Annotated in this window: 47 protein-coding genes, 3 tRNA genes and 1 pseudogene (1 of these 51 running past the window's edge); 28 read left to right on the top strand and 23 right to left on the bottom strand. The window is 38.6% G+C overall.

All coding sequences use genetic code 11. The features are described from left to right. The first annotated feature begins 18 nt into the window (after positions 1 to 18). The 4 genes from ACQKN3_RS11805 to ACQKN3_RS11790 all read left to right on the top strand — a co-directional run bounded on the left by ACQKN3_RS11805 (position 19) and on the right by ACQKN3_RS11790 (position 2,077). A tRNA-Ile gene (locus tag ACQKN3_RS11805) sits at positions 19 to 95 on the top strand. An 11-nt stretch (positions 96 to 106) separates the two neighbouring features. Continuing rightward, positions 107 to 182 (top strand) — tRNA-Asn (locus ACQKN3_RS11800). A gap of 1 nt (position 183) precedes the next feature. Beyond that, positions 184 to 255 (top strand) — tRNA-Glu (locus tag ACQKN3_RS11795). Positions 256 to 508: 253 nt separating this feature from the next. Further along, complete coding sequence (locus tag ACQKN3_RS11790; RefSeq protein WP_427711551.1) at positions 509 to 2,077, top strand: S-layer homology domain-containing protein; 1,569 nt, start codon at positions 509 to 511, stop codon at positions 2,075 to 2,077. Between the two features lie 491 nt (positions 2,078 to 2,568). Here ACQKN3_RS11790 and ACQKN3_RS11785 read toward each other — a convergent pair whose 3' ends face one another. Continuing rightward, positions 2,569 to 3,870, bottom strand: coding sequence for a S8 family peptidase (locus ACQKN3_RS11785; protein WP_427711549.1), 1,302 nt, complete (start codon positions 3,868 to 3,870; stop codon positions 2,569 to 2,571). Positions 3,871 to 4,010: 140 nt separating this feature from the next. Here ACQKN3_RS11785 and ACQKN3_RS11780 point away from each other — a divergent pair, with 140 nt between their 5' ends. Then, positions 4,011 to 5,225 (top strand): helix-turn-helix domain-containing protein, encoded by a 1,215-nt coding sequence (locus ACQKN3_RS11780; RefSeq protein ID WP_008404706.1) that lies wholly within the window; start codon positions 4,011 to 4,013, stop codon positions 5,223 to 5,225. Positions 5,226 to 5,383: 158 nt separating this feature from the next. Here the strand turns inward: ACQKN3_RS11780 and ACQKN3_RS11775 are convergent, their stop codons facing one another. Next, positions 5,384 to 5,710 (bottom strand): DUF779 domain-containing protein, encoded by a 327-nt coding sequence (locus ACQKN3_RS11775; RefSeq protein WP_427711547.1) that lies wholly within the window; start codon positions 5,708 to 5,710, stop codon positions 5,384 to 5,386. Between the two features lie 71 nt (positions 5,711 to 5,781). After that, on the bottom strand, positions 5,782 to 7,302 hold the full coding sequence (gene exaC, locus ACQKN3_RS11770) for an acetaldehyde dehydrogenase ExaC (RefSeq protein WP_014824816.1): 1,521 nt from the start codon (positions 7,300 to 7,302) through the stop codon (positions 5,782 to 5,784). A 435-nt stretch (positions 7,303 to 7,737) separates the two neighbouring features. Between exaC and ACQKN3_RS11765 the strand changes: the two genes are divergently transcribed. Further along, the gene (locus tag ACQKN3_RS11765; protein WP_251689977.1) at positions 7,738 to 8,757 is read left to right on the top strand and encodes an AbrB family transcriptional regulator; all 1,020 of its coding nucleotides are present in this window, start codon (positions 7,738 to 7,740) and stop codon (positions 8,755 to 8,757) included. Between the two features lie 174 nt (positions 8,758 to 8,931). After that, positions 8,932 to 9,828 carry a heme o synthase gene (gene cyoE, locus ACQKN3_RS11760; RefSeq protein WP_251689976.1) on the top strand — a complete coding sequence of 299 codons (897 nt, stop codon included), beginning with the start codon at positions 8,932 to 8,934 and terminating at the stop codon, positions 9,826 to 9,828. A 580-nt stretch (positions 9,829 to 10,408) separates the two neighbouring features. Here cyoE and ACQKN3_RS11755 read toward each other — a convergent pair. Beyond that, positions 10,409 to 11,791, bottom strand: coding sequence for a dipeptidase (locus ACQKN3_RS11755; RefSeq protein WP_251689975.1), 1,383 nt, complete (start codon positions 11,789 to 11,791; stop codon positions 10,409 to 10,411). 62 nt (positions 11,792 to 11,853) lie between these two features. Beyond that, positions 11,854 to 12,255: a histidine kinase gene (locus ACQKN3_RS11750; RefSeq protein WP_251689974.1), complete on the bottom strand. Its 402-nt coding sequence runs from the start codon at positions 12,253 to 12,255 to the stop codon at positions 11,854 to 11,856. Positions 12,256 to 12,527: 272 nt separating this feature from the next. On the opposite strand from ACQKN3_RS11750, the gene ACQKN3_RS11745 reads away from it, so the two are divergent. From ACQKN3_RS11745 to ACQKN3_RS11735, 3 genes are all read left to right on the top strand, one after another. Next, positions 12,528 to 13,082 carry a glycerol-3-phosphate acyltransferase gene (locus tag ACQKN3_RS11745; RefSeq protein WP_427711543.1) on the top strand — a complete coding sequence of 185 codons (555 nt, stop codon included), beginning with the start codon at positions 12,528 to 12,530 and terminating at the stop codon, positions 13,080 to 13,082. Further along, positions 13,069 to 14,586, top strand: a complete 1,518-nt coding sequence (locus ACQKN3_RS11740; protein ID WP_427711541.1) for an aminotransferase class V-fold PLP-dependent enzyme — start codon at positions 13,069 to 13,071, stop codon at positions 14,584 to 14,586. Before ACQKN3_RS11745 ends, ACQKN3_RS11740 begins: the two co-directional genes overlap by 14 nt. A 411-nt stretch (positions 14,587 to 14,997) precedes the next feature. Beyond that, positions 14,998 to 15,543 (top strand): RNA polymerase sigma factor, encoded by a 546-nt coding sequence (locus ACQKN3_RS11735; RefSeq protein ID WP_251689971.1) that lies wholly within the window; start codon positions 14,998 to 15,000, stop codon positions 15,541 to 15,543. Between the two features lie 274 nt (positions 15,544 to 15,817). On the opposite strand, the gene ACQKN3_RS11730 is transcribed toward ACQKN3_RS11735, so the two are convergent. The 5 genes from ACQKN3_RS11730 to ACQKN3_RS11710 form a co-directional block, all read right to left on the bottom strand. Beyond that, positions 15,818 to 16,243 (bottom strand): MarR family winged helix-turn-helix transcriptional regulator, encoded by a 426-nt coding sequence (locus ACQKN3_RS11730; protein WP_251689969.1) that lies wholly within the window; start codon positions 16,241 to 16,243, stop codon positions 15,818 to 15,820. A 24-nt stretch (positions 16,244 to 16,267) separates the two neighbouring features. Beyond that, positions 16,268 to 16,669: a transcriptional regulator SpxA gene (spxA, locus tag ACQKN3_RS11725; RefSeq protein WP_008404676.1), complete on the bottom strand. Its 402-nt coding sequence runs from the start codon at positions 16,667 to 16,669 to the stop codon at positions 16,268 to 16,270. Positions 16,670 to 17,277: 608 nt separating this feature from the next. Beyond that, complete coding sequence (locus ACQKN3_RS11720; RefSeq protein WP_427711537.1) at positions 17,278 to 18,858, bottom strand: ABC-F family ATP-binding cassette domain-containing protein; 1,581 nt, start codon at positions 18,856 to 18,858, stop codon at positions 17,278 to 17,280. A gap of 254 nt (positions 18,859 to 19,112) precedes the next feature. After that, positions 19,113 to 19,298: an SE1832 family protein gene (locus ACQKN3_RS11715; RefSeq protein WP_251689967.1), complete on the bottom strand. Its 186-nt coding sequence runs from the start codon at positions 19,296 to 19,298 to the stop codon at positions 19,113 to 19,115. Between the two features lie 92 nt (positions 19,299 to 19,390). After that, a complete protein-coding gene (locus ACQKN3_RS11710; protein ID WP_427711535.1) occupies positions 19,391 to 20,425 on the bottom strand; it encodes a PseG/SpsG family protein in 1,035 nt (344 codons plus the stop codon). Positions 20,426 to 20,536: 111 nt separating this feature from the next. Here ACQKN3_RS11710 and ACQKN3_RS11705 point away from each other — a divergent pair, with 111 nt between their 5' ends. The 8 genes and pseudogenes from ACQKN3_RS11705 to ACQKN3_RS11670 all read left to right on the top strand — a co-directional run. Beyond that, positions 20,537 to 21,337 (top strand): NAD(P)H-binding protein, encoded by an 801-nt coding sequence (locus tag ACQKN3_RS11705; protein WP_427711533.1) that lies wholly within the window; start codon positions 20,537 to 20,539, stop codon positions 21,335 to 21,337. A 165-nt stretch (positions 21,338 to 21,502) separates the two neighbouring features. Then, a complete protein-coding gene (locus ACQKN3_RS11700) occupies positions 21,503 to 22,057 on the top strand; it encodes an NADPH-dependent FMN reductase (RefSeq protein WP_008404666.1) in 555 nt (184 codons plus the stop codon). A 280-nt stretch (positions 22,058 to 22,337) separates the two neighbouring features. After that, a complete protein-coding gene (locus ACQKN3_RS11695) occupies positions 22,338 to 24,530 on the top strand; it encodes a HelD family protein (RefSeq protein ID WP_427711531.1) in 2,193 nt (730 codons plus the stop codon). Between the two features lie 49 nt (positions 24,531 to 24,579). Further along, complete coding sequence (locus ACQKN3_RS11690) at positions 24,580 to 25,395, top strand: undecaprenyl-diphosphate phosphatase (RefSeq protein ID WP_251689963.1); 816 nt, start codon at positions 24,580 to 24,582, stop codon at positions 25,393 to 25,395. Positions 25,396 to 25,688: 293 nt separating this feature from the next. After that, on the top strand, positions 25,689 to 26,105 hold the full coding sequence (locus ACQKN3_RS11685; protein WP_427711529.1) for a MarR family winged helix-turn-helix transcriptional regulator: 417 nt from the start codon (positions 25,689 to 25,691) through the stop codon (positions 26,103 to 26,105). Next, positions 26,102 to 27,289 (top strand): MFS transporter, encoded by a 1,188-nt coding sequence (locus tag ACQKN3_RS11680; RefSeq protein ID WP_251689961.1) that lies wholly within the window; start codon positions 26,102 to 26,104, stop codon positions 27,287 to 27,289. Before ACQKN3_RS11685 ends, ACQKN3_RS11680 begins: the two co-directional genes overlap by 4 nt. Before the next feature lie 150 nt (positions 27,290 to 27,439). Then, positions 27,440 to 28,606, top strand: coding sequence for a PLP-dependent aminotransferase family protein (locus tag ACQKN3_RS11675; protein WP_427711527.1), 1,167 nt, complete (start codon positions 27,440 to 27,442; stop codon positions 28,604 to 28,606). Positions 28,607 to 28,721: 115 nt separating this feature from the next. Continuing rightward, positions 28,722 to 28,850 (top strand): annotated as a pseudogene (locus tag ACQKN3_RS11670) (LytTR family DNA-binding domain-containing protein); the annotation flags it as partial. Between the two features lie 431 nt (positions 28,851 to 29,281). On the opposite strand, the gene ACQKN3_RS11665 reads toward ACQKN3_RS11670, so the two are convergent. Beyond that, positions 29,282 to 29,482 (bottom strand): cold-shock protein, encoded by a 201-nt coding sequence (locus ACQKN3_RS11665; RefSeq protein ID WP_008404655.1) that lies wholly within the window; start codon positions 29,480 to 29,482, stop codon positions 29,282 to 29,284. Positions 29,483 to 29,981: 499 nt separating this feature from the next. On the opposite strand from ACQKN3_RS11665, the gene ACQKN3_RS11660 reads away from it, so the two are divergent. Together ACQKN3_RS11660 and ACQKN3_RS11655 are read left to right on the top strand one after the other, a co-directional pair. Further along, complete coding sequence (locus tag ACQKN3_RS11660) at positions 29,982 to 31,052, top strand: methyl-accepting chemotaxis protein (RefSeq protein ID WP_427711524.1); 1,071 nt, start codon at positions 29,982 to 29,984, stop codon at positions 31,050 to 31,052. Between the two features lie 88 nt (positions 31,053 to 31,140). Then, positions 31,141 to 33,330: a DNA topoisomerase III gene (locus tag ACQKN3_RS11655; RefSeq protein WP_427711522.1), complete on the top strand. Its 2,190-nt coding sequence runs from the start codon at positions 31,141 to 31,143 to the stop codon at positions 33,328 to 33,330. Between the two features lie 92 nt (positions 33,331 to 33,422). Here ACQKN3_RS11655 and ACQKN3_RS11650 read toward each other — a convergent pair whose 3' ends face one another. The 5 genes from ACQKN3_RS11650 to ACQKN3_RS11630 form a co-directional block, all read right to left on the bottom strand. After that, positions 33,423 to 34,007, bottom strand: coding sequence for an SET domain-containing protein (locus tag ACQKN3_RS11650; RefSeq protein WP_251689957.1), 585 nt, complete (start codon positions 34,005 to 34,007; stop codon positions 33,423 to 33,425). A 244-nt stretch (positions 34,008 to 34,251) separates the two neighbouring features. Then, a complete protein-coding gene (locus tag ACQKN3_RS11645) occupies positions 34,252 to 35,517 on the bottom strand; it encodes a saccharopine dehydrogenase NADP-binding domain-containing protein (RefSeq protein WP_427711520.1) in 1,266 nt (421 codons plus the stop codon). 144 nt (positions 35,518 to 35,661) lie between these two features. Continuing rightward, positions 35,662 to 36,852 (bottom strand): amidohydrolase, encoded by a 1,191-nt coding sequence (locus tag ACQKN3_RS11640; RefSeq protein WP_427711518.1) that lies wholly within the window; start codon positions 36,850 to 36,852, stop codon positions 35,662 to 35,664. Continuing rightward, positions 36,849 to 37,556, bottom strand: coding sequence for a small-conductance mechanosensitive channel (locus tag ACQKN3_RS11635; RefSeq protein WP_427711516.1), 708 nt, complete (start codon positions 37,554 to 37,556; stop codon positions 36,849 to 36,851). The genes ACQKN3_RS11640 and ACQKN3_RS11635 overlap by 4 nt, the downstream gene beginning before the upstream one ends. A 19-nt stretch (positions 37,557 to 37,575) precedes the next feature. Then, positions 37,576 to 38,286 (bottom strand): DUF5058 family protein, encoded by a 711-nt coding sequence (locus ACQKN3_RS11630; protein ID WP_014824803.1) that lies wholly within the window; start codon positions 38,284 to 38,286, stop codon positions 37,576 to 37,578. Between the two features lie 142 nt (positions 38,287 to 38,428). On the opposite strand from ACQKN3_RS11630, the gene ACQKN3_RS11625 reads away from it, so the two are divergent. Then, positions 38,429 to 40,246: a helix-turn-helix domain-containing protein gene (locus ACQKN3_RS11625; protein ID WP_427711513.1), complete on the top strand. Its 1,818-nt coding sequence runs from the start codon at positions 38,429 to 38,431 to the stop codon at positions 40,244 to 40,246. Positions 40,247 to 40,467: 221 nt separating this feature from the next. Beyond that, on the top strand, positions 40,468 to 41,898 hold the full coding sequence (locus ACQKN3_RS11620) for an alanine/glycine:cation symporter family protein (protein ID WP_427711511.1): 1,431 nt from the start codon (positions 40,468 to 40,470) through the stop codon (positions 41,896 to 41,898). Between the two features lie 107 nt (positions 41,899 to 42,005). On the opposite strand, the gene ACQKN3_RS11615 is transcribed toward ACQKN3_RS11620, so the two are convergent. Continuing rightward, a complete protein-coding gene (locus ACQKN3_RS11615; RefSeq protein WP_427711509.1) occupies positions 42,006 to 42,986 on the bottom strand; it encodes an SMP-30/gluconolactonase/LRE family protein in 981 nt (326 codons plus the stop codon). 314 nt (positions 42,987 to 43,300) lie between these two features. Here ACQKN3_RS11615 and ACQKN3_RS11610 point away from each other — a divergent pair, with 314 nt between their 5' ends. The 3 genes from ACQKN3_RS11610 to ACQKN3_RS11600 all read left to right on the top strand — a co-directional run bounded on the left by ACQKN3_RS11610 (position 43,301) and on the right by ACQKN3_RS11600 (position 46,225). Next, positions 43,301 to 44,149: an MBL fold metallo-hydrolase gene (locus tag ACQKN3_RS11610; RefSeq protein ID WP_427711507.1), complete on the top strand. Its 849-nt coding sequence runs from the start codon at positions 43,301 to 43,303 to the stop codon at positions 44,147 to 44,149. 336 nt (positions 44,150 to 44,485) lie between these two features. Beyond that, positions 44,486 to 45,349, top strand: a complete 864-nt coding sequence (locus ACQKN3_RS11605; RefSeq protein ID WP_427711505.1) for a glycine betaine ABC transporter substrate-binding protein — start codon at positions 44,486 to 44,488, stop codon at positions 45,347 to 45,349. 330 nt (positions 45,350 to 45,679) lie between these two features. Then, the gene (locus ACQKN3_RS11600) at positions 45,680 to 46,225 is read left to right on the top strand and encodes a histidine phosphatase family protein (protein ID WP_427711503.1); all 546 of its coding nucleotides are present in this window, start codon (positions 45,680 to 45,682) and stop codon (positions 46,223 to 46,225) included. A gap of 73 nt (positions 46,226 to 46,298) precedes the next feature. On the opposite strand, the gene ACQKN3_RS11595 is transcribed toward ACQKN3_RS11600, so the two are convergent. Beyond that, positions 46,299 to 46,454, bottom strand: a complete 156-nt coding sequence (locus ACQKN3_RS11595; protein WP_231918695.1) for a DUF6143 family protein — start codon at positions 46,452 to 46,454, stop codon at positions 46,299 to 46,301. Positions 46,455 to 46,803: 349 nt separating this feature from the next. Between ACQKN3_RS11595 and helD the strand changes: the two genes are divergently transcribed. After that, positions 46,804 to 49,164 carry an RNA polymerase recycling motor HelD gene (helD, locus tag ACQKN3_RS11590; protein WP_427711501.1) on the top strand — a complete coding sequence of 787 codons (2,361 nt, stop codon included), beginning with the start codon at positions 46,804 to 46,806 and terminating at the stop codon, positions 49,162 to 49,164. Between the two features lie 91 nt (positions 49,165 to 49,255). Here the strand turns inward: helD and ACQKN3_RS11585 are convergent, their stop codons facing one another. Continuing rightward, positions 49,256 to 49,735 carry a GyrI-like domain-containing protein gene (locus tag ACQKN3_RS11585; protein WP_427711499.1) on the bottom strand — a complete coding sequence of 160 codons (480 nt, stop codon included), beginning with the start codon at positions 49,733 to 49,735 and terminating at the stop codon, positions 49,256 to 49,258. Between the two features lie 108 nt (positions 49,736 to 49,843). Between ACQKN3_RS11585 and ACQKN3_RS11580 the strand changes: the two genes are divergently transcribed. Further along, on the top strand, positions 49,844 to 50,806 hold the full coding sequence (locus tag ACQKN3_RS11580; RefSeq protein WP_427711497.1) for a helix-turn-helix transcriptional regulator: 963 nt from the start codon (positions 49,844 to 49,846) through the stop codon (positions 50,804 to 50,806). Between the two features lie 48 nt (positions 50,807 to 50,854). Here the strand turns inward: ACQKN3_RS11580 and ACQKN3_RS11575 are convergent, their stop codons facing one another. From ACQKN3_RS11575 to ACQKN3_RS11565, 3 genes are all read right to left on the bottom strand, one after another. After that, on the bottom strand, positions 50,855 to 51,670 hold the full coding sequence (locus ACQKN3_RS11575; protein WP_427711495.1) for a murein transglycosylase: 816 nt from the start codon (positions 51,668 to 51,670) through the stop codon (positions 50,855 to 50,857). A gap of 11 nt (positions 51,671 to 51,681) precedes the next feature. Beyond that, complete coding sequence (locus ACQKN3_RS11570; RefSeq protein WP_427711493.1) at positions 51,682 to 52,125, bottom strand: GNAT family N-acetyltransferase; 444 nt, start codon at positions 52,123 to 52,125, stop codon at positions 51,682 to 51,684. A 106-nt stretch (positions 52,126 to 52,231) separates the two neighbouring features. Beyond that, positions 52,232 to 52,693 carry a staygreen family protein gene (locus tag ACQKN3_RS11565; RefSeq protein ID WP_427711491.1) on the bottom strand — a complete coding sequence of 154 codons (462 nt, stop codon included), beginning with the start codon at positions 52,691 to 52,693 and terminating at the stop codon, positions 52,232 to 52,234. Positions 52,694 to 52,863: 170 nt separating this feature from the next. Here ACQKN3_RS11565 and ACQKN3_RS11560 point away from each other — a divergent pair, with 170 nt between their 5' ends. Next, positions 52,864 to 53,238: a hypothetical protein gene (locus ACQKN3_RS11560; protein ID WP_427711489.1), complete on the top strand. Its 375-nt coding sequence runs from the start codon at positions 52,864 to 52,866 to the stop codon at positions 53,236 to 53,238. A 123-nt stretch (positions 53,239 to 53,361) separates the two neighbouring features. Here the strand turns inward: ACQKN3_RS11560 and ACQKN3_RS11555 are convergent, their stop codons facing one another. Further along, positions 53,362 to 53,598 carry the final stretch of an EamA family transporter gene (locus ACQKN3_RS11555; RefSeq protein WP_427711487.1) on the bottom strand. It continues 693 nt past the right edge of the window, so only the last 237 of its 930 coding nucleotides appear in the window; its start codon lies beyond the right edge, outside the window; the stop codon is at positions 53,362 to 53,364.

Here is a 53,598-nt window from a genome sequence, read left to right as displayed (position 1 = left end):
CGCTCCAGTTTTTAAATAGGGCCTATAGCTCAGCTGGTTAGAGCGCACGCCTGATAAGCGTGAGGTCGATGGTTCGAGTCCATTTAGGCCCACCAAATACAATTATTCCGAAGTAGCTCAGTTGGTAGAGCATCCGGCTGTTAACCGGCAGGTCGCAGGTTCGAGTCCTGCCTTCGGAGCCATGGCCCGTTGGTCAAGTGGTTAAGACACCGCCCTTTCACGGCGGTAACACGGGTTCGAATCCCGTACGGGTCATTTCTAAGCATGTAGCTGAGGCTACATGCTTTTTTGTTTGTAAAGGAATTTAAATTTTAATTTCCAATATAAATCCTCGAACTAGGAATTTTCAATATTAGGTTGTTTAGAAAAAGACAAATCCCACTTCTAATTTTGAGTAATCATGAATGGATGATCAATCCATTACTACCAAAAAGATTTATTAGATACTATTCGAAAATAACTTCCTTTCTTTATTAAAAAACCTATAATGTATAAGGGAGGTTAGAAAATGAAAAAAGTATTTAGTTTATTATTAGTGTTTCTTCTAGCTATATCCACAATGTTACATACTACAACGACGAGTGCAGAACAAGTGTTTACTGACGTACCGCCAAAACATAGTAATTATCAGGATATAGCTTATTTATTGAATAAAGGGATTATTAGTGCCGACAAAAAGACGTACGGTGTAAAAGATATTGTGACGCGCGAAGAAGTGGCTGTCATGGTTGCAAAAGCTGTTGGTCTTGATGGGACACAACGAGCGACAAAATTTAAAGATGTTCCGAAGTCACATAAAAACAGCGGATATATTCAATCAGCTGTAGAAGCCGGTATCATTAACGGCTATACGGATGGCACGTTTAAGCCGACAACAAAAGTGACACGTGGTCATATGGCGGCATTTATTGCACGTGCATTTGATTTACCGAAGGGTACGAAAACATTTAAAGATGTAAAAAAAGGGCATACGGCATATGAAGCGGTAAGTCAATTAGCTGCAGCAAAAATTACAACTGGTTATGAAGACGGTACATTTAAGCCTGCGAATAATTTAACTCGTGCTCATATTTCTGCGTTTTTAGCACGTGCGGTGAAATATCAGGAGAGCTTAGGATCATCATCTTCTAAATTGAACGTACATTTTTTAGATGTTGGACAAGGGGACTCGATTTTCGTACAAGCACCAAATGGCAAAACAATGCTTATTGATGCAGGGACGAAAGAGTATGGGAATACGGTTGTTGCTTATTTGAAATCTAAAAATGTAACGAAACTTGATTACGTAGTTGCAACACATCCGGATGCCGATCATATTGGTGGATTGGCTGCAGTACTGGAAAGCTTTACGGTGGGTGAATTTATTAACAGCGGAAAAGTCCATACAACGGCAACGTATGAAAACTTACTGCAGATGGTAGCCAATAAAAAAATTCCTTATACAGAGCCGAAAGCGGGAGACTTGATTTCATTGGATTCAAATATGAAGACTCAAGTTTTAGCTGTCAATGCACAAGCAAGTGATATGAATGATGCTTCGATCGTCTTAAAGCTGACGTATCAAAATATGTCCTTCTTATTGATGGGCGATGCGGATGCAGGAATCGAAGAGCAAATTGCGAAGAAATATGATGTTTCCGCAACGATTTTAAAAGCGGGTCATCACGGTTCAAGTTCAAGCAGCTCGCTTGGGTTTTTGCAAAAAGTAAATCCGAAAGCGGTTATTTTAAGTTATGAAAAGGGCAACAGCTATGGCCATCCACATAAAGAAGTGCTAGCAAACATTAATACGGTTGGTACAAAAGCTTACGCAACTGCACAGGATGGAACAATTGTTGTGACGACGAACGGTCAATCCTACTCCATTAGTGCAAAAGAGTTTATCGTGCCGAATACTACACCTAAAAAACCAACAGGTGATGTGAATTCAGGGACGTATGTCATTCCAGGAGCACCGACTGCATTTAAAAACTGTACGGAAATGCGTGTGTATTATCCGTCAGGTGTCAGCTCATCACATCCCGCTTATGCAACCGCAAGAGACGGCGATAAAGATGGCTGGGCTTGTGAATTATAATGAACGTGAAGCAGCTTAAGTGAATTTTTGCTTAAGCTGTTTTTTTGTTGTGCGGGTTTTTATTAGAACAATGATGCAAGATATTAGAAAAATTTGAGACGATATTAGAAGAAATCAGAAAGATATTTGAAGTTGCGCCGGTTTCATCTACTTTTTAGTCTCGTATGCGGTTGAATTCGCAAAACTGTAATGCGATCAGGTTTTTATTAGAACAATTGGACCGGATATTAGAAAAAGTTCGAGAGATATTAGCTAATCAAAAGGGGATATTAGAACAAAGCGGTTACTTATTAGCACAACTCACAGTTATATTAGAAAATTGCAACTTTATTAGAACAAATAAAATTATATTAGAACATTCTCGAACATATTAGAATAAAGACCCCAACCTTAAAAGGTGTGTACCGTTAAGCAGAGGGGTAGAACAAAATAAATGAAAAAACGAAACACCAGCAGTACGTCCGGTGTTTCGTTTTTTATTACATCCTTTATTACTGAACGCGGGCAAACCCGAATCCTGAAGCGTAGTCATCGCCTGTAGCGGCACCGTAACCGCCTTTAATATCTACAGCTTTTGCGCGTGTTTGTAAGTTAGAACGCAGTTGCGTGTGTGACCAAGACGGGTTTTGCGCCCAGATTTTTGCTGCTAAACCTGATACGTGAGGTGTAGCCATCGATGTTCCGCTAATTGTATTGTAGCCGCCGTTATACCATGTAGAATAAATGGCTGAACCAGGAGCTGAAATTTCAATATCACCTTGTTGAATGACATAATCGCCATCCGTTGAAGCATAACCGCGTGAAGAGTAGTCAGCTACACGGTAAGTGCCGTTTTGCTGTACATTTTCCAATGCAGCTACTGCAATGGCGTTCGGTAATGCACCCGGATAGCCGATTGTTCCTTGTGCATAGCCTGAGTTACCAGCAGCTGCTACTACAAGTACGCCTTTGCTGTATGCATAGTTGACAGCACTTGAAATTAGGCTGTTGTTCGCTGAAGAACCTAATGACATGTTAATAACTGTTTTTGTACGAGTAGATGTTGCTTGATCAGCCGCATGGCGAATCGCAGCAGCAATATCATCCGAGTAACCAGAACCGCTGTCTGTTAACACTTTGTATGCCCAAAGATCTGCATCTGGAGCAACACCGTAGACGCCACCTTGGTCGCTTCCACCATCTGCCAATGCTGAACCGGCAACATGCGTACCGTGGCCGTTTCTGTCAGTACAGCTATTGTTTACAACAGTTGTTGCAGTCGTAAAGTCTTTACATTGCTCCACATTGTTGGCTAGGTCAGGGTGGGACGTGTTCACTCCCGTATCAAGTACGGCGATATTTACGCCGCTTCCTCCAGATGTAGATGTTAAAGAACTATTATTATAAATTGCTTTAATTCCCCATGGTACTTGCTGGGAAGCTCTTGCGTAAGCTGATGCATCCGGCGTTCTATCTTCTACTGTATAATTCTCGCCCAATTCCAAGTTGATCGGGTCTAAAGAAACGACAGGAACTTTTGTGACTGTGAAATTTTTATTCTTTTGTAATGCCTGAAATTGCTTTTCATTCATTTCCGTTGAAAATCCGTTCTCTGTTAATTCCCAACGAGCAGAATATTGTGCCTTTGCTGATTGTTTTGCAGACTGGTTGTTTGCTTCAATGTACACACGGAACTTTTCTTGGCCGACATTATTTGCCGAATTGTCTTCGCTACCCAAAGTTGCCGCATGTGCTGGACTCATCAATGACCCTGCAATCAAAAGACTAAATAATGTACTCTTCACTTTTTTCATTTTTCCTGACCCCTTTTCAAAATATATTTGGATTACATATTGAATTTATCACATTAATAGTTTTTTGATTATTGGGAAAATATTAAGTATACTAGATAAACTAACTAACAAACGAACTTTAAAAGGGGTGTGGTATTTGAATGAAAATAGGTTCTTTAATAAAGTACTACCGTACAAAGCTTGGAATGACTCAAAATGAGGTAGCAGCGGGAATTTGCTCGATTCCACATTTAAGTAAAATTGAGAATAACAATAAAGAAGCAAACTGTGAGACAATTCGACTACTCTTGGAACGTTTAAATATTAATAGCCGTGATGTAGAAAATAGCGAACACCATATCATAAAGTTATTGAAAGACTTACAAAAACAGATCAATTACCTAGAAAACGAAAAAGCTATTGCGACAATGGGACTATTAAAAGATTATGAAGAGATCATTGGTTTTACAGAATCAGTTTATTTATATGAACTTTATAAATTACGTTACTACGTGTTTATTAACGATTACAAAATGGCGGAACATCAGTTGAAGTGGCTAAATGCCCACCGTCAGAATTTTTCCCAACATGAGAGATATTTACATTCTTACTATTATGCATTAGTTTTAATAACAAGGGGTAAGTATGCAGAAGCAGCTGTAGAACTAACTAATATACTTAAGACAAGCTCGGAACTTGGGTCACTGGAAGGGGAGTTTTACTATCACTTTTCGTTAATAAAAGGCCGGCTGGATGAACCGAGCCAGGCGATTCTTTATGGGAGAAAAGCACTGCATTATTATAAGGATCAGTTTAATTTTAAGCGGATTATCTATACTTCCATGTCGCTCGCTCTTTATTACGCGCAGGGGAAAGTATTCCATGAAGCAATCGAAATTTATGATCATCTCCTGAGAAATGTGGAACTGATGCAGCAACAGCAGTTATTGCCTGCTATATATCATAACCTTGGGGATTTATATCAAATGAGAGGCGAATATGAAAGAGCCCTCGTTTATTTTGAGCAAAGTGCTTCGTTAATGGAAAATAACAGCGATAACTATCTATTTTGTTTATATAATTTGGGCATGACGCAATTTCGCCTTGATCAAAAAGTAGAAAGTTTCAAAACCTTTACTATGTTAAAGGAAGAAGCAAAAAGTAAGAGAAAACTAAGTTTTAATTTATTTGCTTCTTTTTATTTATATTTGCTAGGTGGACAAGAAAAGAAAGCAATGGAATTTTTGGAGGGGAGGTTAATTCCGTTTACAGCAAACAGTGAAGAGTTTAAAGAAATGCACCAGCAGTTTTCTTATTTACTGGGCGAGTACTATAGGCAAGAAAAGAAATTTGAAAAAGCAATCCAATTCATTTAATTATAAAGGAGACGAGGAATATGAAGAAAAACGTTAAATTATCGTTATTATTATTAAGTGTGGCATTGGTGACATTGTCTATCCCAATTTATCCCCCAGTTTTATCATAATAAAAAGCGCCATTCAGAAGCTTTTAAGCTGCTGGATGGCGTTTTGCATTATTTCATAACCTTTGATTTCATCAAAAAAGCAAAGCCTTCCGCGCTCTCCAATGAAAAAGATGCGCCCTGACCTTCCATTACATCAACAAGAACTTGCATATGCTTTAAATACTCCGACTGATGCTTATCAATATAATACGGAACATCCGCAATTTCCCCGAGAAGTACAAGCTGGCTGCTAATATAGTGCCCGTCCTTTGTAAAACACATTGGCACCGTACCATCGCAGCAACCGGAAGACTGCTCAAACACCAAGTTTCCATGCTTTGCCTTCAACAGCTCGATAACCTCAATCGCTTTTTCAGTCGCGATTAACTTTTCCATAAAGCATCCTCCTAAAAAAAGAGGATGTACTGTAAAAGCACATCCTCTAATAGTTCGCTTCTTGTTTCGGCTTAGAAGAAACCTTGAGCGTTTTTGTTATAGCTTACTAACATACATTTTGTTTGTTGGTAGTGATCTAACATCATTAAGTGGTTTTCGCGACCGATACCTGATTTTTTATATCCGCCGAATGCAGCGTGAGCAGGGTATTGGTGGTAAGTGTTTGTCCAAACACGACCAGCTTGGATACCACGTACAGCGCGGTAAGCTGTATCCATGTTACGTGACCATACACCAGCACCTAGACCGAATTCAGTGTCGTTAGCGATTTCCATAGCTTCTTCGAAAGTAGAGAAAGTTGTTACAGAAAGAACTGGACCAAAGATCTCTTCTTGGAAGATACGCATTTTGTTGTGACCTTTGAATACTGTTGGTGCCACATAGTAGCCGCCTTCTTGGTCAGCATCTAATTGGTTTTGGTAGCCGCCGATAAGTAGCTCAGCGCCTTCTTCTTTACCGATTTCGATGTAAGATAAGATTTTTTGTAATTGCTCATTTGAAGCTTGAGCACCCATCATTACTTCTGTATCTAACGGGTTACCGATTTTGATTGCTTTAACGCGCTCTAATACACGTTCCATGAATTTGTCATAGATAGATTCGTGAACTAATGCACGTGAAGGACATGTACAAATTTCGCCTGAGTTTAATGCGAACATTACTAAACCTTCGATAGCTTTATCTAAATACTCATCGTCATGATCCATTACGTCTGGGAAGAAGACGTTTGGTGATTTACCGCCAAGCTCTAATGTTACAGGGATAATATTCTCTGTAGCATATTGCATAATTAATCGACCTACACCAGTAGAACCAGTGAACGCCACTTTGTTAATACGTGGATTCGTAGCAAGTGGTTTACCAACTTCGATACCTAAACCATTAACAACGTTGAATACGCCTTTTGGTAATAAGTCTTGAATTAATTCGATTAATACCATGATTGAAGCTGGTGTTTGTTCAGCAGGCTTCATTACGATTACGTTACCAGCAGCTAATGCCGGAGCAATTTTCCAAGAAGCCATTAATAATGGGAAGTTCCAAGGAATAATTTGACCGACAACCCCGATTGGCTCGTGGAAGTGGTATGCTACTGTATCGTTATCGATTTCAGAAATTCCGCCTTGTTGTGCACGAATCGCACCAGCAAAGTAACGGAAATGATCCACTACTAAAGGAATATCAGCGTTTAATGTTTCACGTACTGCCTTACCGTTGTCCCATGTTTCAGCAACAGCGATTTTTTCTAAATTTTCTTCAATGCGGTCTGCAATTTTATTTAAAATATTCGCGCGGTATGCAACAGAAGTTTGTGCCCAGGCACCTTTAGCTGCATGTGCTGCGTCTAATGCTAATTCAATATCTTCTTCAGTTGAACGTGCAACTGATGTAAATACTTTACCAGTTACAGGTGATTTTACATCTAGGTATTGTCCTTTTACAGGAGCTACCCATTCGCCACCGATAAAGTTATCGTATTTTTCTTTAAAGTTAACTACTGCACCAGCAGTATTAGGGTTTGCATAGATCATCTATTAACACCTCTATTATTGTTTTAAAGTTATAGTAACTTTATGTCCTCATTATGCAACTAAGTACGCAAAATAGCAAATGAAAATGCTTACATACTTAGTTGTGTCGTTATACTTGTAAAATGAAATCGCATGAAAAAATCATTTTTGGTGAAATTGTTTGTGTACTGATACAGTGGTTTTAGGTGGATGAGGTGATGGAAAAAGTGGATTAAACCTTATATTATTATAATGAATGGTTATTATATAACAAAAATATATAGTGGAACTATATGTATAAAAATTCATGAACATTTATAAAAAATTTTTATATATTATATTTTCTATTTAATTAGTAGCTTTATAAGGGGTGTATTACCAGTTTAAAAAGTTGTTCGCATTACGAAATAATTTGAGTTAAAATGAACGTATTCATCAAAGAAAAGGGGAGAAGTTATGCTTCTTGTATTCGTCATTGCACTTATTGGGGCACTTCTATTCTCCGCGCTTTCACTGCCGATTCCATGGCTGATCGGTCCTATTTTTTCGGTACTGGTTGCCCAGTTTTTCATAAAAGATAGGCTGAGATGGCCAGCAGTTTTGCGTAATACTGGACTTATAATCGTCGGTGTCGCGATTGGACAGCAATTTGATTTCTCGCTATTTTCCGATTTCAAATCATTGCTGTTCTTTATGGTCATCGTCAATGTTCTATTGTTTGCGTTTTGTTTAGGTATTGCATGGATTATTGCCCGATCAACGGGTCTTACATTTAAAACAGCCGTCGCTGCCAATGTGCCAGGTGGATTATCTCAGCTTGTATTGTTTGCAGAAGAAGAAGGGGACGTCCATTTAACAGCAGTCACTTATTTTCATATTGTGCGTGTGTTGGGGGTCGTGCTGCTCATTCCGTTTTTAGTATCTGGTCACGTTGTTGGGGGGGCGAGTATTCCGTTAACATGGGATGTTTGGCAAGTGATCTTGGTCATTTTGCTCGCTGCTGTTGCCGTTCCGCTTGGCAGAAAATTAAAGCTGCCTGTTGCGCACTTTTTAACGCCAATCATCATTGTTATCGGATTAAAATTCTTTGGAATTGAAGCGCCGACAATGCCAAGTGATGTTCTTCATATTGCGCAAATTTTAATCGGTGCCTATATCGGGCTGTTATTAAAGCCGGAAACATTGCGTCTTCCATTGAATGTTTTGATCGGTGGGATTGCCAGTACGGTTGCGATGATTATTCTCACATACGGCACAAGCTTGCTCATCGCCCGGTTTTTAGATTTAAGTTTTGCGACAAGCTTTTTAAGTACAGCACCTGGTGGACTCGATCAAATGGGGCTTTTAGCGGCTGCGGTTAAGGCGGATATTTCCGTTGTAACGGTTTTCCAGCTGTTTCGTTTGCTGTTTATATTCTTATGTGTACTACCTATTATTAAGTGGGTTTACCGAGAGCGGGAAGAGTCTGTACAATAATGAATGATAAGCCGTTTCGTTAATTGTCTGCCCAGCAATCCAATCATTAATTGTGACAGGATTATCACGACATTTTAAATGGGAAAATGAGAAAAAAAGCCTGGATGCTAACCCTTTACGTCCTGATTAGGTTATACTAGAGAAAGTGATTAATTAGGAAGTAGGATTAAGAACATGCAAACGCAATCGAATCGACAGTTGTGGGCGCAAGCAGTGAAGACCGGCATTATAAAATCTAACTTAATTCCGATGATCGCGGCATTAATGCTCGCCCTGTATACGTATGAATTAAATTTTATTGATCATATTCCCGCTATTATTTATGCAATTATTGGTTCTGCGGCCGTCATAGCTGCTGCAGGTGCATATAACAACGTATATGACCGGGATATTGATCAAATTATGCCCCGTACAAAAACACGTCCAACCGTTACTGGAGAACTTTCTGCGAAGTTAGTGCTAATTGTTGCGACGATTTTATTAATACTAGGATGTACGGCGCTTTATTTAGCATCACCGTTAGCTGCTTTGTTAGGGTTTTTAGGTGTATTTTTCTATGTTGTCCCTTATACAATGTGGACAAAACGCCGTACGATCTGGAATACAGAAGTTGGTAGTATTTCAGGCGCTATGCCCCCACTTATTGGATGGGCAGCCGTCGCTCCGGATCTTTGGCATCCGGCTGCATGGGCACTGTTTCTAATTATGGTCATTTGGCAAATGCCGCATTTTTATGCCATCGCCATTCGTAAAAAAGAAGACTACGCCGCGGCGAATATCCCGATGCTACCTGTAGCAAAAGGGGAGCAACGCACATATATTCAGTCGAATATTTATCTCGTGCTCCTAATTTTATCGAGCTTTTTATTTTTACCGCTTAGCTTAGGTTTAACAATCGTTTCTCTTGTCCTTGGTGTCATTTGGCTCTGCATGAGTATTGCGGCATCAAAAAAACAAGGTGAGAAGAAATGGGCGAATATTATGTTCGGCTATTCGCTCTTCCATATGATGGCTGTATTTGGGACAGTCTTTATTTATGCAACAGTTGGCATGATTTTAAATGCGCTTTAAAGTTGTAGAATTAAAAACTCATTCATTTTCTTATAGGGAAAATGGATGGGTTTTTTGTTTATAGAGGCTGAGCGCATGCATAGGTTTGTTCCTTTTTTTAGTGAAAAGTACTTATATATAATGAATTTCTCTTTTAAATTATAAAATTTCATCAAAAATCAACTAAGTAATATCAAAATATTATTATTTTCTATCCGCTTGTTGAGAAATTGTGAACAGAAAATGTGAGCATAATATGACAATGAGAACCCTCGTGTTTTTTGATGGAAGGGGACATGTTATTATTGGTTTATCAAGTAGAGCGGGTTGCATGATAGGAAGACTTGCTCACTCATTGATATGCTATGTTACTCATAAATCTCGTACATGACTTCGACAACATATAAAACCCCCCTATTTTTATATGGTCCCGTACGGATACAAAAGACTCCAATGCTGTAGTGGGCATTGGAGTCTTTTTTGTTTAAGGCTAGGCTAAAGAGCCAACTCCTCTGACATGATGTGGGTCATTATGGGAATGCCACAGGGACATGGCGTTTTGCCCACTAGGAGTTGGACTGGCGCTTTAGCACTTTTATCTTTAAAATTTAATTGTTGCTACTTCATGCATGTAATCGCCAAGTACTCGCAAGCCTTGGTCGAAGTTTTCAAGATGGAAGTGTTCGTTTGGTGCATGGAAGTTTTCACTTGAAAGACCGAAGCCCATTAGCACAACAGGCAGGCCTAAAATTTCATCGAATGCTGCAACAATCGGGATTGATCCGCCACCGCGCGTATAAGCTGTAGGTACTTCGTATACTTTTTCATATGAACGACCTGCCGCCTGAATTGCCGGGTGGTCAAATGGAGTTAAATAAGGTTTTCCTTTATCAAATTCAGAAATCGTTACTTCGACACCAGTTGGTTTATGCTTTTCAATATGCGCTTTCAGTAAAGAAACGATTTCTTCAGGGTCTTGATCCGGTACTAAGCGGCATGTAATTTTTGCACCCGCTTCAGCAGGTAATACTGTTTTAATGCCTTCACCAGAGAAGCCGCCAAATACGCCGTTCACTTCCAATGTTGGACGTGCCCATGTTTGTTCCAAGTAAGAATAGCCAGCTTCACCGAATAATTCTTTCACACCGACTTCTTCTTTTAATGCTTCTTCATCAAAGTTTAGGTCACGGTAAGCTTGACGCTCTTCTTCAGATAGGGGACGCACTGAATCATAGAAGCCTTCCACTTGAATTGTCCCGTGCTCATCACGGAAAGATGCTAAAATTTCGGCAAGTGCATGGATCGCGTTTTGAACACCGCCGCCATAAAGGCCAGAGTGCAGGTCACCTTTTGCACCGCGCACATCAATCTGCACACCTGTTAGTCCGCGTAAGCCATAGCATACTGCCGGTTTTCCTTTTGCGTATAGACCTGTATCGGAAATGACGATCAAGTCTGCAGCTAATTTTTCTTTATTGTCCTCTGTATACTGTGGAAGAGACGGACTGCCGATTTCCTCTTCACCTTCATAAATGAATTTCACGTTTACCGGTAATGTACCTTCTGTCGCAAATAACGCTTCGATCATTTTTAAATGCATGAACACTTGTCCTTTATCGTCCGAAGAACCACGTGCAAACAGTTTATTGTCGCGGATGGCCGGTTCAAAAGGAGGTGTTTCCCATAAGTTTAACGGATCAACTGGTTGTACATCATAATGACCGTAGAACAGAATCGTCGGTTTGCCTTCAGCATGAAGCCATTCCCCATAAACGACCGGATGACCAGCTGTTTCATCTACTGATACGTTTTCGATGTTTAATGATTTTAAGTGGTCTGCCAGCCAGTTTGCCGCTGACAACATATCTGCCTTATGCTCAGATAAAGCGGAAATACTAGGAATGCGTAAAAATTCGTTTAACTCCGCTAAATGACGTTCACGGTTTTCTGTGAAGTAAGCATCTAATTTTTCTAAATGACTCATATGATTGAGTGCCTCCCTTTATTTCGGTTGTAGAAATAATTATAGCATAGAACGAATGGAAATCAGCTTCTCATCTTTCCTTTTTTTGAGCCTGCGTCAAACACCCAATACATTGTCGCTGTCGCAATGGCAAAGACAATTCCGCCATATAAAGGCAAGTAAATGGATTCCATCATGAGGGAAATTGTCATTAAAAGCGTGAAGGAGATGAGTAGATGCGCAAAGTATTTATGGAACCGTTGATGCAAAGTTGTTTTTAATTCAATCAGGACATCGGATACCATGACAAGCCCAAACTCTATAATCCCGTAAATTAGGATGAACCCAATTAAGTTGCCCCAACCTTCAAATTCAATTCCGACAAGCAGTAAAATTCCTACTTCCACGGAAATTGCGATTCCGATGATCGCTATAAATAGTAATCCGATAAAAATAAAGCCGATAAAACCTCCGAAATTCTTCATATAAACTCCTAACAAATTTGAATAGATAATAGTTAGTATAAATGATTTTTAGAAAAAAGAGGGAAGCACGCTCCGTCAGGGAATATAAAAGCACACTTTTTTCAATTGATTCTCTAAATGATTATATGGAGTACCCGCGAATAATCATTTTATAAACCCATTTAAAGTTAAAAAATACTGTATTGTGTTTTTGATAAATATGGAAAGCAATCGGTGCAACTTCTGCTCAAATACGCTACGATAAAAATAATAAATCCAAAAGGGTGATCAGGATGTTCTATATATTACTAAGTTATTTATTCGGTACAATCCTTTTTGCGGTCGTTATAGGGAAAATAAAAGGAATTGATTTGCAACATGCAAATAGCGGCAATCTTGGAGCGCGAAATGCCGGACGCACATTAGGTAAGTGGGCTTTTATCCTCGTGGCAGTGGGGGATGGTATGAAAGGGCTGATCGTAGTAGAAACAGGGCGTATGCTGGAGCTTCCTGAACTGACGATTGCACTTGCTGTCATTGCTGTAGTGCTTGGTCATTTGTACCCGTTTTGGAATCGCGGAAAAGGCGGAAAAGGAGTAGCAACGGTAATCGGAGCTATGGTCGCTTATTCGCCGTTACTGATATTAGTATTTTTAACCGGCTTTTTATTGAGCCTGCTCGTTACAAAAAGTGCAACACTTAGTATGACCGGCGGATTCATCGTGTACGGACTAGTCTCGAGCGTATATATGGATGCAGGGTTTATCGTAACGATTGCACTTGTTCTCGTTATTTGGAAACAGCGTCATAGCATTGTAGAGAGGGTGAAACCAAATGTACTGGAGTAAAATTGCAGCAACAGATGAAGAGTTCGACGCAATTGCAGCATTAAATTATGAAACATTTGTGGAGGAAATTCCTCAACATGAGCACAATCCTTCGCGTCGTCTCATCGATAAATTTCATGAAGAAAATGTATATGTGATAGTTTATAAAAATACGGAAATGGTTGGTATGGTAGCATTCCGCGATACACGACCATTTTCAATCGACCGTAAAATCGGGGATGTAGAAAACTATTTGGATGCGGAAGTTTGCGAGCATTTATGCGAAATCCGGCTGCTCGCGGTGAAAAAGGATCACCGGAACGGACGTGTTTTTACAAAGCTTGCAACAGCGATCTACCGCTATTTTTATGATGAGGGTTATACGGCATGTGTCATTTCCGGTACGGTACGTGAAGAGAAAATGTATACACAAATGGGGTTCAGACAATTTGCTTCAGCCGTCGGAACAGAGGAAGCACGTTATTTGCCGATGGTTTTAACACGGCAGGAAAGTGCGGTTTTCCGTGAGCGTCTGCGTGAACAGAATATAGTGTTTTTCCCAGGACCGGTTGCATTGGAAAAGCCGCTCATTCCATCAACGATTTCTCATCGCTCCGTAAAATTTCAACAAGAGCTTGATGAGATGAAAAATGAGTTATGTAAGCTAGCAAAGGCAAATTACGTAATACCGCTTGTTGGTACAGGGACACTTGCCAATGATGCGATGCTTGGCCAGATGAAAAGCGAATTTCCTAATGAAGCCGGACTAGTATTGGTAAATGGGGAGTTCGGCCATCGCCTTTATAACCAGGCAAAACAGTGGGGTCTACATATTGAAAAAATCGATGTTGGATGGGGAAATCTATTCGATATTGCGCAAATTGAAGCATATTTACAAATGGGCGGTTATCGATACATTGTATTTGTGCATGGCGAAACGTCAAACAGTATATTGAATCCGCTTGACGAGTTACGGGAGCTGGCGGATAAATATGATATCAAGTTATGTGCGGACTGTATTAGTTCGTTTGGTTCTGTGCCATTTTCAATGCAGGGGCTTCAGTATGCAACAGCAGTTAGCGGGAAGTCGCTCGGTGCGATGGCGGGACTTGCTTTCATCTTTTGTAAGGAACGGCCGGTTTCGAGTGATGCGCCGTTGTATTTAAATTTGCCTTATTATATAGAGAAACAAATTCCATTCACATTGCCGCATTATTTTGTGGAAGCTGTCAGTGATGCACTAAAGTTGTATCCGGAGCGCTTTGAAGTATTGGAAAAGCGGATGGCAACAATTAAAAATTCGGCATTTAAAGTAACAGTAACTTATCCGATGATTGCTACATGGGAACACCCGAAAATGGCTGAAATTCTTACCACATGTGCATTGAACGGCTTTTTACTGCATGGTGACAGCGCTTATTTAAAGGAACGCAACATCGCCCAAATCAGCACAATCCAGCCAAGTTTTGAAAAGGATTTTAAAAGATTACAAGAATTGCTTACTTATGTAATGGAAACGTTATAGGGGGTATTAAGGGATAGTTGGTTGGGAATGGAGGGGAGGCGACTCCTAGGGGGCTAGCCCGGGTGAGAGCGCAAGGAACAAAAGCTAAGAACCCACGTCCTGTGGCAACGCTTTTGTGACCAACATCGTGTTGGCCTCGGGCCCCTGGAAAGCGTCCGACCCGGAATGGAAATCAACCATACTATAATGAAGAGGCGTTTACTATCATATAGAATTTTATAATGCAGAAACATTTATTTCGTTCAAATGATTACAACCAATCTTACAGCATTGTAAGGTAATTGAAAGCCAATCCGATAGAGTGTAATAGTTTAATTTGGCACAATAAGGTCATAAGGAAATTTAACATAAACATACGATGTAACTATGCCAAGGGCGCACTTCATATAAAATCTATCGGAGGACTTTCAAATGAATGAATTATTAACGACTATTTATGATGAATACAACCGCTACATTTACCATCTTTGCTTAAAGCTTACACGCAATCAAAACGAAGCAGAAGATTTAATGCAAGAAGTTTGGGTAAAAGTTGTACGCTATGAAGAATCAGTATCAAAAGTAGACCATGTAAAAGCATGGCTTACAACAATTACGATGAATACATTCCGCGACCGCTATCGCAAAAATGTACGTCGCAGTAAATACATGATGAATCAACCTGAACAATTAGACGTGCCGATTTTAGATTTGGTTCCCAACAATGATTTTACGACAGAAGAGCTTGTGGAAAAAACAGAAATCACAAAAATCGTCCAAGAGAAAATGGGCCAGCTTGATAGCATTTACCAAAAAACATTATGGTATTTCTATGTGGACCAATTCTCACTAGCTGAAATTTCCGAGCTGATGAAAGTATCAATCGGTACTGTAAAATCTCGTCTGTTCCGCGCAAAAGCACGCTTGAAAGAAATTTTATTATCCGACAATGGTGTCGCAGAAGCAGTATTGGCTTAGTAAATTATAGGACGAAAGCTATGGCAAAAAGTTGCCATGGCTTTTTTTCCGTCTATAAATGGCGAATAAAAAATAAAAGTGGCCAATATATCAGGAAGTGGCGAATATTATTTTAAAGTGGCTATTTTTTCTTTGAAAGTGGAGAATACAGAGGCAGTTGTGGCGAATACGAAAGAAGAAGCGGCGATTATCACACTAAAAGTGGCGAATAAAGTAAAACACGATTAGCAGAAGCCAAACAAAAGAACACATGAGCATATGCTGCTCATGTGTTCTATAACTTCGTACATTTATCAAAAATTGCCGTTAAAGTTTTAATTTCATCTTCTGTTAACATGCCGAACAGGTTTTCGAAAAGATTGTCTACTTGCTGTTGAGAGCGTTCGAGCACTTCGATTCCTGCTTCGGTAATATGAATTTGCGAAGCGCGGCGATCCGTTTCATTTTGTGTTTTTTCAATGAGCCCCGCCTTAATGAGCTTCGTCGTCAAAACCGTCACGCCACCTGTAGTCACTTTCAGCTTTTCTGCAATGGCAGAAGGGCGCTTGGGGCCATCTGTATGCAAGTAAGCTAAAATTAAAATATGTGATTTCGAGAAGCCTAACTGATTTTGACTGTTCCATTGATTAGCAATTTTGCGTTCCAACGATGTCATCTTTTCAAAAAGTTCGGTTAACTGCTCGCGTTTATGCTCATTCATCAGTGTCAACTCCAAATGTTATCACTATTCTACGGCTAATTTCTGGAGGGCATTTAATTCAAATGCACGCACTTTACGAGGGATGAAACGACGAATGTCCATTTCGTTATAGCCGATCTGAATGCGTTTTTCATCAAGTAAAATAGGGCTGCGCAACATACGAGGATGCTGCTGTATTAAGTTGTACAGTTCTTGAATGGATAACTGGTCAATATCAATGTCCAGGTTTTTGAAATCATTCGAGTTTGTCGCAATAATTTCATCCGTACCATCTTCTGTCATACTTAAAATATGTTTAAACTCTGCTAAAGTCAAAGATTGAGATGTTGTTCTTTTTTCAGTATAAGTAATATTATTTTCGTTTAGCCATTTCAATGCTTTTCGTGATGAGGAACAGCTCGATTGTGTATAGATTGTTACTGTCATAATTAATTTCCTCGCTTTCCCATAATCAATAATTTGGTGATAGCTTAGTTGTAAGACATTTACTTATAATAATATCTTACCAGTAAGCTATTTATAATGCAATAAGTTTATTATATGTTTCCCTTTAACTGTTTACCCATTCTTCTAATAATTTATACGTATAAAACTATAAAAAGTTTCTAATTTAATATTACAGTTTTGTAAAGTAGAAACTAGAAGAGGGAGGGGACCTGCTGGGCGCGGTTAGTTTTGAACAGGAAATTATTCTAATATGTAGTGGGAGTGCTCTAAAAGACCGCGACTTTTTAATATATTCTTGAAATATTCTATATAGAACTTACTATTAAAAAATTTTTTCTCGAATAAAGAGGTTGACTGCGATTACCCAATAAAACAGCATTTGTTCCAATAAGTATGGCAGTTTTTAAATAAGTGCTCGAACAATTTATATATTCTTCAGCTATATCAAAAAATCCTTGCGAAGCGCTAATATATTAACGAAAAAATCTAAAATTTGCATAGGGTTTTCAAATTTTTTCCATAATTCTTCTAACACACTAAAAAAAAACAGCGCACTCCTAAAAAAGAGTGCACTGCTTCATTAAAAACTATTTAAATTCGTTTAATTCCTTCGTTTCACGAGTCGTAAACCAGTCTTGCACGTTCCACACTTTTGTCGCTAAACCTTCATAGAACTCCGGCTCATGCGATACTAGAACGATTGTTCCTTTGAAGTCCTTCATGGCGCGTTTAAGCTCTTCTTTCGCATCAACGTCCAAGTGGTTTGTAGGTTCGTCAAAGATCAGCCAGTTTGTTTGATCCATCATCAGCTTACAAAGACGTACTTTAGCCTGCTCACCACCAGAAAGAGAATTCAGCGGTCGAGTAATATGGTCTGTTTTCAGACCGGCACGTGCCAATGCTGCACGAACTTGTGCTTGTTCCATAGAAGGGAATGCATTCCACACATCATCGATCGGTGTGATTTTATCTGCTTTTACTTCTTGTTCGAAGTATGACGGCTCCAGATAGTCGCCTAAAATCACTTTACCGTCCAACGGTTGAACTTTGCCTAACATTGTTTTCAGTAAAGTCGATTTCCCGACACCGTTCATGCCGACTAATGCAATTTTTTCACCACGTTCGATTTGGAATGTAAGTGGCGGCAATAATGGTTTTTCTTTATCATAGCCAATTACTAAATTTTCTGCTTCCACTATATAACGGCCAGGTGTACGCGCTTCTTTAAAGCTGAACTCCGGTTTTACGGCAGTTTCCGGGCGATCGATACGCTCCATACGGTCCAGCTGTTTCGCACGTGATTTTGCACGGCCGCTTGTTGAGTAACGTGCTTTGTTGCGCGCAATGAAATCTTCCTGCTGCTTAATAAATTCCTGCTGTTTTTCATATGCATCTATATGTTGGCGCTTATTGATTTCCGCAAGCTCGATAAACTTTTCATATGTCGCAGTGTAACGCGTCATTTTCGTGAACTCTAAATGTAGAATTACATCAACAACATTATTCATAAATTCCGTATCATGCGAAATTAACAGGAATGCATACGGATAGTTTTTTAAATAGTTTTTCAGCCAAGTAACATGTTCTTCATCAAGATAGTTCGTCGGCTCATCCAGTAATAATACTTTTGGTTTTTCAAGTAAAAGTTTAGCAAGTAAAACTTTTGTACGCTGACCACCAGATAATGCGGCAACATCGCGCTCTAGACCAATTGCATCTAATCCTAAGCCACGAGCGATCTCATCAATTTTCATATCAAGGCTATAGAAGTCACCAGCATCCAATGCATCCTGGATTTCAGACATTTCTTCCAATAGGCTGTCGTAATCTGCATCAGGTTCGCCTAACTCAACTGAAATTTCATTTAAACGCTCTTCCTTCTTATATAAAGGTGCAAACGCGTCACGTAATGCATCACGCATAGAACGGCCGGCTGTTAAAACCGTATGCTGATCTAAATAACCGTAATGTGTGCCAGGCAACCACTCCACTTTTCCTTCATCGTGAATTGCTTGCCCTGTAATGATGCTCATCAATGTCGATTTCCCAACACCGTTTGCACCAACAAGTCCGATATGATCGCCTTCAACAAGACGGAATGAAACCTCTTTAAATAACGTACGGTCACCAAATGAATGACCTAAATTTTCAACAGTTAATATTGCCATATATAATCCTCCGAGTGTTTTAGTGTTTCCTACTAATAACGTTGATTTCCGTTTCGGCGGACGCTTTCCGGGGGCGTGGCCTGACACGAACGTCTCAGGCGTCACGCTTTTTCCCCAGGAAGCTTTGAGTGACTTCTTTGACTCCGCTTCGCTCTGCAACGAAAGGCGGAGCCGGCAGTTGCACTCGCCGCCTACACTCCAATCAACTAGATTCTTGTTTATAAAAAATTTTATCCATTAAAAAACCCGCAACATTAAAGTGCTGCGAGCTGTTTGTTTAGTTCTGCTAGCCGTGCTTCCATATTTTCAAGGCGTGCGAGCGCTTGTTTTACTGAGTCTGCATGGCCAAGTGATTCTAGCTTTTCCATATCGCCTTGAAGATTGATGTAATCATTCTTTAATTCGGCGATTTCCTGCTGAAGCTGGTCTTTTGTTTGCATTATTAATTACTCCTTTATTTTCGGAAATTAATCTTTTCATATTGTAACATAATGCATACATTTATGTGATGGGGAAAGCCTAATTTTTTAAGTTAAATATGTGCCATATTATGACGGGCATAAGCTAAATCGAGCAGCAGGTTTTTCAGAATATCATTGTTTGTCAAAATTTCAAGACTGCGCTGCTTTCGGACAGCACGTTCACGGCGCTGCTCATGAAGCAAAAGCTCCATTACGGCATTTTGAATAATGGACTGCTTCATTTTTCGACCTAACCCGATATGGATAAAGCCGTTCATCTCGCGTGTAAATGCATAATTCAGTTCATTATCCTGTTGGGCCGTTGTAATACAAGGAATTCCCGCTGCTGCCACTTTATATGGCGTATAGTTGGCATTGCAAATAATCAAGTCTGCTTGCGGCATCAACTCGAGCAGGGCATCAGGTTTTTGAACGATGACGGTATTTTTCCGGCTTAACGCCATCATTTTTAGACTATCGATGTCATGATGATAGTCATCATCAATCGCAACTGAAATCTTTAAGGGAATTTGAAGTTGGGTTAAGTGGCGTAAAGTACGGTAAGTCAGGTTGTTGCTATCCCCATCTTCAAATGCGACAACAATATGCGGAAGTGAATCTTTAATTGAGCTATCGGGTTTTTCAAGGATTTGATATGCGACTTTTTCTAAATTTGGCGTTACGGCAAACGCATAGCTGCCGGCAAGCTCATGTGTATGGGTCTCTTCATGGGATTCACCAAACAACGAAACGATATGACAGTCGCTAAGCTGTGCACCCATGCCAAAATCATCAAAATGAACAATCGTCGGGCAAAACGGTTTAATCATTTCAATTTGTTCAACTTGGGTATCTTTGCCTTCATGGATGATTAAATGAGGTTCCAATTCACGAATTTTCTTTTTGAGTTCGATAAAACGTTCAAACTTTACAATATTTAAGCCTGTTTGGGCCAATTTATCAAGAAGCTGTTCGTTTGCAGTTTTCACAAAGAGAACGACCTCTTCTTCCTGCAACAGATTTGCCAATGTTACTGCACGCTCAAAAGGATAAGTTCCTTTAATCTCACAATGCTCGATAATCCATATAATTTTTCTTTTTTGCACGTAAATCCCATCCTTTCCACTATCTCTATAAAATATGGTGGAATTGCCGAAATTATGAATGAGAGAGTTTTCTACATATACATACATCAAAATAAAGAAAAGAGGAAACATATGAAAACGATGCGCTCGGCGTTGGTCGTAGGTGCAACAGGATTGGTCGGTTCTTCGCTTGTGAAGTTACTATGCGAGAGTGAGGAGTATGCTGCAGTCAATGTCATTTCGAGAAGACCGCTTGATTTTACGCACCCGAAGTTAGTTGTAAAGCTGTGTGAATTTGATCAGATTGCCGACAAGGATATTGAATTTGCTCATGAAGTATTTTGTTGTTTAGGAACGACGATGAAAAAAGCGGGTTCAAAGCAGCAGTTTGAAAAGGTCGATTTTGAGTATCCGCTAACGATTGCAGCTATTGCAAAAAACCGCGGGATCGGCCATTTTATTGTTATTTCTGCAATGGGAGCAAATGAAAAGGCACTTGCTTATTATAGTAAGGTAAAGGGAAATTTGGAGGCAGAACTTATTAAAATGGATTTCCCTCGACTATCAATCGTACGTCCATCACTCATTACAGGGAATCGCCAAGAATTCCGTCTAGGAGAAACGATTGGCGATAAAGTATTAAAGATACTTAATCCGATTTTATTCGGACCGCTGAAAAAGATGCATTCCATACCAGCAACACAAATAGCATTGGCAATGAGAGTAATTGCACTTCACGGGAAAGAGCAAAATGTAGCGATTTACTTATCAGATGAACTACTGGAAATGCAAATGCCCATGATTGAAAAGAGAGAAGCTTTAGCAGAAGAAGAAGTGACCTTTAACTGGGATAAATACAAGGAAGACACATTGCCGCCAGTAAATATTGAGGAAGTAGAGGGAAGTCGGAAAAATGAAGAGCGGGGTAAATAAGGCTTAACAATCCTTACTTTTAGTTGGAAAATTATTGAAATCCCTTTCCCGATATAACAATGTAAGACGAAAGACTGAAATTAAACTTTACTAAGCAACTACCTATTAAAAAGGAATGTTATTCTGATACAATATGAGTACAATGATTTACATGGAGGAACATTTATGAAAATATTACTTGTCGATGGAACCATTTTTGGTCGTAAAACCGGCGTTCTTTTGGAACAGGTTCAACAATATATTCAAGCTTTCAACCCTTCGCTAGAATTAGAGATTTTATACTTCTCAAAATTACAGCATCAAATTTTAGACGGCAGTCCGCTAAATGATGATATGAAAAAAATGATACAAAAATTTGAAGAAGCAGATGCTTACATTTTCGCATCACCGATTTTCCAGGCATCGATCCCAGGCGTACTGAAAAATGCCTTCGATATGATTCCACCAAAAGCGTTACGTTACAAGCCGGCAGCTATTATCGGCAATGGCGGAACATACCAGCATCATTTAGTATTGGAAAACCAATTGCGCCCGATTCTTGATTACTTCCGCTGTCTAGTTACACCAAACTATGTATACACACATGCGGATCACTTTGATAAAGAAAATAAAATTATCGATGAAGATGTGCACAACCGCCTGCGCGAACTTGCACGAGTATTCGTTCAATATTGCGAAATGACAAAAACATTATCAAAACAAGCAGTTGATATGCAATAACCATTAGGAGCCTCCATTAATATATGGAAGCTTCTTTTTTATTTCTTCGGCAAACGCCTCATTACCCCTCAGAAAATTCATGAATATAAATTGGCGTATAATAAATTTCTTTAATCATCATAATTTAAAGTTAGGAAGATGCTATAATAGAATTGTTAAATTTTGTAATGACGAGGAAACGGAAAATAGTTTCAATTGAATCCAACGTCATTTTGAAGTACCATGAATATTTATGTAAAGAGAAGATTTTACTTCCGGAGCATTTGGAGGCGAACCAATAGTGGAACAAACGATATGGCAACAGGAAGAAACACACTTAAAAGAAATTAGTGCTCTTCTAAAACAACAAATAAAGATTCAGTCCAATTATTTAAAAAAGCAAAAAGGAGACATTGTTGAGGAACGCTCACAAGCATCTTCGGAGTTTAACGATGTTTCAGGGGAAAGTGCCATTCAGTTTTCGCAAATGCTGCAAACGATGCAATTGCGCGAACGGGAGTATCTGAATGCCAGCGAACAATTAAGCAAAATGCAAATTTTATATAAAAGTCCGTATTTCGGGCGTATTTCAATTGAAAATGAAGAAGGCGAGCGGGAACATTTATATATTGGTTTATCAACATTCCGCGAACCAAAAACGGATGATGTGCTGATTTATGACTGGCGTGCACCAATTTCAAGCCTTTTTTATGAAAATAAAGTCGGAAAAGCACGCTATCAAATTCCGGACGGAGAATACATTTCGGTTACGATTCAAGGCCGCCGTCAGTATAAAGTAAAGTACGATGAGCTGTTGCAAGTGTTGGACGCGGATATATATGTAGGCGATGAAGTGCTGCAAAGTCTGCTGTCGGATACGGCAAAAGAAAAGATGAAATCGATTGTCGCAACGATCCAAAGCGATCAGAATATCGTCATTCGTTCATCGAATAAAGATAATTTAATCGTACTCGGACCGCCTGGCAGCGGGAAGACATCTGTTGCGATGCAGCGAATTGCTTATTTACTGTATGAGTACCGCCAAACAATGAATGCACGCAGTATTCTGCTTATTTCACCGTCCGATTTGTTCAATGACTACATTTCGAACGTGCTGCCGGAGCTCGGTGAGGATAATGTTCAACATACGACGTATTACCGTTTGTTGCGCGATTTAAAGTTATCTTATTATAAAGCAGAATCAAGCTACGAAAATATTGAACGTCTTCAAAAGGCGAGCAAAGAGGAACGCGAGCACTATGCATTTAAAGGTTCGCATGCATACGTAAAGCAGCTGCTGAAGTATATTGAAAGTCTAAAGAAGAGCGGCATGCCGTTTTATAATTTAAAAGTTGAAGGAAAGCTGTTCGTTTCCGCCAAGAAACTGACGGATCTGTTTTATGACAAGTTCGGCGCATTGGATATTGATTTCCGCTTGAAAAAAATCCGTACAGTACTGCTGGAAAAAATAGAGCAGGAAAAAACAAAAGACCGCAAAGTATTGATGAAGGAATTAAAGTCAGTCAATACGTATATCGGGACAGATAAGGAAATCGAGCAGCAGGCAAATGAAAAGCTTCAAAAAAGGTACGGCAAACTTGAAAGTGCGATTCATCAGCTAGGGTTTGTAAATTTAAATAAAATGTATCTGCATACGTTAACATACCAAAATGATAATTTAAAAACACAAATGATTCAGGCTGCAACGACTGAAACGCTGAAACAACGCATATTATATTACGAAGATTTGGCACCAATCATGTATATGCAAGCTGTTGTAAAAGGCTTGTATACAGATAATACGATTAAACATATTGTCATTGATGAAATTCAGGACTATTCGTATTTGCAGCTGCTGACGATTAAAGCAATGCATCCAAAAGCGCATTACACATTGCTGGGGGATAAAAACCAGGTCGTGCATCCGCAAATGAAGGACTCACTTGCAGGTCCATTGTCCAAGCACTTTAAAGCAGTCGAGTTAAATAAATCGTATCGCTCGACAAATGAAATTACCGATTTTATGAGTGCGATTTTAAACAACAAGACAACCGAGTCGCTTGGTGTATCAGGGGATAAGCCACAAATTATCGAAACGAATACAGTGCGCAAAACAATTGCCCAGCTTGTCGGCTTGCATTATAAAGAAGAAGAAAGCTTCGTCATTTTATGCAAAAATAAGCTGGCATGCGAACAATTATACAACGAATTAAAACCGCTTCTTCCACAGCTTCAGCTCGTTACAGAAGAACAGAAGGTATATATGAAGGGGCTGCTTATCATGCCCGGCTATATGGCGAAAGGCTTTGAGTTTACAACAGTTCTTGTAGCGGATGCCAATGCCCATGTATACAGGGAAGAGATGGATGCGTATTTACTGTATACAATTGCTTCACGTGCGACACGTCACTTATTTCTAGTAACGGACGGAACATTACCAAAAGCGCTTGCACACATCGGAGAACAGTATTATCGTAAAGAAGTGAACATTTAGCCGCCTTAATGCGTCTAACCAAAGAGGACTACTTTTTTAGGAGATACAAATGGAAAATTTTGATTTGATTTTAGTGTTAAAGCATTTTATTATCGGTATTGTTCAAGGTTTAACTGAACCGATTCCGGTGTCATCAAGTGGGCATGTCATGATTGTAAGTGAAATTCTGGGAATGGGCGAACAGGGCTTTACATTCGCAATCCTAACGAATACGGCATCATTGATTGCAATTATGTTTATTTACCGTGAAGATATTATTCGGTTAATTACTGGATTTTTACTGTTTATTAAAACACGTAATGCGCGATACCGTAAAGACTTTAATTTTGCGCTTTACGTCATTATCGGCTCGATTCCAGCAGGTGTTTTAGGGGTTTTGCTAAGCGATGTTATTGCAGACAGTGTGAGCATGACGACAATCGCGATTATGCTGTTCGTGACAGGGATTGCCTTATGGTTAATTCGTAATTTACGCGGAACGAAACGCGACGGGGATTTATCAGCAAAGGATGCCTTATTAGTAGGTTTTGGGCAGGCAGTTGCATTAACACCGGGGATTAGCCGATCGGGTGCGACAATTATTTCGGCAATCGCTGTTGGAATGAAACAGGAAACAGCACTGCGTTTCTCATTCATGCTGTATATTCCGGTGAGTTTAGGCGGTGTCGTTTTAGGGTTTACAGACTTCCTCGATGAGCCAAACAAAATGGATTTAGCCCTTCCGTATACAGTTACATTCCTTGCGACATTGTTTATGACATATTTCGCCATGCGCTGGTTCATGGGTATTATGAAAAACGGAAAGCTGCATTACTTCACGTATTACTGCTTTTTAGTTGGTATTTTATTATTAATATTCTTTTAGCATGGATAAACACGCTTGTAGTCTTAAAGGCTATAAAGCGTGTTTTTTAGTTCAAAGTAAGGTAGGGGTTACCGGTAATTTTCCATTTATTTTCCCAAATAAAACGGAATTACTTTCTCTATTTTTTCGAGTATTTGCATAACCTAATTTATCAGCCTTCCAAACCAATTTAGCACTCTATTTTTGTCAAATTCAACTGGTCCAGTAAAAAAAGATTGACAAATGAAGCAAATTTTTATTTAATTAGTTAGGTTAACTAACCATTTTAGCAGAAATAGGGAGGTAATATAATTATGACTTTCTTTTTACAATTGCACCGTTTTCATAAACGATATACGCAGCGTCTTACTAATATATTGGCAGTGCATGAACTGTCTAATGCCAACTGGTCTTTAATGCATTATTTGGCGAATGAAGAGCAGGCAACAATGAGCCAGATTGCGAAATATTGGGATGTTGAGAAGCCGACTGTTTCCGCAAATGTTAAGACATTGACGAAACAAGAGCTTATTCAAATGAAACAAGGCAATGACAGACGGGAAAAATATATAAGTTTGACTGAAAAAGGAGAAAGATTGTATAAAAATATTTCCCCGGAAATTAAATTTCTACAAAATCAGCTATTAAACAACCTGTCAGACGAACAACAGGAGCTTTTCGAAAAAGCACTGTCTGATATGGAGAAAATATTGAAAGAAGGGCTAGAATGAAGGGAACAAAAGAGCCAATCTGGACGAAGGATTTTATCATTGTATCGATCATTAATTTTATAGCAATCTTAATATTCTTCCTGCTAATGGTGACCATTTCAAGTTATGCAGTAGACACGTATCAAGTTTCTACAAGTATAGCAGGACTTGTTTCAAGTATTTTTATTATCGGATCATTGATTGGTCGGATAGGGGCGGGACGTCTCATCGGCAGTATCGGACCACAGAAGATGCTTTTAATTGGTCTTATTATATTTTTCGTAACAACAACACTTTATTTAATGGAATGGGGCGTTGTTTATTTATTGATTATCCGCTTATTACAAGGGATAGCTGTCGGAACGGTCGGAACAGCTACAGGTACGATTGTTGCTATGATTTTACCCGCATCACGTAAAGGGGAAGGGATTGGATACTTTAGCTTAAGCGCTATTTTGGCGACAGCAATAGGGCCATTTGTCGGAATGTTTATGCTGAAGCTTGAAAATGGCTTTGATGTTATTTTTTATATGAACACTGCGCTTTCGCTTATATTACTAATCGCTTATTTCTTTGTTAAAATTTCCTTACCGCAACCGAATAAACAAAGTGGAAATCAGGAAGAAAAGCTTTCATTTCTGGAAAAATTCATTGAACCAAAAGCGCTTCCGATTTCATTTATTGCCTTATTAATTGGCTTTGCATACTCGGGAGTTATGACGTTCATTACGTTTTATGCAAGAGAAATCAATTTAGTGGAAGCGGCAAGCTACTTTTTCTTAGCCTATGCGGGGGTTGTCGTTATTTCTCGTCCATTTACCGGGAAATTGATGGATGTGCGTGGTCCGAATATTATTGTGTATCCATGTATTGCCGTTTTCGCGATTGGAATGTTGCTATTCAGTCAGGCATCAGCAGGCTGGATGCTGTTACTTGCAGCTGTCCTTATTGGCTTTGGCTACGGGAACTTCAATTCCATTGCCCAAACGATTGCAGTTAAAGTAACGGAGCCACATCGATTTGGCTTAGCAACATCCACATACTTCATTTTGTACGACTTAGGATTAGGTGTCGGACCATTCATTTTAGGGATGATTGAACCTTATACAACATACCGTACAATCTTCGTATCGATGATTCCGCTAATTCTTGTCTGTATTCCGTTATATTATTTATTAGTAGGAAGAAAGCGAAAGCTGGCATAAGTTCTGTTTAGGTAATTATTCAGAATGACAGTTTCATGTCATTAACTTACTAGCAATAAGCATGTATCTTCTTAAATGGTACATGCTTATTGTTTATTCGTTTAAAAAGTGATAAAATTTTGAAAATTACAAAAAGGAAGAGAGTCTATTATGCAATATTCTGATAGCATTTTAAAAACACCATCATCATTCATCCGAAATATTTTAAAGGTAACGGATGCATACGACGTCATTTCATTTGCGGGAGGCTTGCCAAATCCAATCTCATTTCCAATTGATGAGTTAAAGCAGTCGGTAAATGATGCGATTAATGCAAATGGTGCAAAGGTATTTCAATATTCTACGACGCAAGGTTATTTGCCGCTACGTCAGTATATTGCAGAAAAATATAATAACAAGCAATCGAACTTAAATTATAAAGCAGATGATGTACTAATTACGACAGGATCCCAGCAAGCATTAGAGCTTATTTCCAAAGTTCTGCTGAACAAAGGGGACGGGGTTGTTATTGAGGAGCCCGGTTATTTAGGAGCGATCCAGGCATTTACATTACGTGAACCAAGTTTCTATGGTGTAACACTGGAAACAGAAGGACTGAATGTAGAACAGTTGAAGGATGCACTAAAACAGCCGAATGTGAAAATGGTATACACAGTTCCGAATTTCCAAAATCCTACTGGGTTAACGTATACGAAAGAGCGCCGTGAAGAAGTATTTGAAGCGGTAAAAGATCAAGATGTCATTTTTATCGAGGATGATCCATACGGTGAGCTTCGTTTTACTGGGGAACACTTGCCATATATCGCAGCTGGGAAGATGACAAACAGTGTCGTATTAGGTTCATTTTCAAAAACGGTTACACCGGGTATGCGCCTAGGTTATATTTTGACGAAAAATCATGAACTTCTAAATCATGTCGAAACAGCGAAGCAGGCAACGGATTTACATACAAACATTTTCGCACAATACATTTTGCATCAGTATTTAACGACGAATGAGTATGAAGCGCATGTTGAGAAAATTATAGCGCTCTACAAAACGCAAGCAGATGCGATGCTGGCTGCAATGGAAAAATACTTCCCGCCATATGTGAAATATACAAAACCTGAAGGCGGTATGTTTGTATGGGTAACTCTTCCGGAAGGCGTAAATGCGCTTGATAAGTTTTCGGAAGCGATGGAGAAAAAAGTAGCATTCGTGCCGGGGAATCCATTTTATACGAATAAAGAATCAGTTAATACACTGCGTCTAAACTATACAAATGCAACACCTGAAATTATTGAAGAGGGTATTAAACGTTTAGCGGAAATTTTATAAGTAAATTTAGGGAAGCTATTGCTTGGAGGAATCCGAGTAATAGCTTTCTCTTATATTGTAAGTTTCTAGAAGGAAAAAAGGGGAATAATAATATAATTATATTAATTGAGAGCACACGTTGAGTGAACTAGAGAAGCGATTGCACCATTTCAGGTTTTTCCGCTGTCACCGGTCCTATATCGTCAATTTACATAAAGCAAGGGAAATCCTTACGTGGACCTGCAACAGTTACAGCTTATCCCTTTAAGGTACAAACAAATCATAAGTACCATTATCACGCACAAAACTTACGGAGCTATAAGAAATTGTCGGAATATAGATTTCCTGGGAAATAGCCCGTGCAATTCATCGAATTTTAACACCAAACACCTTCAATTTGCGACAATTCACCCTCAAAATAATGCTGTCATTTCCATTCTCCCTTAAATTAAAGGTAACAACGAAACCAAGGAGGAACAAATGATGACAAACATTATTGAAGTTCAAAATTGGCAAATGAAGTTTGGGAATTATTCAGGAAACGTACGAAAGATGAATAGGCTTGGAAATAGAAATAGCTGTGCCGAAGTCTAAGTTTCGGAACAGCTGTTTTTTATCGTTATGAAACTATAAAAAGAAGCATACCCGATAGAGTATGCTTCTTGCAACTAACTATGTGAACTTAATTCCTTAGAATTAAAGTTTTGTTACGTTAGTAGCTTGTGGGCCACGGTTGCCTTCTTCAACGTCGAATTCAACTTTTTGACCTTCGTCTAAAGTTTTGAAACCTTCGCCTTGGATAGCTGAGAAGTGTACGAATACATCGTTACCGCCTTCAACTTCGATGAAACCGAAACCTTTTTCTGAGTTAAACCATTTTACTGTACCTTGTTGCATGAGAGAAAACCTCCAAAAAATTAATTAATTGAATTGCTAAATGTATAAAAAATTCACACATTAAAAAAGGGAGCGTACACGTTCACTTTTTTAATATGTGAATTGATCGTAAACAGCTTAAGCAATTTAATTAACTTTATTGTATAACAACATTATCCAAATGTCTACTAAAAATTCTCCAAATACAGAAGAAAATTTTGATTTTTCGTACAAATGAAGGGAAAGTACGATTATCAGGAAATAAATTAACAGTATTTTACTAGCTACTTTCGGAATAATAAGTAAATTTTTGTGAATTTATTAAATTTCATTTAGATAACTCGGTGTTTGTATAATTAAAATAAACTGAATGGATCAATTGGTTTATGGGAATTAACGTGTCGTGTATGTTTTTTAGACTGCTTTCATCCCTGTATAATTAATTGTTCCCCCTATTTTGAAGTTTTAAACATCATTGTTGTAATTATTTTATTGAAGTTACCTGAACAAAATCGAATGATTGTTCATAATCTCTAAAAAAGTTGAACCAGTAGGCCAGGTGACGAAGGCTCTAGAAGAAATTGCTCAAGGAAACTTATCGATACAACCATTGAAAATTAAAAATAAAGACGAAGTGGGTATGATGGGGCAAAGTTTTAATGAAATGCTGACAGATCTTCGAAGTATTGTCTCGAATGTAAATGAGTCGTCTATGCAGGTGGCTGCAAATGCTGAAGAACTTTCGGCAAGCTCGCAACAAAGTTTGGCCTCATCACAGATGGTGGCAAAATCAGCCGAGAATCAGTTGACTACAAGCACAGAGCAAGCGCACCATATGAATGCATCGATTGGTTCAATGGAAGAGCTGCGTACAAGTGTTGATCAGATTTCAGGTGACAACGAACAAATGCTGAATGCCACTACTGATGTCAAAGATTTAATTGATCAAGGAGCGACAACGATTCAAAATGTTGTGGACCAAATGCAAACTATTCATACGACGTTTAAAGATACTACACAAATGATGAATACAATGTCCCAGCATTCGAGCAGCATTCAAAATATTACAGGTATTATTACAGACATTGCTGACCAAACAAATCTGCTAGCATTAAATGCTGCAATCGAAGCAGCGCGTGCAGGAGAGCATGGGAAAGGGTTCGCAGTTGTAGCGGAAGAAGTACGGAAGTTAGCGGAGCAATCGAAAAACTCAGCGACAGAAATTGGCGGTATGGTACAGCAAATTCAACAGACATCGAGTAAGGCAACGAAAACAATTGTGGACGGCGGTACAATGGTTGATGAAGGAATGGAAAAAACATCTGAATCACTACGTGTATTCGGGGATATTGAAAACGGTATTGGAGAAGTGGTTTATTGTGTGGAGTCTGTATCTGCAGCAATAGAAGAAATTCAGGCAATGACAGGCTCGGTAACAGAAAGCATGAGATCTGTTCAAGACCTTGCAGCAATAACAGCCGATAGTGCAAGCGACACGAGCGCGGCAACAGAAGAAATTTCGAGCAACGCTTATTCCCTATCTGAACTAGCTGAACAGCTGCAGCGAGAAGTTAGTCACTTTAAACTATAATTGGAAGGGGCCATTAGCTGATATCAGTTAATTGCTCTTTTAATTGTATGCTATAGTAAAAACAAGGATTTTTGAAAGGATGAAACATATGGTTAAAAGCTTAGTATTAGCAGAGAAACCTTCAGTTGCACGCGATATTGCGAATGTCCTGAAGTGTCATAAAAAAGGCAATGGATTTTTAGAAGGAGACAAATATATCGTCACATGGGCGTTAGGACATTTAGTAACGCTGGCGGATCCGGAAAGCTACGACGAGAAATATAAGAAGTGGGATTTAGCCGATTTACCGATGCTGCCGGAACGTCTGAAATTAACAACAATCAAGCAGACAAGCAAACAATATAATGCGGTTAAATCACAGCTAACGCGCAATGATGTTAATGAAATTATCATTGCAACAGATGCCGGTCGTGAAGGGGAGCTTGTTGCCCGCTGGATTATTGAACGTGCAAAAGTAAATAAACCGGTTAAGCGTTTATGGATATCATCTGTTACCGATAAAGCAATTAAAGAAGGCTTTGCGAATTTAAAGCCAGGGAAAGCGTATGAAAACTTATATTATGCAGCTGTTGCCCGAAGTGAAGCCGACTGGTATATCGGGCTGAACGCAAGTCGTGCATTATCGACGAAATTCAACGCACAGCTTAATACAGGTCGTGTACAGACGCCGGTTGTCGCAATGGTTGCGGCCCGCGAAGATGAAATTAAGCATTTTAAACCTCAAACGTATTATGGGATTGAAGCCCAAACGAAAGAGCTGAAATTAACTTGGCAAGATCAAAATGGCAATTCGCGCAGTTTTGATAAAGAAAAGATTGACCGAATCGTTAACACACTGGATAAGCAAAATGCGAAAGTAATCGACATTGAACGTAAACCGAAAAAGACATTCTCACCAGGGCTATATGATTTAACTGAATTGCAACGTGATGCAAACAAACTATTTGGCTATTCGGCAAAAGAAACGTTGAATATTATGCAAAAGCTATATGAATCACATAAAGTGCTCACATACCCGCGTACGGATTCACGTTATTTATCATCTGATATTGTCAGCACATTGCCTGAGCGTCTTAAAGCATGTGCTGTAGGGGAATATCGTACTTTAGCAAACAAAGTACTGACAAAGCCGATTAAAGCAAGTAAATCGTTTGTTGATGATAGTAAAGTATCGGATCACCATGCCATTATCCCGACTGAAGAATATGTAAACTTTGCGAACTTCAATGATAAAGAGCGCAAAATTTATGATTTAGTCGTAAAGCGTTTCCTTGCGGTACTTTTCCCTGCACATGAGTTTGAGCAATTAACGGTTCAAGCCGAAATCGGGAAAGAGAAGTTCATCGCACGCGGTAAAACGGTAATTACTGCCGGGTGGAAAGAAGTGTACTCGAATCGTTTTGATGACGAGGAAACTTCAGAGGATGTAAAGGAACAGCTGTTGCCACGCCTTGAAAAAGGACAAGTGCTAAACGTGTCATTACTAGCCCAAACTTCAGGACAAACGAAACCGCCAGCACGTTTTACAGAGGCGACGATATTGACAGCGATGGAAAATCCGGCAAAATATATGAACACGCAAAATAGAGCTCTTGCCGATACATTAAAATCAACTGGAGGGTTAGGGACTGTTGCGACACGTGCTGATATAATCGATAAATTGTTCAATTCATTCCTTATTGAAAAGCGCGGAAAAGACATTCACATTACGTCAAAAGGCCGCCAGCTGCTTGATTTAGTGCCGAATGAACTGAAATCACCGGAAACTACAGCACAGTGGGAGCAAAAGCTTGAACAAATTGCTAATGGCAAGCTGAAAAAAGATGTCTTCATTAATGAAATGAAACAACACACAAAAGCAATCGTTGCTGATATTAAAAACAGTGATAAAAAGTTCAAGCACGATAATATTTCAACGAAGACCTGCCCGGATTGCGGAAAGCCGATGCTTGAAGTAAACGGGAAAAAGGGCAAAATGCTTGTATGCCAGGACCGTGAGTGTGGTCACCGCAAAAACGTCTCACGCGTAACGAATGCCCGTTGCCCGCAATGTAAGAAAAAGCTGGAGCTGCACGGACAAGGCGATGGTCAGATTTTTGTATGTAAATGTGGTTACCGTGAAAAATTATCCGCATTTGAAGCACGCCGTAAAAAAGAAGGCGGCGGTAAAGTTGATAAGCGCAGTGTACAAAAATACTTGAAGCAGCAGGAAAAAGAAGTTGAGCCAATTAATAACGCATTTGCAGATTTATTAAAAGGCATGAAGTTTGATGAGTAATCATTTTGAATAATTAAATGCAAGATTGGAAAACCGTACTTTAAATAAGTGCGGTTTTCATGTTTTAAAGGGGTTCTGGAGTTTCTACTATATTAATCAATAAATAGCGTGAGAATGGAATCTATTGGAGCTTCACCATTCGCAACTGCCATCACTTTATCAACATACTGCTTGTCGATTAAATACTTTAACGGCTGCTCTACTGTATTAAAATGTTTGAATGTTTCCCGTGCTATCTCATCCCATTCTTTATAATAGGTTAAGTAGTCATTTGCCGTTACTTTTGTTCTTGATGTGCCTTCCTCAGGGATGCACTCAAAATCCTCATCATCTCCCAAAGTGCCGTAATCACATGTTAATTGCTCGCCAGGTTGAATGTCTTTTGCAGCCATTTGAAAATTATAAGCTGTATCGACACAATTTGGATTGAAACTGTGATTCATGTATTTTGCGTGATCCCAATGAAGAACATAAAGGCCGTCAGAATCTAAATATGCATATTTATAGACATCCGCTTTTTGCAAATCACCAAGGGTTTCAATGAATTCCTCTGTCAACATCAGGTCAAGGTCATCTTTAATCCAGACAATCGTTCCTTTAGGAATTAATTTTGTTGCAAAGACACCGACGCCTACCTCCTCACTAACGAATTGAATTTCTGTATCCGGGTGCATCATTTGTTATTCCTCCTAAAAAGTAATCCCATTCAAATGTTATGTTGGACGGGGATAAGTCATTTCCTTGAAATCAGATTGTTTTAATATGTTTATGTCATTACTTTCTATTTGGAATAGGCTTTCGTCTTTTTTTAAAACGCTATGATGCACGTGAATTTCACGTTATATTGCGGAATCCATTTCATTAGAAAACCATGTAGAATAATTACTGTTCTACATGGTTTATTTCACAAGCCTAACGTGATTATTGAATTCTCTTTATTCTTTTGTGCAATAATCCATCCGAGCTGTTATTCTCACCAAAAACAAAATCCGGCATATAGTAAGCTAAATATTTTCCGTAATTACTTTCCGTCTTCATTAATAACTCATCGACATAATAGGCACCTAAAGGAATCGTATCTAATAGTAAACTTGCGGTACCTGCATATATTCCGCACGCTACCTGAAAGTATGTGGCACTTGTGTTGTATTTTTTAAATATATCTTCACTTTTCATCGTGTTATACATATAGATTTCCTTATCTTCGTAAACTAAAAGAACCCCGACAAGATCTTCTCCTTCAACTTCTCCCTCAGCAGGGTCGATTAACGCTTGATTCCAATTCCAAAGGTCATCCACATCATCTAAATTATTTCGGATTAATTCCGTCGTATGTTCATTAACCCGATAAAGAAAGCCCAACTCAAAATCAAACAGTTTTCCTAATGACAGTACTTCCTCATGGGGCATGAGACATCCATAAAATTCTCGATCTCTTAACGTAACCTTAAATTCGGTCGCATACACATGATCGTACATGTAGAGCGGAATCTGATCACGGACAAACATAGGATAGCTTAAAATAGCTTCATCGAGAAAACATTCAACAGACCATGTTGTATAGATCGTTTTAGGATCGACAAGGTTTTCGTCTTTATAAAAAGAACTGTCATGCTCAAAAATATAGCAAGCTAAAGGTGGGTCACTCGTATGTTCCTTCAATAATTTAATTGCCATCCATTGCACGACACCGGGATTCATACCTGAGCCTATAATAGCTCTCGTATTGGTAATGGCATCTTTCTTTTTTTCGAACCGGGTATATCGTTCGGTAAGCGGAAAGCCATACAAGCTTTCGTCTAGATCAACTGCAGTGTTTTCTAAGGCTGAGTTTATATAATGAACGCCAAGCTTATTGCAGCATTCGACCATTTCGATGGTATCGGCCCAGGATACATCAATCACTAGTTTGGTGCTGGTTGATTGTAAATGTTCGATAAATTGATCAAGGTTATTCAAATCAAATTGAACGGTAATTATTTTATCCTTTAAATTAGGGAACAGTTGATGGTAGTAATCCATTGTTTTTTGTTTGATATCAATTAAGTAAAGCTTTGAAGTTACAATAAAATGGTGGATGGGATCATTTTTATCGGTAATCGAGTGATTTAAAATCGATAAGATAGACTTCGCAACACCACCCGTACTGCCAAGAATTGTGATTGTATATTCATTTAGTTGAACCACAGCAAAACATCCTTTACCTGTAATTCCTATAGCGTATGAAATTTTGGTGGGGGGTGTATGTATGACTAACTAGTTTAGAAAAATAAATTTAGTATGAAAAAAATACCATTTTCTCTTGTGGAGAATAATGGTATTTAAAAGGCTCTATTTTAAGCAATATTTAGCAACGACTTCAGCTCCAGCTTTTGCTGCAACTAATAGTGCCCGTTCGTCAATATCAAACTTTGGGTGATGGTTCATATAAGGTACATCTAAATACGTCGGTTGGCAGCCAATATAATAAAAAGTGGAAGGCTTTGCGAGTGCATAATAGGCAAAGTCCTCGGATCCGGAGAATAAAGGCGCTTCTTCAACGGCAATGATTTCTTCCTGTTCCGAAGCTTCAAGTGTTTCTACTACAAAGTTTGTTAAGTCTTCATCGTTTACTAATGGAGGGTAATCCTTTTTGTAAGTGAGCGTACAAGTAACACCAAATTGGATCTCCAAACCATCTACTAAACGTTTGATTTCCTGCTCAATCGTAGCGTGAACTGTATCGTTCATATATCGGACATCACCTTCAAGTGTTACCGCATCTTTAATGACATTGAACGTGCCTTTTCCATCAAAGGAACCGATTGTGACGACACCCATATCATACGGGTTTAATCGTCTGCTAATAACCGTTTGTACTGTTGTTACAAAATTCGAGGCTGCAACAATCGCATCGTTTGCCAGATGAGGGGACGAACCATGCCCGCCTGTACCATGTACGACCAGTTTAAAAAATGAGCGACCGGCCATTGCAGCACCAGCACGGTAACCGATATGACCAACCTTAAATGTTGGAAATAAATGTGCTCCGACAATAATTTCACAGTCATCGAGCAAGCCGGAAGCCATCATACTTTTCGCACCACCAGGGGGTTTTTCCTCTGCATGCTGATGAATAATTTTTACTGTTCCGTGCAGTTCATCCTTTAATTGAATAAGGCAGTCCGCTAAAACAAGCAAATACGCAGTGTGACCGTCATGACCGCAAGCATGCATGACACCAGGGTTTTTCGATTTGAATGGGACATCTGTTTCTTCTTCAATTGGCAAGGCATCAAAATCTGCACGTATTCCGATGACGGGACCCGGATGACGGCCATGGATTTCTACAATGATTCCGTAGCCATTTCCGACATTACGGTGGATCGTTATGTTTTTATTTTCATAGAAATCCGCAATATATTGCGCCGTTTTCATTTCTTCAAACGAGAGTTCAGGATGTTCATGAAGATGGCGGCGAATCGCAACCATCTCATCATTCCGAGCTGTTAACTTATCCATTAATTGTTGTTTAATTGTCATGATGCTTGTTCACCTGCTTTCATTTTTTCGAGAATTACGGCAAAGAGTACTGTTCCTGCAATACAAATAAATGTTTGGAATGACGGCGGAACAGGACCAAGCGCTGCAAAAATACCTAACCCGATTGCACCGATTCCCCAAACAGGCTTTTTAAGGGCAAACTGTGCGAGCACGCCTCCAAAAATAGCCGGCAATACAAAGCTGAAGCTCGCGCGGATTGACTCAGGCAGCGCATTAATTAAGTAAGAACCACCTAAAATTACAGCAATTAGCATTGTTGTATTCACAATCGAAGCAGCAGAAATTGCTAATGTCGCTGTAACTTCACCTTTGCGTGTCCCTGGCTCTGCTTTCACGATGGATTGTGCAATAGATGCGCTAGGTAAACACATATTCCCGATATTACCTGTCAGAAAGGCCAGATACGTACCCGACACACCTAAAATCGGGTAATAGCTAATTGGCTCGACAAACCAGATGATTGCTACAACGGCCCCGTAACTTAAAAATCCTGTTAAGATAACAGACCAACCTGGATGGTACCCTAGACCAAATGATAAATAGAGGGGAAGGGCAATCGTACAAATGATGACACTCCAAATAGTAAGACGCCCCCAGAAATGTGCCTGACTATGAAACGTTGCAAAGTTTTCCTCGCTTTTTGCAGGTGAAGCATCTGTTGTGTGACGCTCTAAAACGACCATTTAAATCATCCTCCTTCAATTAGATTAAGAAATACCCGACGCTCATACCGATTAAAATAACTAATCCTAGTGACCACTCACGGAGCCAATTCTGGTTAAAGCGTTGAGCTGCCCACATAATAACCGGCATTACAAGTAAAGCGACTATAAAAATAATCGTTTCATTCATACCTTTTGCGATCTGGCCACCACCAAAATATCCGAAAGCACCAATCATTGCTGCAGTCGAAATGACACTTAACCATTTTGCCCGATTGCCGCCACCGCTCGTTAACTTACTTTGAAGGCGACCAAGAGATTTCGTAAACAATGCTGTAACAATCAACCATCCCATGCCTCCTAAACACATTGTCCAAACTGCTGCTGTAAATGCTTGTGCTGAGAAGCTTTTGTCACTTAACTCTTCACCCGCTGCTTCGGCCCCAAGACTTGCTCCTACTGTTTCGATCGGTGCTGATCCGACAATACCAATTCGCATCATTGTCGTTGGTTCACCAATTAAAGTAATTAAAGAAATGGCTACGATAATAATGGCAAATGATGGACCTAATGAACTAATTGCACCTGTTCGAATAATTGAAGTGACTTCCTTGTTCGTTAAGCCTACTTCTGGTGCTACTTTCTTTGAAATCCGTATAAAGACAATGGCTTGGAAAATTACAATGAGTACAACGACAAATGCTATAACCCATAAAATCGGATGATCCATAATCTCTGATGCTAAGTTCATAAAACCCCTCCTTTAAATTGACGAACAATTCAGTTTTTTAATACTATACTTTGTTTTCTTGTTGCGAAACAATGTGTAATCCTCTATATTTATAAATAAAATTATGGAATATTCTATATATTTCAGAAAGAGGGGAATGTCTATGTCAGATGGACAAGAAGCAATTCTACGTCACTTAACACTTTCAAATAAACAGTTATCTATCCTCGTGGAAAGTATCCGGACAATCACTTCCAAACTTCATATTGATGAAGTATTACATACAATCATGCGGCATGCACTGAACGTTATTCCTGAAGCAGATGCAGGGTATTTAATGCTTTTTGATGAACAGAAACAGTGTCTAATTCCGAAAACCTATATTCATTTCCCGCCACTTATTGAACAATTTCAAACAAAGCCGAATGAGGCCATTACTGGTCGTGTATTTGCGACAGGAATCGGTGAGTTCTTTAACAGTTACGATGAAATTATGGCTGCTATGTACCATCAAAATGTAAGCCCGCGTAATTTACAGACAATATTAAAGAGCGCACATGTTCCGCAAGCAGCTCTTTGTGTACCGATAACTGTTGATGCTAAGCCAATCGGCATCATGATCCTTCACCAACTTCGAAAGAAAAGAGACCTCACACAAGAAGATCTATTATTTTTTCAAGCCTTTGCCGATCAGGTAGGGGTGGCAATTCAAAAAGCCCAGTATTATGAACAGATGACTGAGAAAGTAAAAGAAGCGCACGAATTATCTCTGGCATTAGAGACAAAACATACCCTTCTTAAACAGCGCTATGATGTGCATGCTACATTAAATCAATTGCTCTTACAAAACGAACCGATCTCCGTCATTTTAAATGAACTAAAAAACTTAACACAATTACCAATTGGTTTTTATGATGCATATGATGATATGTTTTTTGAAGATGATCAGTCCATTCCCCCTCACACAAAAGCTAAAATAAAAAAACAATTATTCTTGAAAATGAAGCCATTTGAGTATCGGCTTAAAAATGACCGCAGCTTTATTGTTTATCCTCTCTATAATTTGGATATTTGTTTAGGGAGTATGATTATTGAACAGAAAGGCATCATTTCCTACAAAGATCAGCAAACACTGGAGCAGGGGGCCAATATTTTAACACTGCAAATTTTACGCAATAAAAATGTTCTGGAGCACCATAACAAACGAATGCAGGAAACATTCCAGCATATCATCGATGCACCTAATCAAAAAACAGTTGCTTCTATGGCATATCAACTTGATCTAGATGTGCTGGACTACTACCGATTATGTATTTTCGAGTTCAAACAAACGGCCGACATGTTATCGATTGAACAATATTTACATCAGTTCATCTCCATGCTAAAGGAACTATTTACAGGTGAACGGAAATTACTTTTTTATGAAAAAAACAAAATCACTCTTTTAATCGGTGTGCCGTCACCAGCAATGCTTACAACATTAAACGAAACACTCTCGCGCCTACAAAAAAAGTGGCAATCACTGCATAAACCGCTTTTTCGGTGCGCAATTAGTAAACAATATAAAACCCTACAGACAGTTTCTTCTCTATACGAAGAAGCGCTGCAAACATTGCGCTTTTTACATGTACGTGATGAATGGACAATTACGAGCTACGATAAAATCGGTCTCAACCAGCTGATTTTACAAGTCCCGCCAAAAGACTTGGCAAACTTCATTCATGACCAAATCGGTGAGTTATTGACTAAAGCCAATAAAAGTCACCTGTATGAAACATTGTTGGCCTATTTCAGATTTAATCGCTCCGTTCAGCAAACAGCACAGCATTTACATATTCATACCAACACTTTGTACCAGCGATTAAGCCGAATTGAGCAAATATTAAATATCTCGTTTCAAATACAGGAAGATGCACTGAAAATACAATTAGCTTGTTATTTAAAAGAAAATTACTTAACACCTGTAAAAAAACGAGAGTAAATATAGGGGAGTGAGGGGGACAACTGTCATGCTAGAAAATTAATACATCTTAATAAAAATGTATACTAAAATTTCAAGTGAGTATAAAATAGGACAAGTTAGCATGGGTGTAGGAAAGTGACTTTGTATTTAGGAGATATGGTGCAGAATTTTAATAGTTGACGAAGTAGCACGGCCTACATACCTACAGAAAAAGTTGAAAAAATAGAGGAAGTGAAACAATGGATTGGTTCGGTAATATATTGGGTGAAGTGAATACAATATTATATTCATATGTATTAATAATTTTACTAGTAGGAACAGGCATATTTTTAACGGTTAAAACAAAGTTTATTCAATTTAGATTAATAGGTGAAATGTTTAAACTTATAACAGAATCGGCGCCAACAGATAAGTCAGGAAAAAAAGGTATATCTTCTTTTCAGGCTTTTACAATTTCTGCTGCTTCTCGAATTGGAACAGGTAATATAGCGGGTGTCGCGACAGCAATTGCTCTTGGCGGTCCCGGTGCAATATTTTGGATGTGGATGATTGCGCTTATCGGTGCAGCATCTGCGTTAATTGAAAGTACACTAGCACAAGTATATAAAGTGAAAGATAAGAGTACTGGATTGTTTCGTGGTGGTCCTGCTTATTATATGGAAAAAGGTTTAAATAAAAGATGGATGGGCATTCTTTTTGCCATTGTTATTACTATTACTTATGGCTTTATTTTTAATTCCGTCCAGGCAAATACGATTTCCATTGCATTTGAAGAGAGTTTTGGTGCCAATCGTCTTGTTGTAGGTTTAGTATTGGCTGCTTTAACAGGGATTATTGTTTTTGGTGGACTAAAGAGGATTGTTAGCTTTACTCAAGTAGTGGTTCCTGTTATGGCAATTTTGTATATTATAATCGCACTTATTGTTGTATTCCTCAATATTTCCGAAATTCCGAGTGTATTTCTCCTTATCATAAAGTCTGCCTTTGGATTGGAAGAAGCCTTTGCGGGAATGATCGGGGCAGCAATTATGAATGGTATTAAACGGGGATTATTCTCAAATGAAGCAGGGATAGGTTCTGCACCCAATGCAGCAGCAACAGCAGCTGTTTCACACCCAGTAAAGCAAGGGTTAATTCAAGCCCTTGGTGTATTTATAGACACATTAGTCGTTTGTACAGCAACAGCGGCAATCGTATTATTAGGCGATGCATACCTTCAATCTGACGCAACTTCAGTCAATTTAACGCAAGCCTCTTTAGTCGGAAGTTTAGGTGATTGGGCAGGCAGCTTCTTAGCGATAATTGTATTTATGTTTGCTTTTAGTACGGTTATTGGCAATTACTATTACGGTGAATCGAATATTAGTTTTATAAAAGATTCAAAGACCGGTTTATTAGTATTCCGTATATTTGTCGTACTTTTTGTTATGTTTGGTTCCATTGCAAAGGTACAAGTTGTATGGGATTTAGCGGATCTGTTTATGGCCTTTATGGCGATCATTAACTTAATTGCTATTCTCCAACTTTGGAAAGTGGCCAAACCGGTTATTAATGATTATTTAACTCAACGGAAGCAAGGCAAAGATCCAGTATTCTATAAGAAAAACGTACCTAATTTAGGCGAGGTGGAATGCTGGGGCGAAGATGAAGAAATAGAAGGAAAACGTTAAATTTGAGCTTTCATTCAGGAATACTACTTCGTAAATAGCTATTAAAATTTAAAATGGGGCAATCACTAAATTGGTGATTGCCCCATTACATTATATTAGAAGCGAGTCTAGTTTAACCCGTATGGCTGTAGACCCTTCTTTTTTACTTGAATACGCCACACCTCGTTCTTTGATGATTCGGTTACGTACAGGTACCCATCATGAAAAGCTAAGTTTGTTGCGAATGTTCCTGCATCTCCAGGAAGGCGAATTGTTCCATATTTAAAACCATCTGCGTCAAGCACTACAACTTCTCCAGCTTGGAAATGGGCTACGTACAGATTACCTTCAGCATCTACAGCTAAACCATCCGGACCAATTCCACCTTCAAAACGACCGAAAATAAACGGTGATTCAGGAGAATTTTCAGCATTCACAGAAGGCACAGATAGAATTTGATTCTTATCAAACTCTGAAATATAGACGCGTTGGCCATTTGCTGAAATTGCGATACCATTTGGATAAGCGATATTCTCTGAGAAGAGGATTGCTTCAGTTTCGCCAGGAGGTAAGTAGAAGACACGACCTGTTGGATGAGTAGCACTAGAACCCATCGGCTCAGTAAAGTAAAGTCCGCCCGTTTCATCAAAAACAAGGTCATTTAAACCGTTTAAAGGTTTCCCTTCGTAAGAATTGACTACGGTTTTGCGTTCACCAGTTGCGGGATTGTAGGAATAAAGTTCTCCTTTCCCATCCGTAATAAATAGGCGACCATCTTTATGGAACTTTGCCCCAATTGGCATTAATTTATCTTTATCTCCTAAAACTGGTTTAACTTTATCTTCTTTTATTGTTAGAATTTCACCAGTTGTTGGGCTGACTAACCAGATATTTCCTTTACGATCAAAGTTAATACCTTCCATGAATCCACTACCTGTAGCAACCTTTTCCCATTTACTACTCTGATGAATGATTTCAGAAATGTCATGTCTTTCTTCTGCCGGCACTGGTTTTGTTTCATACAATGTCTTTGCACCAGTGAATGTGACCGTTATAAGTGAGAGAACAAGAACCAATATCCATGCAAGTGCACCTTTTTTAGACCTCATAAATACCTCCTAAATGACAGTGAATTTTTTTGATACAGTATTCCTCAAGAAGAAAGAAGTAATTAATTTATTAACCTTTTTGAATATAAGCGCTTATATTCTTGGTATCATATCATTTGTTCAATGGTCTAAATAGCAGAAAAAGAACTCGAATGAAACTAATAAAAAGTATTATTTTTAGCTATTTAGAAAATTCTTTATTTGTTATACTGGAAATTTAGACTATTATAAAAAATACTTGCTATATAATTGGACTTTTTAACAAAGAATGTAGTCTATAAACATTTGATTTAAAAGAAAGGGGGACAACCTTTTTGCACTCTATACACAAAATAGGTAAAAGTTTTTGGTATATCACCCCAGTCTCGTTGACTGACCGCCCGATTTTAGGAATGGTGGTTGGCAGTAAAAAGACATTAATGATTGATGCAGGAAACTCAGAAGAACATATGCATTATTTTCTGAATGAACTTCAAAAAAGGGGAGTTCCTAAACCGGATTTAGTTGTCCTAACACATTGGCATTGGGATCATATATTTGGTCTTTCCGCATTACCCGATACTGTTTCAATTGCCTCCAAAGAGACTGAAAGGGAAATGGAGAAGCTTATTCCATTTTCATGGTCAGATGAAGCCATTGATGCGCGAGTAAATGAAGGCGTGGAAATTGAATTTTGTGCGAAAGCGATTAAGGAAGAATACACGAATCATCGAAATATTAAAATTACTTTGCCGGATATTACAATAGAGAAAAGGGCAGAGATAAATCTTGGTGATGTGACTTGTATCGTACAACAAGTTGGAGGGGACCATGCTGCAGATTCTGTCATTGTGTATATAAAAGAAGAGAAGATTCTTTTCCTAGGGGACTGCATTTATCCAAGAATGTATGCCGAAAAAGTACACTATACAATTAGTGAAACTTTACGGTTATTAGATGTATTAGAAACTTTTGATGCGGAAACCTATATCCCTTCACATCAACAACCAATTTCAAAAGAAGCTTTCGATAAAGAAGTCGCCATGCTAAGAACGATTGCCAAATATACAAAGGTCTGTAAGGGAGATTTACCGACAATAGTGAAGGAATACGAAAACTATGTAAAAAGGGAACTTACCGAAGATGAATTAGAAACCATCTCCCATTTTGCCGATGGATACTAACTGATTGCGCTCCTTTACGAGAAAAATTACAATTTTGAAGAACCACCTAATTGTTGATATACAACGAATTAGGTGGTTTTTTAAAAAAGACGTTGGACCAAAGAAAAATTAATAGAGAGAACATTTATAAGGTATTCTCTTTTTATTTCCCCCTATATAAGTCAGCTGTTTTCTGTACTGTGCAACTCAAAAACCCCTTTGATTCTTAAAAATTTAAACCATCTGTATTAATTGCCAATTTGACAAAAGTAACAACCTATTTATAATTATAAGTTGTTAGATGTTAATTTTTACATATAACTCGTTCTCAGTAAAACAATCAGAAAGGAAGATTTTATGAAACTCATTAGTTTATCGAAGCTAGGATTAATTTTAGTATTAAGTTTATTATTAGCTGCATGTTCTTCGGAGGCTGAAGATACAGAAAAACAAGCTGTCAACTTAGCCTATGTTGAATGGGAGACTGAGGTTGCCTCCACTCATGTAGTAGGACAAGTTCTAGAAGATTTAGGATATGATGTAACGCTGACGCCTTTAGATAATGGAATTATGTGGGAAGCCCTTGCAAATGGAGAGGTTGATGGCATGGTTTCAGCTTGGCTACCGCAGACGCACGCCCCGCAAGTTGAGAAGTACAAAGGCCGTATAGATGATTTAGGTGAAAATCTGTTAGGCGGAAAAATTGGGTTAGTAGTCCCTAGTTATATGGATGTGGATTCCATCGAAGATTTAACAGATGAAGCGGGTAAAACGATAACGGGCATCGAACCAGGTGCAAATATAACGGGAACTACAGAAAAGGCGTATGAGATATATCCAAATCTTGAAGGGTGGACAGTACTAAGCTCATCTTCAGTAGCAATGACAGGGGCTCTTAAACAAGCGATTGAGAACAAAGAAGAAATCATAGTGACAGGTTGGTCTCCTCACTGGAAATTCAACTTATTTGATTTGAAGTATTTAGATGATCCTAAAGGGATGTACGGAACTGAAGAATATATCGGTACATTTGCACGTAATGGATTAAAAGAGGATAATCCTGAGGCATACAGTGTTCTCGATAATTTCCACTGGACTCCGGAAGATATAGAAAGTGTTATGTATGATATTATGGAAGGCATGGATCCGAAAGATGCAGCAAAAAAATGGATTGAAGAAAATGAAGCTAAAGTTGCCGATTGGACAAAAGATGTTAAATAAGTACCAAGTACCGGATGCACTCAATTTGCTTGTTTTCAGCATATAAGTATCATGCTAAGGAGCGCTGGTTAACGGGAATGCCTGCTAATCACATTTCTATCGCTTTTATTTTTACCTTAGCAGAAAACATACTCTTATCCCCATAAAAAACACCTCCATGTTGATTCTTGGTATTCAATACCCATTTTTCAACAAAAGGTGTTTTTTATTTGTATCATTATTTTAGGTCAGTGCAAAAATACATAAATTATTTCTGTTTGTTTTTTATTTCTAATAACCCATGTCATACATTAGGTGTATACTAGGATATTTATGGAAAGGAGACAAAACTTGAATAAAACCTTACTTAATGCACTTAGAAATGGGGGATTTATACTTTATGCAAGGCATGGAGAAGCGACTGTCGGAAGCGATTTAGCTAACTTAAACTTTCAAAACTGTTTAACTCAGAGAAATCTTTCTGAAATGGGACGTAGGCAAGCAATTTACTATGGAGAAATACTTCGGTATTTAAGAATACCATTCGAAATCCCTGTTTCCTCAAGTCCCTATTGCAGGACAATCGAAACAGCACAGTTAGCATTTGGTAGTGGTAATGTTCAAATTAATCCTTTTTGGGTTGAGATAAACAGGTTAAGCGAAAATTTACCAAGTAATGATAGGCAAATAATTTTGAGTAATCTTCAATCAATTTTAGAATATATTCCGGATAAGGGGAAAAATAAAATGATTGTTGATCACATTTTCCCTGCAAAGGTTGGATTAGGTCCAATCCCTTATATGGGGACAGTTATTATTAAGCCAAAAGGGCGAGGTAACGGCTATGATATTGTTGGTCAACTATCTTTAGAAGATTGGTCTACATTAGATAGTTAGAAGAACATTGTGTGAACAAAAAACCATGGAGACCTAAGCACGGTATTCTCGATTGAATGAACTGATTTACAAATTAGTTATCATCTATATTTAATTTTTCAAACCAGCCGAATGCAACTTCTGCTTTAACTATTTGATTATTAGGTGAAATTAAGAAAATTACAAATGAACTACCTGGTGGGAAAATAAATTTTCCATCTTCATCTAAATCTATATCTGAAAACCGCACTTAAATTTGTTACGGAAATGTACCGTATCATAAGTAAGTGCGGTTTTCTTTAATACCTTCAAGAAAATGAAATTTCTCCAATATAAATCTTAAAACCGATAATTTATGTAGATTTAGTAATGTACAGTAAATCTTCAATGTGTAAGCAATCGTTGTTTATTTTATTTCTGCTACTTTATTTAAGGCAAAAAAAATACACCTGCCAAATGCATTGTAAAAAATGCGGACACGTGGTAAGTTTATATAGATATACATAATTATTTGAACTTGTGTATATTATTCCTTACTTTAAGTATATATAAAAATTCTTTATTAGTCAACTCTTAAATATTTTCAAGGAGTGAATGTTATGAAAGCAGATTTCCTGAACGAACAAAAGAGGTTAAATAGCGTTGTGAACGTAATTAATGATCAAACAATTCAACTGGAATCAGAAACGTTAAAGCTCCGAAATGAAGTAGTAAATACTCGTAAGCATTTTTGGGATGAAATAAAAGTTAATACGGATTCGTTTGATGACTTTTTGGAAACCGTGATTAACTTAAGACAAGAAGCACAGGCATTAGCTGTTGGCGAAAGTACGCACCATCACGCATCCAAAAGATTAGCTGTCTTGCATCGGATGAAGTCAGTCCCTTATTTTGGACGAATTGATTTTCTTGAAGAAGGTTTTTCAGAGCAGGAGAAAATTTATATTGGGATTTCATCTTTGATGGATGCAAGTGGTGAGGACTTCCTTATTTATGACTGGAGAGCACCGATTTCAAGCGTCTACTATGATTATGAGCCTGGTCCCGCACAGTATACAACGCCTGGGGGCAAGGTTTACGGTGATCTCAAGAAAAAGTGGCAATACGTTATTCGTGATGGAAAACTGCAATCTATGTTTGACACAAGTCTCACGATTGGTGACGAAATTTTACAGAAAGTGCTTGGAAAAGGCGCGGATAAGTATATGCAAAGTATCGTAGCAACGATTCAAAAGGATCAAAACCGTATTATACGCCATGATCAAGGGCGTATGCTCATTGTGCACGGTGCAGCAGGCAGTGGTAAAACTTCTGCTGCATTACAAAGAATCGCATTTCTATTATATAAATACCGGGACCGTATAAAAGCCGACCAAATTATATTATTTTCACCAAATGCTATGTTTAATAGCTATGTTTCCAACGTACTTCCGGAGCTTGGGGAAGAAAATATGCAGCAAGTTACATTCCAGGAATATTTGGATCACCGTTTAAGTAAAGATTTTCACTTAGAAAATCCATATCACCAATTGGAATATGTGCTGACTGCAGCAAATAGCCCTTCGTATAGCGCAAGAATAAAAGGCATTCAATTTAAAGCATCTGTTAAATATGTTGAGGCAATTAAATTATACCGTGAAACTTTGGAAAAATCGGACCTGCTATTTAAGGATATAAAGTTCAGAGGGAAAACAATCATATCAGCCCAGCAATTGTCAGAGAAGTTTTATGGGGATCATATTTCACTGAGTTTCCAAAGCAGACTTGAAAAACTGAAAGACTGGCTAATGAATAAAATTAAAGAAATTGAAAAAGTTGAACGTTCTCAGCCATGGGTAGAGGAAGAAATTGAGCTACTAAGTGATGAGACATATCATAAAATTCACAAATATTTAGCGAAGAAAAAAGGCTTTGAACGAGAAGAGCAGGCAGATTACGAAATGGATCATGACGCACTTATTCAAGTAATCGTCCGCCTGAAATTGAAGGCAGTGAGAAAACAAATTCAAACACTCGACTTTATTGATTTAGAAGGCGTGTATAAACAGCTTTTTACAAATCCATTATTGATGCAACAGCGATTAAAAGTAGAAGTACCAAATGAGTGGGAAGCAATATGCGAAGATACACTGCAAATGATGGAGGCGGGAACGCTGTATTATGAAGACGCGACACCATTTCTGTTTTTGCAGGAATTGATTCAAGGCTTTCAAACGAACCGTTCGATCAAGCATATTCTCATTGATGAAGCGCAGGATTATTCGCCGTTTCAATTTGAATTTCTGAAGCGCTTATTCCCTTCTGCAAAAATGACAGTGCTAGGTGATTTTAATCAGGCTATTTTTGCTCATGCGAGTGGAGTGGTAGATTTTCAAGTACTTAACCACCTCTATGGAGAAGAAGAGACGGAAGTTGTCAACATGAACCGAAGTTATCGTTCGACAAAGCCAATTATTGAATTTACACGGAGTCTTATTGCAAATGGAGAAAAAATCATTTCATTTGAGCGCGCAGGCGAGTTGCCGGTATTAAACCAAGTGGAGAATCATACAGAATTGCATCAGCGTATTATGTCTAAAATTTCGGAATTGCAAAGTGAAGGTTATGGCAGTATCGCAGTTATTTGCAAATCAGCAGAAGAAAGTAAGACAGCATTTGAGGCGTTAAATAAAATTGACGGAATTAAACTGATAAAAAGTGGTACAGCGGAATTCGAGCAAGGAATTGTAGTCATTCCTTCTTATTTAGCGAAGGGAATTGAATTTGAAGGGGTCATCATTTACGACGTATCCGAAAACGTATATGGAGACGAAAGTTTACGCAGAATTTTTTATACAGCCTGCACAAGAGCGATGCACGTGCTACAACTATATAGTGTAGGGAAACCGAGTCCTTTTATGCAAAAGCCTTTAAAAGCGAACCTTGTACAACTTGAGTTGAATTCAGAAAGCCTTAGGTAAACATAGTTGTTTCATTAAAACTTAAAGTAAACGGAGCCCGAGTGTGTACCGGGCTCCATTTTAATTTTGGGTCTAAAATCCTTATTACCTGTTATTTCTTAATAACCGGAATCCACATTTCGCCGTATACCTGACCGTTTTGTTGATCCATTACAACTGCTGCGTTTGGACCTCCTACATAGGCATAACCTGTTGCTTCTTGTAATGCTTGTCCAAAGGCAATTCCAGTAACAGTATTGGCCAGCTCTTCTGCAGTAGGAGCTTCGCCTTTAACAACTACGTACTCACCTTTAGGAAATTGGATAACTCTAGTTGCCTCTGGTAATGTTTTATCAGTCAGAACCCCGGCATAATGCATCATCTTATTATTCACTGCTTCGTTCACGATAAAAATATAGTCGTTTGTGGCTACAGCCTTTAATGCATCCAGTCTTCCATCCTCATTGACCGCATGCCAAAAATCGGCCTTTTCTTTATTTATTCCCATATAGTCTGTGTAATCGCTCTTTAGTTCTGTTCCGAAACCTAAAACAACAAAGCTGTCCTTTTCTTCAATCGTGTAATTTGCCATATAAAACCCTTCTTTCAATTTTGTTTTAATCAAGATTTGTTTTTTTACTTGATAGGTTTATAATAGCCATAAATCATGTCAAAATATGATACTGTTTCGGAGGCGCCAATGAAAAAAGTTGAACGGATTAATACAATTATGCGGTATATCAACAACCGTGCTCACTTTACCATTTCTGAAATTATGCAAGAGTTTAATATCTCGCGTTCAACGGCTATACGAGATATTAGAGAAATTGAAACTATCGGGATGCCCCTTGTCGCTGAAGTTGGAAGAGAAGGAGGTTATAGTGTTCTGCATAATTCTGTGCTTCCAGCTGTTCGCTTTACAGATAATGAGATTAAAGCTCTTTTTATTGCCTTTATGGCGACAAGAAATCAACAGCTTCCATATTTAAAAAGTCGCCAGTCTTTAGCTGAGAAACTACTCGGTTTAATTTCAGAAAACCAGCAAGACGACCTTGTGCTGTTAAACCAAATCTTGCTTTTCGAAGGTACGAACCCTCACAATCCGGATTTGCTGGATTTATCCGATTTACCTGATCCTGTGATAGAAAAGCTTATACAAACACTTCTGATTGACCGCTATTTAATTATTTCAGTGAAAGAAGGGAAGTTAATAAAAACATATACAATTTATCTCTTGTATCTTCATCATAAAAAGGGGAACTGGCTGATAGAAGGCTTTGATGCAGGTGAGGAAAAGAATCGGATTTTTCCTGTCTCGCATCTTATCGATATAAAATCGGACGAGGGGAAAAATAGAATCAGTAAGAAGGAGATTTTAGAAAAGCTTAGTGAGCGGAGTAAAGAGAATAACCTTGTACTTGAGCTTGGTCCAAAAGCGATTGCACAGTTTAAAAAATATCATCCTTTAAAGCTTTCTATTTCCTATACAAATCCTTACCAAACGACAGCCGTTCTAGAGGCTTTCATCAATACTGAAAACGAGGAAGACATAGTAGAAATAACGAATTGGCTGCTGTTTCTGGGAGCGGATATAACAATTAGAAAATTGCCGGAAGAAGTGTTAAAAGGGATACAAGAGAGCGTGTCCGTATATTGCCGTTGAAAAACCCACTTAAACTGTATAAGTGGGTTTTATCATTGAAGACAAATTTCAATTTATATCTTTAACATATTGCTCCAGATCAGCGGGAGATTTTAGCTCATTCAGTTCTTTTACAGACTCCGCATCCTCTGATTCATACGAAAAATAAAATCGGGCAGTTCTATCATCCAAATGTTTGAAGTTAAACTCATTATAGGGTAGTTTGCGGTCCCTTTTCGTCAGCTGTTTTTGCACATCTTCATTAAAGAACACAATTTCAATGTTGAAGTAATTTAAATTCTGATTTTTAAAATGCTGAATCATCTTATAGGCTTTCTCCAGCTGGTCGTTTATATTGTTGGAGGATTCCAGAATAACATTTGCAAAGACAATATTTCCGATACCGTTAGCTTCTTTTTGCAAAATCTCTTCGTACGTGTCGTTATGGTCATATCGTGCTTCGATTTCATCCGAAAATGACACATTTACCATATAGGAGTATTTTTCAACCGTTCCATAAAGCTCTTCATACAGCAACCCGAATCGCGTATTCAGTTCATCACGCCAATGGATTTGCAAATACGTATCATAAAACGGCTCCATATCCTCATTTACCGAAACCGTAACTTCCAGATCAGGATTCTTTTTTGGATGAGCGATAATATGGTAATCCCCGAAATCATTGCCCAATGGTTTGGAGTAGGTAGATTCATCAATCACAAAGTCTTCGTTATATTTTTCTTCAAGAGAAGCTTCGGCGGCATTTTCTGCTTTGAAGCCGATAATCGGGTAGTAAAAATAATCAAATGAAGCAATCGTGAGTATTAAAATAAAGAACGCTGGAATCGCCAGTAACGCCAGTAACACTATCTTTATTATTCGCATCGCTGTTTCTCCTAAAACGTATAGCGTGCTACTTGCTCACCTTCAATAACAAGGCCGTCTATTTCCTGGAAGCCCATTTTTTTATAGATGCGCTTTGCATGCTCATTGTCAGGTTCATAGGAAAGGGTAATCGTTTGATGGTGAGGTTCTTTCATTTTCTGAATATCCTCTATAACGAGCTGAACCGCCTCTTTGCCATAACCTTTTCCCTGATGTTTTTGGTCAATCATCATACGGTAAATCCAGTACTCATGGTCTTCTTCATCCAGACCATAAAGCGTGAACCCGACCATTTCCTCCCCATAGTAAATTCCTTTCGCATGGAAGTTTTGCAGAAAGTTCAGCTGTGCCAGTGATACCGCATTCGAGGCGACAAACTTCACTTGATCCTCCCGTACTTTTAGCGAGATCGCTTTTATCCAATTGTCTTTTGTAATCGTTTTTAAATGCAGCATTTTTTCCCTCTCTCATTTAAAGTGAAGTATTGTGCGTTATACACTAACAATTAATACCATAAAAGGGAGTGGAGTTAAATATTACATTTTACCGCATTTCATTATATTAAAAGGAAGTGGAATAACTGCTGAAAGTCCCAACAATCTCTTGTTTATATAACTGGGGGTATGTGGATATAAAGTTTACGATGATTAATCCATTGTCCAGAGCTGGATAGACATCGAATATAAAGCGGTCACCATACCGGATCGCCGTCAATGCAAGCGGCAATTCACGCCTGAATACTTCATAACGCCGCATTGCTGTATTAAAATCCTGTCCTTCTTTGTTAACCATTACATAGGCGTTGTAATAAATATAGTACCCATTCGTTTTCCATTCGCCAATTACTTCATCTCTCATATCATTATTCACTTTGTCCCACGCAAACTGTGTTCCGATTGTTAAAAATAATTCTCCGGTGTTATCAGAATGGGTGAGTGTATGATGTCTTGAAATAACAGGTTCTGTTGCGGTAATACCATCCCTGTATTCAACGGACAGCCTTTCGGGATTAAATTTGTTCATGTCATTGCTCCAATCTTTTTCTTTATTCATATGCATTCTTTTTATTGGGGGTGAAGGGGGCGTGACTATGAGTAATTAACGTTTCATCCAAGTATTTCAAATGTCTATATTGCGAAAAATCATGAACATATACTAGGTTAGAGTTCAAACTTAGTAGGGAGGTGAATCATATGCCATTTTTTGGGCAAAATTCTAGAGCGGGGATGTTTCCGCCAAATGGACAACAATTTGGTCCTCCACCGCAAATGGGCAGACAGCAGATGGGAATGCCTCGATCCAATGAATTTGCAAGACCGAGGGAAGCCTTTTATCCGCCATATCCAGTGAATCCTAGACAGGGGCGGCAGGGGCAACAGCAGTTCAATCCTTATCCCCAACAGCAGCAACAGCAGTTCAACCCTTTTCCCCAACAGCAACAACAGCAGGGGTCTCGCTTTAGCGGTCTATCTGATAATTTAAATACAATGATGGGCCATGTAGGGACATTAACTAATGGAATTAATACGATGAGACAAGTAGGCGCAATGCTGAATCTCTTCAGATAATTAAATATAAAACTCGAAATAACAACTTAGCCTATCAATAGAAAATTATTGATAAGCTTTTTTGTTTCTGTAAATAAAAAGACGCTAACCAACGGCTGTTTGCACAGTTGATTAGCATCCTAATTAATTTTTATTATGCTGATGAAGAATTGTTCTTTTTGATCGTTTTCTCATCCGAATGATGTTCGGGCCGATTTCATTTAATACAATCGCTATGAGGATCAGCACAATTCCGATCCATTGCAAAGCTGTGACCGTTTCAGCCAAAATAATGCTAGCCGATAAAATCGCGACAGGCAGTTCAACAGAAGTTAATATATTCGCCAAACCTCCTGAAATGAGTGGTGCACCGACTGCATA

Source organism: Solibacillus sp. NPDC093137, assembly GCF_050280445.1.
Taxonomy (GTDB): Bacteria; Bacillota; Bacilli; order Bacillales_A; family Planococcaceae; genus Solibacillus; species Solibacillus isronensis_B.
The sequence above is the reverse complement of the archived record's forward strand: the minus strand, read 5'-3'. Positions and strand labels throughout refer to the sequence as shown.

Coding starts and splice junctions, on each gene's coding strand:
- ACQKN3_RS11790 (WP_427711551.1), top strand. CDS start 509: ATGAAAAAAGTATTTAGTTTATTATTAGTGTTTCTTCTAGCTATATCC.
- ACQKN3_RS11785 (WP_427711549.1), bottom strand. CDS start 3,870: ATGAAAAAAGTGAAGAGTACATTATTTAGTCTTTTGATTGCAGGGTCA.
- ACQKN3_RS11780 (WP_008404706.1), top strand. CDS start 4,011: ATGAAAATAGGTTCTTTAATAAAGTACTACCGTACAAAGCTTGGAATG.
- ACQKN3_RS11775 (WP_427711547.1), bottom strand. CDS start 5,710: ATGGAAAAGTTAATCGCGACTGAAAAAGCGATTGAGGTTATCGAGCTG.
- exaC (WP_014824816.1), bottom strand. CDS start 7,302: ATGATCTATGCAAACCCTAATACTGCTGGTGCAGTAGTTAACTTTAAA.
- ACQKN3_RS11765 (WP_251689977.1), top strand. CDS start 7,738: ATGCTTCTTGTATTCGTCATTGCACTTATTGGGGCACTTCTATTCTCC.
- cyoE (WP_251689976.1), top strand. CDS start 8,932: ATGCAAACGCAATCGAATCGACAGTTGTGGGCGCAAGCAGTGAAGACC.
- ACQKN3_RS11755 (WP_251689975.1), bottom strand. CDS start 11,791: ATGAGTCATTTAGAAAAATTAGATGCTTACTTCACAGAAAACCGTGAA.
- ACQKN3_RS11750 (WP_251689974.1), bottom strand. CDS start 12,255: ATGAAGAATTTCGGAGGTTTTATCGGCTTTATTTTTATCGGATTACTA.
- ACQKN3_RS11745 (WP_427711543.1), top strand. CDS start 12,528: ATGTTCTATATATTACTAAGTTATTTATTCGGTACAATCCTTTTTGCG.
- ACQKN3_RS11740 (WP_427711541.1), top strand. CDS start 13,069: ATGTACTGGAGTAAAATTGCAGCAACAGATGAAGAGTTCGACGCAATT.
- ACQKN3_RS11735 (WP_251689971.1), top strand. CDS start 14,998: ATGAATGAATTATTAACGACTATTTATGATGAATACAACCGCTACATT.
- ACQKN3_RS11730 (WP_251689969.1), bottom strand. CDS start 16,243: ATGAATGAGCATAAACGCGAGCAGTTAACCGAACTTTTTGAAAAGATG.
- spxA (WP_008404676.1), bottom strand. CDS start 16,669: ATGACAGTAACAATCTATACACAATCGAGCTGTTCCTCATCACGAAAA.
- ACQKN3_RS11720 (WP_427711537.1), bottom strand. CDS start 18,858: ATGGCAATATTAACTGTTGAAAATTTAGGTCATTCATTTGGTGACCGT.
- ACQKN3_RS11715 (WP_251689967.1), bottom strand. CDS start 19,298: ATGCAAACAAAAGACCAGCTTCAGCAGGAAATCGCCGAATTAAAGAAT.
- ACQKN3_RS11705 (WP_427711533.1), top strand. CDS start 20,537: ATGAAAACGATGCGCTCGGCGTTGGTCGTAGGTGCAACAGGATTGGTC.
- ACQKN3_RS11700 (WP_008404666.1), top strand. CDS start 21,503: ATGAAAATATTACTTGTCGATGGAACCATTTTTGGTCGTAAAACCGGC.
- ACQKN3_RS11690 (WP_251689963.1), top strand. CDS start 24,580: ATGGAAAATTTTGATTTGATTTTAGTGTTAAAGCATTTTATTATCGGT.
- ACQKN3_RS11685 (WP_427711529.1), top strand. CDS start 25,689: ATGACTTTCTTTTTACAATTGCACCGTTTTCATAAACGATATACGCAG.
- ACQKN3_RS11680 (WP_251689961.1), top strand. CDS start 26,102: ATGAAGGGAACAAAAGAGCCAATCTGGACGAAGGATTTTATCATTGTA.
- ACQKN3_RS11675 (WP_427711527.1), top strand. CDS start 27,440: ATGCAATATTCTGATAGCATTTTAAAAACACCATCATCATTCATCCGA.
- ACQKN3_RS11665 (WP_008404655.1), bottom strand. CDS start 29,482: ATGCAACAAGGTACAGTAAAATGGTTTAACTCAGAAAAAGGTTTCGGT.
- ACQKN3_RS11655 (WP_427711522.1), top strand. CDS start 31,141: ATGGTTAAAAGCTTAGTATTAGCAGAGAAACCTTCAGTTGCACGCGAT.
- ACQKN3_RS11650 (WP_251689957.1), bottom strand. CDS start 34,007: ATGATGCACCCGGATACAGAAATTCAATTCGTTAGTGAGGAGGTAGGC.
- ACQKN3_RS11640 (WP_427711518.1), bottom strand. CDS start 36,852: ATGACAATTAAACAACAATTAATGGATAAGTTAACAGCTCGGAATGAT.
- ACQKN3_RS11635 (WP_427711516.1), bottom strand. CDS start 37,556: ATGGTCGTTTTAGAGCGTCACACAACAGATGCTTCACCTGCAAAAAGC.
- ACQKN3_RS11630 (WP_014824803.1), bottom strand. CDS start 38,286: ATGAACTTAGCATCAGAGATTATGGATCATCCGATTTTATGGGTTATA.
- ACQKN3_RS11625 (WP_427711513.1), top strand. CDS start 38,429: ATGTCAGATGGACAAGAAGCAATTCTACGTCACTTAACACTTTCAAAT.
- ACQKN3_RS11620 (WP_427711511.1), top strand. CDS start 40,468: ATGGATTGGTTCGGTAATATATTGGGTGAAGTGAATACAATATTATAT.
- ACQKN3_RS11615 (WP_427711509.1), bottom strand. CDS start 42,986: ATGAGGTCTAAAAAAGGTGCACTTGCATGGATATTGGTTCTTGTTCTC.
- ACQKN3_RS11605 (WP_427711505.1), top strand. CDS start 44,486: ATGAAACTCATTAGTTTATCGAAGCTAGGATTAATTTTAGTATTAAGT.
- helD (WP_427711501.1), top strand. CDS start 46,804: ATGAAAGCAGATTTCCTGAACGAACAAAAGAGGTTAAATAGCGTTGTG.
- ACQKN3_RS11585 (WP_427711499.1), bottom strand. CDS start 49,735: ATGGCAAATTACACGATTGAAGAAAAGGACAGCTTTGTTGTTTTAGGT.
- ACQKN3_RS11580 (WP_427711497.1), top strand. CDS start 49,844: ATGAAAAAAGTTGAACGGATTAATACAATTATGCGGTATATCAACAAC.
- ACQKN3_RS11575 (WP_427711495.1), bottom strand. CDS start 51,670: ATGCGAATAATAAAGATAGTGTTACTGGCGTTACTGGCGATTCCAGCG.
- ACQKN3_RS11570 (WP_427711493.1), bottom strand. CDS start 52,125: ATGCTGCATTTAAAAACGATTACAAAAGACAATTGGATAAAAGCGATC.
- ACQKN3_RS11565 (WP_427711491.1), bottom strand. CDS start 52,693: ATGAACAAATTTAATCCCGAAAGGCTGTCCGTTGAATACAGGGATGGT.
- ACQKN3_RS11560 (WP_427711489.1), top strand. CDS start 52,864: ATGCCATTTTTTGGGCAAAATTCTAGAGCGGGGATGTTTCCGCCAAAT.